The organism is Brevibacillus sp. WF146, from assembly GCF_001673705.2.
GTDB classification, from domain to species: domain Bacteria; phylum Bacillota; class Bacilli; order Brevibacillales; family Brevibacillaceae; genus Brevibacillus; species Brevibacillus thermoruber.
Genome location: NZ_CP109943.1, coordinates 1,586,251 through 1,640,249, shown reverse-complemented (window position 1 = coordinate 1,640,249; position 53,999 = coordinate 1,586,251). Strand labels below are relative to the sequence as shown.

At 59.1% G+C, this 53,999-nt stretch carries 60 protein-coding genes, 2 tRNA genes, 1 pseudogene and 2 riboswitches (2 of these 65 only partly in view); of the genes and pseudogenes, 20 read left to right on the top strand and 43 right to left on the bottom strand.

From position 1 onward, the window contains the following. Together A6764_RS08085 and A6764_RS08080 are read right to left on the bottom strand one after the other, a co-directional pair. On the bottom strand, positions 1-483 hold the 5' portion of the coding sequence (locus tag A6764_RS08085) for an enoyl-CoA hydratase/isomerase family protein (RefSeq protein ID WP_065066856.1). It extends 276 nt beyond the left edge of the window; only the first 483 of its 759 coding nucleotides appear in the window; its start codon is at positions 481-483; its stop codon lies off the left edge, out of view. A 468-nt stretch (positions 484-951) separates the two neighbouring features. Further along, positions 952-1,329, bottom strand: coding sequence for a Spx/MgsR family RNA polymerase-binding regulatory protein (locus tag A6764_RS08080; protein ID WP_035289925.1), 378 nt, complete (start codon positions 1,327-1,329; stop codon positions 952-954). A gap of 217 nt (positions 1,330-1,546) precedes the next feature. Here A6764_RS08080 and A6764_RS08075 point away from each other — a divergent pair, with 217 nt between their 5' ends. Together A6764_RS08075 and A6764_RS08070 are read left to right on the top strand one after the other, a co-directional pair. Next, complete coding sequence (locus A6764_RS08075) at positions 1,547-2,251, top strand: helix-turn-helix transcriptional regulator (RefSeq protein ID WP_029099925.1); 705 nt, start codon at positions 1,547-1,549, stop codon at positions 2,249-2,251. A 208-nt stretch (positions 2,252-2,459) separates the two neighbouring features. Then, positions 2,460-2,726 (top strand): DUF2626 domain-containing protein, encoded by a 267-nt coding sequence (locus A6764_RS08070; RefSeq protein ID WP_029099924.1) that lies wholly within the window; start codon positions 2,460-2,462, stop codon positions 2,724-2,726. A gap of 48 nt (positions 2,727-2,774) precedes the next feature. On the opposite strand, the gene A6764_RS08065 is transcribed toward A6764_RS08070, so the two are convergent. Continuing rightward, positions 2,775-3,896, bottom strand: coding sequence for a class I SAM-dependent methyltransferase (locus A6764_RS08065; RefSeq protein WP_065066857.1), 1,122 nt, complete (start codon positions 3,894-3,896; stop codon positions 2,775-2,777). Positions 3,897-4,016: 120 nt separating this feature from the next. On the opposite strand from A6764_RS08065, the gene A6764_RS08060 reads away from it, so the two are divergent. Beyond that, a complete protein-coding gene (locus A6764_RS08060) occupies positions 4,017-5,090 on the top strand; it encodes a coiled-coil domain-containing protein (protein WP_035295689.1) in 1,074 nt (357 codons plus the stop codon). 160 nt (positions 5,091-5,250) lie between these two features. On the opposite strand, the gene A6764_RS08055 is transcribed toward A6764_RS08060, so the two are convergent. Then, the gene (locus A6764_RS08055; RefSeq protein WP_065066858.1) at positions 5,251-5,898 is read right to left on the bottom strand and encodes an MBL fold metallo-hydrolase; all 648 of its coding nucleotides are present in this window, start codon (positions 5,896-5,898) and stop codon (positions 5,251-5,253) included. A gap of 65 nt (positions 5,899-5,963) precedes the next feature. On the opposite strand from A6764_RS08055, the gene A6764_RS08050 reads away from it, so the two are divergent. Next, on the top strand, positions 5,964-6,461 hold the full coding sequence (locus A6764_RS08050; RefSeq protein ID WP_065066859.1) for a hypothetical protein: 498 nt from the start codon (positions 5,964-5,966) through the stop codon (positions 6,459-6,461). A gap of 69 nt (positions 6,462-6,530) precedes the next feature. Here the strand turns inward: A6764_RS08050 and A6764_RS08045 are convergent, their stop codons facing one another. Continuing rightward, the gene (locus A6764_RS08045; RefSeq protein ID WP_029099919.1) at positions 6,531-6,977 is read right to left on the bottom strand and encodes a hypothetical protein; all 447 of its coding nucleotides are present in this window, start codon (positions 6,975-6,977) and stop codon (positions 6,531-6,533) included. Between the two features lie 179 nt (positions 6,978-7,156). Between A6764_RS08045 and A6764_RS08040 the strand changes: the two genes are divergently transcribed. Continuing rightward, on the top strand, positions 7,157-7,636 hold the full coding sequence (locus A6764_RS08040; protein WP_029099918.1) for a DinB family protein: 480 nt from the start codon (positions 7,157-7,159) through the stop codon (positions 7,634-7,636). Positions 7,637-7,989: 353 nt separating this feature from the next. Here the strand turns inward: A6764_RS08040 and A6764_RS08035 are convergent, their stop codons facing one another. Continuing rightward, positions 7,990-9,321 (bottom strand): PhoH family protein, encoded by a 1,332-nt coding sequence (locus A6764_RS08035; RefSeq protein ID WP_029099917.1) that lies wholly within the window; start codon positions 9,319-9,321, stop codon positions 7,990-7,992. A 196-nt stretch (positions 9,322-9,517) separates the two neighbouring features. Here A6764_RS08035 and A6764_RS08030 point away from each other — a divergent pair, with 196 nt between their 5' ends. Further along, positions 9,518-10,126, top strand: coding sequence for a YhcN/YlaJ family sporulation lipoprotein (locus tag A6764_RS08030; RefSeq protein WP_264622472.1), 609 nt, complete (start codon positions 9,518-9,520; stop codon positions 10,124-10,126). Positions 10,127-10,159: 33 nt separating this feature from the next. Here the strand turns inward: A6764_RS08030 and A6764_RS08025 are convergent, their stop codons facing one another. The 3 genes from A6764_RS08025 to A6764_RS08015 all read right to left on the bottom strand — a co-directional run bounded on the left by A6764_RS08025 (position 10,160) and on the right by A6764_RS08015 (position 13,284). Beyond that, positions 10,160-11,362 (bottom strand): trans-sulfuration enzyme family protein, encoded by a 1,203-nt coding sequence (locus A6764_RS08025; protein WP_065066861.1) that lies wholly within the window; start codon positions 11,360-11,362, stop codon positions 10,160-10,162. After that, complete coding sequence (locus A6764_RS08020; protein WP_065066862.1) at positions 11,359-12,525, bottom strand: aminotransferase class I/II-fold pyridoxal phosphate-dependent enzyme; 1,167 nt, start codon at positions 12,523-12,525, stop codon at positions 11,359-11,361. Before A6764_RS08020 ends, A6764_RS08025 begins: the two co-directional genes overlap by 4 nt. Before the next feature lie 96 nt (positions 12,526-12,621). Beyond that, positions 12,622-12,736, bottom strand: a riboswitch (SAM riboswitch). A gap of 89 nt (positions 12,737-12,825) precedes the next feature. After that, positions 12,826-13,284 carry a pyridoxamine 5'-phosphate oxidase family protein gene (locus A6764_RS08015; protein ID WP_029099913.1) on the bottom strand — a complete coding sequence of 153 codons (459 nt, stop codon included), beginning with the start codon at positions 13,282-13,284 and terminating at the stop codon, positions 12,826-12,828. 150 nt (positions 13,285-13,434) lie between these two features. Here A6764_RS08015 and A6764_RS08010 point away from each other — a divergent pair, with 150 nt between their 5' ends. Further along, the gene (locus tag A6764_RS08010; RefSeq protein WP_029099912.1) at positions 13,435-13,767 is read left to right on the top strand and encodes a DUF5665 domain-containing protein; all 333 of its coding nucleotides are present in this window, start codon (positions 13,435-13,437) and stop codon (positions 13,765-13,767) included. A gap of 3 nt (positions 13,768-13,770) precedes the next feature. Here the strand turns inward: A6764_RS08010 and A6764_RS08005 are convergent, their stop codons facing one another. The 4 genes from A6764_RS08005 to A6764_RS07990 form a co-directional block, all read right to left on the bottom strand. After that, positions 13,771-15,147, bottom strand: a complete 1,377-nt coding sequence (locus A6764_RS08005; RefSeq protein WP_065066863.1) for a hypothetical protein — start codon at positions 15,145-15,147, stop codon at positions 13,771-13,773. 208 nt (positions 15,148-15,355) lie between these two features. After that, positions 15,356-15,628 (bottom strand): hypothetical protein, encoded by a 273-nt coding sequence (locus A6764_RS08000; RefSeq protein ID WP_029099910.1) that lies wholly within the window; start codon positions 15,626-15,628, stop codon positions 15,356-15,358. Positions 15,629-15,638: 10 nt separating this feature from the next. Then, positions 15,639-15,965 (bottom strand): YlaH-like family protein, encoded by a 327-nt coding sequence (locus A6764_RS07995; RefSeq protein ID WP_029099909.1) that lies wholly within the window; start codon positions 15,963-15,965, stop codon positions 15,639-15,641. A 3-nt stretch (positions 15,966-15,968) separates the two neighbouring features. After that, positions 15,969-16,829 carry a deoxyribonuclease IV gene (locus A6764_RS07990; protein ID WP_044899524.1) on the bottom strand — a complete coding sequence of 287 codons (861 nt, stop codon included), beginning with the start codon at positions 16,827-16,829 and terminating at the stop codon, positions 15,969-15,971. Between the two features lie 167 nt (positions 16,830-16,996). Between A6764_RS07990 and A6764_RS07985 the strand changes: the two genes are divergently transcribed. Then, on the top strand, positions 16,997-17,227 hold the full coding sequence (locus A6764_RS07985; protein ID WP_029099908.1) for a hypothetical protein: 231 nt from the start codon (positions 16,997-16,999) through the stop codon (positions 17,225-17,227). Positions 17,228-17,305: 78 nt separating this feature from the next. After that, entirely contained in the window at positions 17,306-17,785 is a 480-nt protein-coding gene (locus tag A6764_RS07980; RefSeq protein ID WP_065066864.1) for a glutathione peroxidase, read from the top strand. 91 nt (positions 17,786-17,876) lie between these two features. Here the strand turns inward: A6764_RS07980 and typA are convergent, their stop codons facing one another. Then, positions 17,877-19,718, bottom strand: a complete 1,842-nt coding sequence (typA, locus tag A6764_RS07975) for a translational GTPase TypA (RefSeq protein WP_065066865.1) — start codon at positions 19,716-19,718, stop codon at positions 17,877-17,879. Positions 19,719-19,852: 134 nt separating this feature from the next. Here typA and A6764_RS07970 point away from each other — a divergent pair, with 134 nt between their 5' ends. Then, positions 19,853-20,437, top strand: coding sequence for a YhcN/YlaJ family sporulation lipoprotein (locus tag A6764_RS07970; RefSeq protein WP_051188239.1), 585 nt, complete (start codon positions 19,853-19,855; stop codon positions 20,435-20,437). A 115-nt stretch (positions 20,438-20,552) separates the two neighbouring features. Here A6764_RS07970 and speD read toward each other — a convergent pair whose 3' ends face one another. The 6 genes and pseudogenes from speD to A6764_RS07940 form a co-directional block, all read right to left on the bottom strand. Then, on the bottom strand, positions 20,553-20,957 hold the full coding sequence (gene speD / locus A6764_RS07965; RefSeq protein WP_029099905.1) for an adenosylmethionine decarboxylase: 405 nt from the start codon (positions 20,955-20,957) through the stop codon (positions 20,553-20,555). Positions 20,958-21,194: 237 nt separating this feature from the next. Further along, positions 21,195-21,791, bottom strand: coding sequence for a hypothetical protein (locus tag A6764_RS07960; protein ID WP_029099904.1), 597 nt, complete (start codon positions 21,789-21,791; stop codon positions 21,195-21,197). Positions 21,792-22,115: 324 nt separating this feature from the next. Continuing rightward, complete coding sequence (locus tag A6764_RS07955) at positions 22,116-22,640, bottom strand: DUF4446 family protein (protein ID WP_065066866.1); 525 nt, start codon at positions 22,638-22,640, stop codon at positions 22,116-22,118. 77 nt (positions 22,641-22,717) lie between these two features. Then, positions 22,718-23,371 (bottom strand): endonuclease III domain-containing protein, encoded by a 654-nt coding sequence (locus A6764_RS07950; protein ID WP_065066867.1) that lies wholly within the window; start codon positions 23,369-23,371, stop codon positions 22,718-22,720. A gap of 203 nt (positions 23,372-23,574) precedes the next feature. Then, positions 23,575-23,856 (bottom strand): annotated as a pseudogene (locus tag A6764_RS07945) (hypothetical protein); the annotation flags it as partial. A 45-nt stretch (positions 23,857-23,901) separates the two neighbouring features. Then, positions 23,902-24,042, bottom strand: a complete 141-nt coding sequence (locus tag A6764_RS07940) for a hypothetical protein (protein ID WP_218059923.1) — start codon at positions 24,040-24,042, stop codon at positions 23,902-23,904. Positions 24,043-24,261: 219 nt separating this feature from the next. Between A6764_RS07940 and A6764_RS07935 the strand changes: the two genes are divergently transcribed. Continuing rightward, positions 24,262-24,912, top strand: coding sequence for a YktB family protein (locus tag A6764_RS07935; protein WP_065066868.1), 651 nt, complete (start codon positions 24,262-24,264; stop codon positions 24,910-24,912). Between the two features lie 118 nt (positions 24,913-25,030). On the opposite strand, the gene A6764_RS07930 is transcribed toward A6764_RS07935, so the two are convergent. Next, positions 25,031-26,068 (bottom strand): NAD(P)H-dependent flavin oxidoreductase, encoded by a 1,038-nt coding sequence (locus A6764_RS07930; protein WP_143863652.1) that lies wholly within the window; start codon positions 26,066-26,068, stop codon positions 25,031-25,033. A gap of 111 nt (positions 26,069-26,179) precedes the next feature. Between A6764_RS07930 and A6764_RS07925 the strand changes: the two genes are divergently transcribed. Then, positions 26,180-27,652: an aminotransferase class I/II-fold pyridoxal phosphate-dependent enzyme gene (locus A6764_RS07925; protein WP_029099898.1), complete on the top strand. Its 1,473-nt coding sequence runs from the start codon at positions 26,180-26,182 to the stop codon at positions 27,650-27,652. Between the two features lie 158 nt (positions 27,653-27,810). Here the strand turns inward: A6764_RS07925 and A6764_RS07920 are convergent, their stop codons facing one another. From A6764_RS07920 to A6764_RS07900, 5 genes are all read right to left on the bottom strand, one after another. After that, positions 27,811-29,919, bottom strand: coding sequence for a hypothetical protein (locus tag A6764_RS07920; protein ID WP_065066869.1), 2,109 nt, complete (start codon positions 29,917-29,919; stop codon positions 27,811-27,813). A 116-nt stretch (positions 29,920-30,035) separates the two neighbouring features. Then, a complete protein-coding gene (locus A6764_RS07915) occupies positions 30,036-30,161 on the bottom strand; it encodes a GapA-binding peptide SR1P (protein ID WP_081656563.1) in 126 nt (41 codons plus the stop codon). 142 nt (positions 30,162-30,303) lie between these two features. Further along, the gene (locus A6764_RS07910) at positions 30,304-31,116 is read right to left on the bottom strand and encodes an alpha/beta hydrolase (protein WP_035295293.1); all 813 of its coding nucleotides are present in this window, start codon (positions 31,114-31,116) and stop codon (positions 30,304-30,306) included. 52 nt (positions 31,117-31,168) lie between these two features. Continuing rightward, entirely contained in the window at positions 31,169-31,468 is a 300-nt protein-coding gene (locus A6764_RS07905; protein ID WP_029099895.1) for a DUF3055 domain-containing protein, read from the bottom strand. A gap of 222 nt (positions 31,469-31,690) precedes the next feature. Then, positions 31,691-32,215: a MarR family winged helix-turn-helix transcriptional regulator gene (locus A6764_RS07900; RefSeq protein ID WP_029099894.1), complete on the bottom strand. Its 525-nt coding sequence runs from the start codon at positions 32,213-32,215 to the stop codon at positions 31,691-31,693. A 182-nt stretch (positions 32,216-32,397) separates the two neighbouring features. Here A6764_RS07900 and A6764_RS07895 point away from each other — a divergent pair, with 182 nt between their 5' ends. After that, the gene (locus tag A6764_RS07895; RefSeq protein ID WP_029099893.1) at positions 32,398-32,826 is read left to right on the top strand and encodes a DUF1885 family protein; all 429 of its coding nucleotides are present in this window, start codon (positions 32,398-32,400) and stop codon (positions 32,824-32,826) included. Between the two features lie 170 nt (positions 32,827-32,996). Here A6764_RS07895 and A6764_RS07890 read toward each other — a convergent pair whose 3' ends face one another. From A6764_RS07890 to dapD, 8 genes are all read right to left on the bottom strand, one after another. Then, on the bottom strand, positions 32,997-33,359 hold the full coding sequence (locus A6764_RS07890; protein WP_029099892.1) for a DUF4912 domain-containing protein: 363 nt from the start codon (positions 33,357-33,359) through the stop codon (positions 32,997-32,999). A gap of 123 nt (positions 33,360-33,482) precedes the next feature. After that, positions 33,483-34,076 carry a hypothetical protein gene (locus A6764_RS07885; protein WP_065066870.1) on the bottom strand — a complete coding sequence of 198 codons (594 nt, stop codon included), beginning with the start codon at positions 34,074-34,076 and terminating at the stop codon, positions 33,483-33,485. 175 nt (positions 34,077-34,251) lie between these two features. Beyond that, positions 34,252-36,258, bottom strand: a complete 2,007-nt coding sequence (locus tag A6764_RS07880) for a beta-propeller fold lactonase family protein (protein WP_141669641.1) — start codon at positions 36,256-36,258, stop codon at positions 34,252-34,254. A gap of 12 nt (positions 36,259-36,270) precedes the next feature. Continuing rightward, positions 36,271-38,379 (bottom strand): hypothetical protein, encoded by a 2,109-nt coding sequence (locus A6764_RS07875; RefSeq protein ID WP_065066871.1) that lies wholly within the window; start codon positions 38,377-38,379, stop codon positions 36,271-36,273. A 166-nt stretch (positions 38,380-38,545) separates the two neighbouring features. Then, entirely contained in the window at positions 38,546-38,743 is a 198-nt protein-coding gene (locus tag A6764_RS07870) for a hypothetical protein (RefSeq protein ID WP_065066872.1), read from the bottom strand. A gap of 55 nt (positions 38,744-38,798) precedes the next feature. Then, complete coding sequence (locus A6764_RS07865) at positions 38,799-39,944, bottom strand: N-acetyldiaminopimelate deacetylase (protein WP_065066873.1); 1,146 nt, start codon at positions 39,942-39,944, stop codon at positions 38,799-38,801. A gap of 4 nt (positions 39,945-39,948) precedes the next feature. After that, entirely contained in the window at positions 39,949-41,166 is a 1,218-nt protein-coding gene (locus A6764_RS07860) for an aspartate aminotransferase family protein (RefSeq protein WP_065066874.1), read from the bottom strand. A 16-nt stretch (positions 41,167-41,182) separates the two neighbouring features. Then, the gene (dapD, locus tag A6764_RS07855; RefSeq protein ID WP_065066875.1) at positions 41,183-41,893 is read right to left on the bottom strand and encodes a 2,3,4,5-tetrahydropyridine-2,6-dicarboxylate N-acetyltransferase; all 711 of its coding nucleotides are present in this window, start codon (positions 41,891-41,893) and stop codon (positions 41,183-41,185) included. Positions 41,894-41,985: 92 nt separating this feature from the next. After that, positions 41,986-42,172: riboswitch (Lysine riboswitch) on the bottom strand. A gap of 206 nt (positions 42,173-42,378) precedes the next feature. Between dapD and A6764_RS07850 the strand changes: the two genes are divergently transcribed. Beyond that, on the top strand, positions 42,379-42,924 hold the full coding sequence (locus A6764_RS07850) for a GNAT family N-acetyltransferase (protein ID WP_029099886.1): 546 nt from the start codon (positions 42,379-42,381) through the stop codon (positions 42,922-42,924). 76 nt (positions 42,925-43,000) lie between these two features. Here A6764_RS07850 and A6764_RS07845 read toward each other — a convergent pair whose 3' ends face one another. Genes A6764_RS07845 through A6764_RS07835 form a run of 3 tightly spaced genes read right to left on the bottom strand, consistent with a single transcriptional unit; the run spans position 43,001 to position 44,529 of the window. Further along, the gene (locus A6764_RS07845) at positions 43,001-43,810 is read right to left on the bottom strand and encodes an EcsC family protein (RefSeq protein ID WP_083989772.1); all 810 of its coding nucleotides are present in this window, start codon (positions 43,808-43,810) and stop codon (positions 43,001-43,003) included. A gap of 11 nt (positions 43,811-43,821) precedes the next feature. Continuing rightward, positions 43,822-44,052, bottom strand: coding sequence for a hypothetical protein (locus A6764_RS07840; protein WP_065066877.1), 231 nt, complete (start codon positions 44,050-44,052; stop codon positions 43,822-43,824). Between the two features lie 21 nt (positions 44,053-44,073). After that, positions 44,074-44,529 (bottom strand): DUF1284 domain-containing protein, encoded by a 456-nt coding sequence (locus tag A6764_RS07835; RefSeq protein WP_065066878.1) that lies wholly within the window; start codon positions 44,527-44,529, stop codon positions 44,074-44,076. A 151-nt stretch (positions 44,530-44,680) separates the two neighbouring features. Here A6764_RS07835 and A6764_RS07830 point away from each other — a divergent pair, with 151 nt between their 5' ends. Continuing rightward, positions 44,681-44,833, top strand: a complete 153-nt coding sequence (locus A6764_RS07830) for a hypothetical protein (protein WP_162836744.1) — start codon at positions 44,681-44,683, stop codon at positions 44,831-44,833. Positions 44,834-44,928: 95 nt separating this feature from the next. Then, positions 44,929-45,714, top strand: a complete 786-nt coding sequence (locus tag A6764_RS07825; protein ID WP_029099884.1) for a class I SAM-dependent methyltransferase — start codon at positions 44,929-44,931, stop codon at positions 45,712-45,714. Between the two features lie 107 nt (positions 45,715-45,821). Here the strand turns inward: A6764_RS07825 and A6764_RS07820 are convergent, their stop codons facing one another. From A6764_RS07820 to A6764_RS07810, 3 genes are read right to left on the bottom strand one after another with little or no spacing between them, the layout of a single operon-like run. Next, the gene (locus tag A6764_RS07820) at positions 45,822-47,348 is read right to left on the bottom strand and encodes an efflux RND transporter periplasmic adaptor subunit (protein ID WP_065066879.1); all 1,527 of its coding nucleotides are present in this window, start codon (positions 47,346-47,348) and stop codon (positions 45,822-45,824) included. A 20-nt stretch (positions 47,349-47,368) separates the two neighbouring features. Further along, complete coding sequence (locus A6764_RS07815) at positions 47,369-48,829, bottom strand: ABC transporter permease (protein WP_065066880.1); 1,461 nt, start codon at positions 48,827-48,829, stop codon at positions 47,369-47,371. Positions 48,830-48,853: 24 nt separating this feature from the next. Further along, positions 48,854-49,555: an ABC transporter ATP-binding protein gene (locus A6764_RS07810; RefSeq protein WP_065066881.1), complete on the bottom strand. Its 702-nt coding sequence runs from the start codon at positions 49,553-49,555 to the stop codon at positions 48,854-48,856. Positions 49,556-49,771: 216 nt separating this feature from the next. Between A6764_RS07810 and A6764_RS07805 the strand changes: the two genes are divergently transcribed. Next, complete coding sequence (locus A6764_RS07805) at positions 49,772-49,942, top strand: hypothetical protein (RefSeq protein ID WP_176703250.1); 171 nt, start codon at positions 49,772-49,774, stop codon at positions 49,940-49,942. Between the two features lie 172 nt (positions 49,943-50,114). After that, a complete protein-coding gene (gene pdxK, locus A6764_RS07800; RefSeq protein ID WP_065066882.1) occupies positions 50,115-50,930 on the top strand; it encodes a pyridoxine/pyridoxal/pyridoxamine kinase in 816 nt (271 codons plus the stop codon). Between the two features lie 54 nt (positions 50,931-50,984). Here pdxK and rarD read toward each other — a convergent pair whose 3' ends face one another. After that, positions 50,985-51,893, bottom strand: coding sequence for an EamA family transporter RarD (gene rarD / locus A6764_RS07795; RefSeq protein ID WP_029099879.1), 909 nt, complete (start codon positions 51,891-51,893; stop codon positions 50,985-50,987). A gap of 265 nt (positions 51,894-52,158) precedes the next feature. On the opposite strand from rarD, the gene A6764_RS07790 reads away from it, so the two are divergent. Both A6764_RS07790 and A6764_RS07785 read left to right on the top strand, forming a co-directional pair. Next, complete coding sequence (locus A6764_RS07790; RefSeq protein WP_065066883.1) at positions 52,159-53,067, top strand: EamA family transporter; 909 nt, start codon at positions 52,159-52,161, stop codon at positions 53,065-53,067. Between the two features lie 208 nt (positions 53,068-53,275). Further along, positions 53,276-53,734, top strand: coding sequence for a DinB family protein (locus tag A6764_RS07785; RefSeq protein WP_065066912.1), 459 nt, complete (start codon positions 53,276-53,278; stop codon positions 53,732-53,734). 81 nt (positions 53,735-53,815) lie between these two features. Here A6764_RS07785 and A6764_RS07780 read toward each other — a convergent pair. Further along, positions 53,816-53,900: transfer RNA gene (locus tag A6764_RS07780), tRNA-Leu, on the bottom strand. Positions 53,901-53,940: 40 nt separating this feature from the next. Then, positions 53,941-53,999, bottom strand: a tRNA-His gene (locus A6764_RS07775) (it continues 17 nt past the right edge of the window).

The following is a 53,999-nucleotide window of genomic DNA, read 5'->3' as shown; positions in this document are numbered from 1 at the left end:
CAGCAGGAGCGCCAGCGCCTTGGACTCCGGCAGCTTGTCCAGCAAGCGCGACCCTCCGCCCCATCCGGTCGTGATGGAGAGGCCGATCTGGACAAAGCCGAGCATGGCCGTCTCGGCGGCGAAGCGAAAGTGACAGGAGACGGCAAACTCGCAGCCGCCCCCGATGGCGTGTCCGTTAATCATCGCAATGGTCGGTTTGCTGCAGCGGTCGATCGCGCCGAGCAGCCCGGCCACGCGGTCGAGAATCGGCTGCGCCTGTTCCCTCCCCCGGGCCTGCATGAACTGCCGCAGGTCGCCGCCGGAGACGAAACTGTCGCCCATGCCGGTAAAGACCAGGACCTTGACCGCGTCGTCCTCCTCGCACTCACTCACCGCCTGGCGCAGTTCATCCGCCATCTCCAGGCTGATCGCGTTGCGGACGTGGGGCCTGTTCAGCGTGATGGAGGCCACCCCCGCCCGTTTTTCCAACAAGATCGTTTCCATCCTTCCCCATCCCTTTCACCGTTTTTCCAGAGCGGAGCAGCACCCGAGGCGAACGCACCGTCCCGGCAGGCCAAACGTTTTTGCCAACGAAGAAGCCAGCCTCTTCGAGCAGACTTTGCGAACTGCTTTCCTTCATTGTAATCCCGCCCGCCCAACGAAAAAAGAGGAGGGGTTTTCCCTCCTCTCCGTGTGCTGACAACGCAGCTGCTGGGGGGAGAAGCACGTTTCCGGCATCCGCTCCGTGCTCGCCCAGCAATGGAGCATAGACTGCCCGCTCCGCATCGATTTGCGGGGGAGCGCCAAAGCCGCAACGCTGCGCAGCCCATTCAAAAGTGGCGCTCCTTTTTCCCGCAACTCGCTGCTCCGCTCGGTAGGGCTCACAAGTCGCTCTGCCTGGAAACATGCTTCTCCTCCGATACAATCGGTTTGTCTTCAGTCTGAGAGGAGGGGTTTTCCCTCCTCGTTCGCTTAGGCCAGCAGTTTTTGCATGGCCGACTGGTTATACCCGATGATGATGTTTTCCCCGTCGGTCAGAATCGGCCGCTTCAGGAGCTGCGGCTCTTCACTCAGCATCTCCAAAAGCTCGCTGACCGTCATTTCGTTGATGTCCACTTCCAGGTTTTTGAATCGCTGGCTGCGCGTGGACAGGATTTCGTCCAGCCCGTTGGTGGTCTTTTTGATGATCTCCATCAGTTCTTCGGGCGTCGGCGGATTTTTAAACAAGTGCCGCTCCTCGTATTTTACCCCGTGTTCCGCCAGCCACGCCTTGGCCTTGCGACAGGATGTACAGCTCGGGTAGGTAAAAAACGTCAATTTTTGTGTACGAGTACGTTCAGCAACCGCCATTGTGTTCCCCTCCATCTCGCTCTATGTTCATTATACTATATAAAAGTTAGCTAATAAAAAAACCTTTTCTACTTCGGATTATAAATGCGGTGTTAACACTATGTCAATAGTATTAAATTTAAAAAATACGACGAACGCACGGCACACTCCAACCTTAACAACCGCGCGAAAATCGGCTAAACTAATGGTGATTTGTACTGTGAAAGGGGGGACCAGCGTGGATTGCGACGCTCAAAAGTTAACAAGCGCCTTGGCTGATTCCACCCGTTTTTCCATTTACCAGTTTGTTTCCAACAGCAAAGAGCCTGTCACCGTACAGGCCGTGGCCGAGCAGTTTTCCATCCATCCGAACGTGGCCCGGCTGCATCTGACCAAGCTGGAAGACGTCCATCTGCTTACCTCCTACTCCGACAAAAGCGGCAAGGGAGGGCGTCCCAGCCGTTTGTACGCGCTTTCCGATCAGGTGGTCAGCCTGCAATTTCCTCCTCGCGATTACCGGCTCCTGGCCGACATCGCCATCGAAAGCCTGCTTTCCCTGGGGGAGGCGGGGGAAGTCGCCCTCGTAAAAATGGGACACCGCATGGGAACGGAAATGGCCAAACGGGCGATGGCGGAAGTGCCGATCGACATGGAAAACGCTACGCTGGAAGAGAAGTTGTCCCACATCCACCGGCTCGTGGTGGCGCAGGGACTCAAACCGGAAATCGAACCGCTGCCGGACGGAAGTCTGCGCTTCCGGGTGTACAACTGCACGTTTTCCGAGACGGCCAAGCGTTTCCCCAGCTCCGTCTGCAAGATGCACAACGCCCTGTTGGCGGGGATATTTGAAACCTATTTTGGACACATTGAATTACAGGAAGACGAGTCCATGCTCAAAGGCTGCAGGTCCTGCACCTATACCGTGGTCCGTTTCCCCCGATGACGTCGACGAATCGCCCCAACACGGCTCGGTCGGCATCGGTTCAGCCCGCATCCGGCGGGTCAGGTATGCCGGACGCGGGCCGGATGCATGGGAACGGCTGCGTCAAAAAACCGTCATACCTTCCCGTTTACAGGCCTCTTCCTGTCCTTTATAATGGGGAAGGAATCTTGTAAATCTTGCCGAATCGCTGGAAAAAGGAGGGAAACAGATGGATCGCATGTATCGCGTACTCGGCTTCTGGACGCTGGCGATCGCGCTGATGGCGTTCTGGGGGCACCTGTACCCGATGGCTCTCTTGTTTTTCGGACTGACCGCCTTCTTCGTATCACTCAGCTACATGAATCTGACAGAACGGGTGTACTTGAACATTTTCTTCTGTTTTATGTTTGTCTCTTTCGTGGGCTTCACCTATTACACGTTCTTCGTCATGCCGGTGGGTCCGCAAGAGCACTCCATGCTGAACATGATCATGTAAAAAAAGATGCTCACCGTGAGCATCTTTTTTTTGTTTCCCCGTGGTATGCTAGGGCAAAAAGCGGATCGGCACACCGTCCGGCATCCCTTTCGCCTGGACCAGCACGCGAAAGAGACCGCCCAGGCCGCCCGGGTAAATCAACTGTTGAATCGCCCGGTTCCGCTTCATCGCTTGACTCGTAAACGGATCCGTGTCCGCATGGGCGACCGCCTTTTCCAACAGGCCGCTTTTGATCAAAAAGCGGTCCTGCCGCATGTAGGCGAGCGTCTTCAGCCCCGCCCGCTCGCCTGCGCGCATCCATGCGGAAAAATTGACGTGGGCGGTGATGTCCTGCTCCCCCACGTGCACGTAGGGATTGTCGTGCGCCTGATGGCGGCGGTAGCACATCAGCGTACCCCGCTTCCGGGCGGGATGGTACAGCTCCTCCTGCACATCCCCGTAGTCCACGGTCAGCACGTACCCCTGCCTCAGCAGGCGGGACACGTCGGCGGCCGTCTGCTCCATCGCCGAGTTGACCTCGATCCGCATTCCCCGCAGCAGCGACTTGTCCACATCGCGCAGACACGCAGCCAGGGCGGGAGTCACTTCGCCGAGGACCTCGGCAAATCCGCCGTCTGCCTCCGTCACCCACACCTCCCGCCAGCCGTCAGCCGTCTTCTCCGCCACATGCACGGGAAAGGCGTCGAGCCACTCATTGGAGAGGATCACCCCTTCGACGCCTTCCGCTGCCGCCGCCTCCCGCAGACTGGAATACCAGCGCTTCTCCACCTCTGCCCCGCGCAGCGCCTCCTCCTGAAGCTGCCGGTGATACGGGCTCGTCTCGATCAGCACGAGGCGCATGTCCCGATACAGCTCGGGCACCGTCTCGCGCAGACGACGAAGCATGTGGCCAGAGAGCGCGCCCGTTCCTCCGCCGATCTCCACCAGCGCCGGGGAGGTCCAGCCACCCGTCCGCCACATCTCGGCCACCACGTCGGCCAACGTCTCGGCAAAGACGGGATGAACCGTCGCGCTGGTAAAAAAATCGCCGTCCCTGCCCACCTTGGGGCGCGTCGACGTGTAATACCCGCCTTCCGGATGGTAGAGTGCCAGCTCCATGAACCGCGCAAACGGAATCGCCCGCCGCGGATGATTGCGTATTTCGTCCCGAATGATGGATGTAATCGTCATCTCTGTTCTCCCGCTATCCAAATTCAACCGTATAAGGCTATAATACGAAAAGAAGTCATAGAATGTGGAGAGAAAATGTTTTGTCCGTTTCTCCACCTCACGAAAACAAAAGGTGAAGCCATGCGTACAATCATGCTTTGCTTGCTGCTGCTGGCGCTGCCGTTGACCGCGACAGCCCGGGCGGAAGAGCCATTGCCCCTGGAACAGCTGATCTTGCAGCAGCATTTTACCCAAAAAGAACTGGAGCGCACACTGACGCTGATCAAACAGGAGGAAAGCCGGTTGAACGGGGAGATCGCCCAACTGGATCTGGATCTGCAGCGAAAAAAACTGGTGATGGAAGCGATGCGCCGACACGCCGGGGACGTCGCCAGAGCGTACTACACGGGAGAGCGGGCCAACCTGCTGACGCTGCTGTTTGATACGGAAAATTTCAATGATTTCCTGTTGTTGTTCGATTTCCTGCAAATCCTCTACGAACGGGACCTGGCGAAGCTGGAATCGTTTCAGAAGGAACGGGCCGCGATGGCGTCGATGCAGGCGGAGCGGCAAAACCGGCTGACGCTGCTCCAGAATCTGCGGCGGCAGTACGAGAAGCAGTTGGCGGACATGCTCGCGATCCAGGCGGAAAAGGAGAAAAACGTGCAGATGCTGAGCGACCCGACCAGCGTCCAGGCGCTGATGGACCACCTCGTCGCCGATTGGCGGGAGCGGGGACTGCCCGCCTTTCAAACGTTTTTCAACGAGCTGTCCGGCGTGATGTTCCAGATTTCCGAGCTGGCGACGCCGGAGCGCATCCAGTCCGACGGGCTGTTCACGCACACGCTGACGATCCGGCAGGATGAGTTTAACCGCTTCCTGGTGTCCAAAGACGAACTGTTCAAAAACGCGCACTTTTCCTTTGACAACAACCAGTTGATCGTGGAAGGCACGTACGACCAGGTACACATGCGGCTGGTCGGCACGTACGAGCTGATTTCGCCGAAAGCCTTGAAATTTCACATCAACGAGCTGTACTATGACGGGTTCGCCCTGCCCGCCTCGACGATTGAAGAAATGGAGAAAACGTACGACCTCGGATTTTACCCGGAGCTGATCTCCTCCAACATCCAGGTGCAGGGGATCACGATGGCCAACCAGGAGTTGAAGCTGCAGTTGAAGATCAACCTGCCGTTTGGTTTCGGGAAACAGTGATCGCCGCCGGGCCGCCCGTTCCAAACACGCTCCCGCCCTTCCATCCCCGGTCAGCGAATGAAAAAAGCCAGCTTCTTGAGCTGGCTTTTTCCTTATTCTGCCGCGACATGAGGTGTGCGCCCGTCTTCCGCGGAAGCGGCAGAGAGACAGCGAAGCACGCTTACCGCAGCATGCCGGTCACATACGGGTTGTACAGCTTTTCCGCTTCGATCGTGGTCTTCGGGCCATGTCCCGGGTAGACGATCGTGTCGTCATCCAGTTCAAACAATTTGTCCTGGATGCTGATCATCAGCGTCTCGAAACTTCCCCCCGGCAGGTCCGTTCGTCCGATACTTTGGGCAAACAGGACGTCGCCGCCGAAGCAATGCGGTCCCACCACAAACGAGCAGCTCCCCGGCGAGTGTCCGGGCGTGTGCAGGACCCGGATGGACAATCCGGCCAGCTCCAGCGTCTGCCCGTCGGCCAGTTCGTGCTCGGCCGGCTCGCAGACGATGGGTTCCGACAAGTTCCAGCGGGTCGAGCCATTTAGATCAGAATCGGTCAGCCAGCTCTGCTCCAGCGGATGGATGTAGACCGGTGCGCCGGTCAGGGCCCGTACCTGATTCAGCCCGCCGATGTGGTCCAGATGGGCATGGGTCAGCAGGACGGCGACGACGTTTTTTCCCTCCAGGGCGCGAAGGAGCGCTGCCGGTTCCATCCCCGGGTCGATGACGATGGACTCCCCGCTTGCCGGGTTGGTCAGAATGTAGGCGTTGGTTTGAAACGGCCCCAGTACGTACTTCTCGATGGTCAATTGCGGCTCGTTCATGGGTGAACCTCCTTTTTTTTATGATACGATAGGGGTAAAACCCAGCGTGAAACGGAGTGAGACTCATGAAGCGCATGTACGGTGTGGACATGCAGGTACCGGCCGGCAAACGGCCCGGCTTCTATGCTCAAGTCATACATAAAATCGGGGATCATGTCAATGTGTTTGACCGCGACGGCCGACTGTTCATCGTGGAAAGCCCGAAAGAACGCGACACCTTGCGGGACCTCTTGCAAAAAGCGGGGATGCTGGGCGAAGAATTTACGCTCTGGCTGCTCCCCGAGGGGGCGGAAATCGCCCACCTGGACGACGTCGGATTCGTCAGTCACAACGAACACGCGTATCTCTACGCCGACCGCGTCGCCGCGTTTTCGCTCGACTCTTCTGCCGGCGAGGAACGTGACCGCTGGGCCGCCCTGGAGCAGTGCCGGGAACACGTGATCGGAACGCTCCCGCCATCGTCGTCCCGCCCCGCTCTGTATCTCGTGGACGCCAACCAGACCGACCTGATCGACGGAATTGCCCGGGCCTACCGGACGGCCGTCACGTGGTGGAACGAGTGAGACAAGCCCCTTGCAGGCAAAAAACCATGCGGCTTCCCGCTCGGAGCGAAAGCCGCATCAAACGCCTCGTCAGTGCTTCGGTCCCCTGACCTTTTGCCTGGGCTTGTGCGGAAAGTTGTCGCCGTTTACGTTTTGTTTCCACCCTTCCAGAATCTTCAGGAACGAGGCAAACAGCGGCGATCCGAAGACGGCGACAATCCCCCAGATCCAGGTGCCCACCTGCCACGGATCGTCGACAAAGGCGGATGGCGCACCGACGAGAATCAGCGCGGGATCAAGGCCGAGCAGACCGAAAATGACGCCGGCGGACACGACGGAGATCGTCAGATTGCAAAACTTTTTGTAGTGTGTCAGCCGGGCGGCGTGGTTGTGGTCTTCCAACCGGTCCTGTTCGGCCTCGTAGTCAGTGGCGAGGAACGGAACCACCGACTTGACGGCTTCCGTCACGCCGGCGGCCGCGCTGGACACCGCCGTGATGTAAATCATAAAGGAAATGGATGAATCCAGACTGACCATGTCGACTCCCCCCTCATTCATGTGTATGGGGGATAAGCCCGACGCATGACCGGCTTTCGCGCAGACCGTCTCGATGCCCGCGTGCCATGTGGAAGGAGCGTCATCGGCAGGTGTTTATCTGCAGGAAAGCGAATACAATGACACCGATGGCCAATTTTGGGGAAAGGTGGTATTCGCGCATGCACGACCACGCGTTTGTATGGAAGCAGTACGATCTGGTTCGCGGCATTACCCTGGCGGTCTTGAAGAAGGTCCCCGCGGAGCAGGCGGACATCGTTCCGGAGGGATTCGCCAACAACATCCGCTGGAATCTGGGACATATTCTGACCGTTCAGGAAAGCTGTATGTACGGTCTCGATTTTACACACCTACCCGCCTCGTACAAAACGCTGTTCGGACCGGGCACGAAACCGGCGGACTGGCAGGGAGAGGTACCATCCCTGTCCGCATTGGCCGAACAGTTGGAAGAGCAGAAGGAGCGGATCAAGCGAACCTTCGGCGATCGGCTCCACCGGGAATTGGCGGAGCCGTTCGTCTTGCGAAGCGGCGCGCAGATGTCCACGCTGGGCGAGATGTTCGTCTTTTCGCTCTTTCACGAGGGGATGCACATCGGCACGATCAACGCGCTGAAAAAGGCGCTGGCCGTAACGCAACCATAAGGGAAGCGGTCCCCCTTTTTGCCCGGCGCTGCGTCCGGGCTTTTTTCCTTTTCCCGAATCGTCTGCCCCGTCCAGCCGTCCGCTGAAAAACGAAAAACCGCTCCCAACAAGGGAGCGGCCGTGTCGAGCCCGTCTGCTCTGGGGTACTACCGGTTATTCTCTTTGGCACTTCAGCCTCCACGTTAGAGTCCGCTACCTAAAGAGCTCGGGTTCCGCCATTCCGACCAATGTCGACTGCATGATCATGAGCATCCACGGTTTTTCGCCTCCTGACAAGGCTTTTCGCCGTTGATCCATCAATCATCGGGCCCGACATCCTACAGTGTGCTCCTTTTTTTGTTTTCTATGCATCCCTACAGCAAATCGGCCGCCAATTGGGCCAGCACACTGCGTTCCCCTTTTTCCAGCTTGATATGGCCGGCCAGCTTTTGGGCCTTGAACATCTCCACCACGTAGGTCAGGCCGTTGTTGCTTTCGTCCAGATAGGGGTGGTCGATCTGCTCCGGGTCTCCCATCAGCACGATTTTCGATCCTTCGCCGACCCGGGTCAGGATCGTCTTCACCTCGTGCTTGGTCAGGTTCTGCGCCTCGTCGATGATGATGAACTGACCGGGAATGGAGCGTCCGCGGATGTAGGTCAGCGCCTCGACCTGGATGCTTCCCATGCCGGCCAGGATCTTGTCCAGATCGCCCGGATGCTTGGTGTTGAACAAATATTCCAAATTATCATAAATCGGCTGCATCCACGGCCGCAGTTTCTCTTCCTTTTCGCCGGGGAGGAAGCCGATGTCTTTCCCCAGGGGAACAATGGGTCTGGCCACCAACAGCTTCTTGTACGTCTGCAGGTCCTCGATCTGCAGCAGCCCCGCCGCCAGCGCCAGAAGCGTTTTGCCGGTTCCGGCCTTGCCCGTCATGGTGACGAGCGGAATCTCCTCCCGCAGCAGCAGTTCCATCGCCATGCGCTGCTGCACGTTGCGGGCGCGAATTCCCCAGACGGGATCGTCGTTCGTCACCAGCATCTCCAGCGTCCTGCCTTCCGCGTCCACCTTGCCGATTGCGGAGATCGAGGGATTGATTTCGTCTTTTAAAATCAGAAACTGGTGCGGATAAAATCGGGTACGGGGAAAACAGGCCGACAGGTTCAGCTTGCGGGAGGCGTAGTAGGTTTGAATGATGTGGGAAGCCACCGTCAGCTTCTGGCACCCGGCGTAAATGCTGGAGTGCTCGACGACACGGTCGGACAAGAAGTCTTCCGCTTTCAGGCCAAGCGCATCCGCCTTGACCCGCATCAGGGCATCTTTGCTGACGAGAATGACGGGACGGGGGGTTGGGGCCAGGTTTTCCTCTTCCTGCAGATTTAGCGCTACGGCCAGAATCCGGTTGTCGTTGGTAAATTCCGTAAACTGCTTCTGCAGCTTGTGAAGCGAGGAGTGATTCAACTCTACGCGAAACAGACCGCCTGTCTCCAGCGTAATGCCCTGATGCAGATGGCCCAGTTCGCGGAAACTGTCCAACAGCCTCGACACGTAACGGGCGTTACGGCCAATTTCATCCATGTAGCGCTTTTTGGAATCAATTTCTTCCAACACCACGGCGGGCAGGACGATCTCGTTGTCCGCAAAGGAAAACATCGCCCGCGGATCTTGCAGGAGTACGTTGGTGTCCAGTACGTAGATTTTCTTCAAATTCTCGCCTCCTATTACCCATCTTCTCTATCGTATGCAGTTGGGGACCGGATGCTCTGCTGCCCGAACGCGATGTACTACAGTGTATGACGGGGGGTGGACGGATAGACGAGAGGCGGGGGAATGAAAACGGGGTAGGCAGAACACAATACGACTAACCATGCAGCCGTACTGCAGCAAACCAGGGAAAGGAAGTATGACCGTGAAACGGACAGCTATCTGTATTCTCAGCGTCAGCCTGCTCCTCTCCGCCTGCATGTCGAGCAACAAGCCGCCGGCCAACCAGGCGGCTCCGCAGCCCGGCCGCGCTGTGCCGGAAACGCAGCGCGTCCAGCAAACCGCCCCGTCCCCGGCCTACAACCAGTCGCCGCAGGCAACCGCCAATCGGCTGGTGCAGTTGGCCACGCGGGTGAAAAACGTCAACAACGCAACAGCGGTGGTTCTGGGCAAGTGGGCCGTCGTCGGCATTGATGTCAACGCCCATCTCGACCGGCCGGAAGTGGGCGTGATCAAATACTCGGTGGCGGAGGCGCTGAAAGAGGATCCTCAAGGGGCGAACGCCATCGTCACTGCCGACCCCGACATCGTGCAGCGGCTGCGGGAAATGGCCGCCGACATCCAGCGCGGCCATCCCGTGGCCGGATTTGCCGAAGAACTGGGTGACATCGTCGGACGGCTCATGCCGCAGTTCCCGCGCGACGTGAGAAAGCGGGAAGAGACGCCGTCCAGGGAAAACGAGCAGCGGATCAACAAGAGCAGCAACGCCAAACCGCAGGGAAACGAAAAAATCCCGGTGAACCGCTGACCTCGCCCCAAACAAAACAGGCATTTTCCGGGCTTACGCCCAGGAAAATGCCTGTTTATCGTCTGCCGCGTCACGGTCTGCCGCCTGCTCTACGGGTCCGAGCGCGTCCAACGCCTGCCCCAGGTCCTCAAGCAGGTCGCCGGCGTCCTCCAGCCCTGCGGAGAGGCGGATCAGTCCGTCCGTAATTCCCCGCCGTGCCCGCTCCGCAGGCGGCATGGCGGCATGGGACATCATCGCCGGATAGGAAAGAATCGTCTCTACCGCGCCCAGACTGACGGCGACGATCGGCAGCCTGACGCGGTCAAACAGCGCTTTGGCCCGCTCGCGGCTGCCCACGTCAAAGGAGAGGACGGCCCCGTGTCCGCTCGCCTGCCGGTTTTGCAGGTCATGTCCGTCGTGTTCCGGCAATCCGGTGTAGTAGACGCGGCTGACCGCCGGGTGTGTGGAAAGCCAACGGGCCAGCTTTTCCGCCGTCTGCGTGCTGACGTCCAGGCGCGCTTTTAAGGACTTCAACCCGCGCAGCACCAGCCAGGAATCCTGCACGCCGAGGATCGCTCCCATGCCGTTTTGGATCATGTAGAGCTGCTCGCCCAACGCCGCCTCCCTGGTCACGGCCAACCCCGCCACGACGTCGCTGTGGCCGCCGATGAACTTGGTCGCGCTGTGGATCACCACGTCCGCGCCCAACTCCAGCGGCCGCTGATAGTACGGCGTCATGAACGTATTGTCCACGATCACGAGCAGTCCCCGCTGTTGCGCCAGCGCGCAGACAGCGGCGATATCCGTCACTTTCAGCGTCGGGTTGGACGGGGTTTCCAGGTAGATGCCCTTGGTCTCGGGACGGATGGCCGCTTCCACCTGCTCCAGCGAGGTGGTATCGACAAAGCTGACGGTGATCCCCATGCGGGAAAGAACCTTGGTCAAGAAGCGGTAGGTGCCGCCGTACACGTCCTCCGCCACCACGACGTGATCCCCGGCGGAGAACAGCATGAACACGCTGGAGATGGCCGCCATGCCGGAAGCAAAGGCGAATCCGCGCTCACCTCCCTCCAGGACGGCGATCGCCTCTTCCAGGGCATGCCGGGTGGGATTGCCCGAACGGGCGTAATCGTAGACACCGGGCCGGTCCAGATCGGCCTGATGAAAGGTGGACGCCTGATAAATGGGCACCGAGGCCGCCCCTGTCACCGGGTCAATACAACTGGTGCCGTGCAGCAGTTTGGTGGCAAAGTTCATCGTACACTCCCTCCCGCCACTGCGAGACTGGCATCCAGCGCCTGACACACATCGGCGATCAGGTCGTCGGGATGTTCGATCCCGACCGACAGCCGCAGCAGCCGGTCGCACACGCCCACGTACTCGCGGATCTCCTGCGGGATGTCGGCATGGGTCTGCGTCGCCGGATAGGTGCACAGCGACTCCACGCCGCCCAGGCTTTCCGCAAACGATACGATCCGCAGCCGCTCCAGAAACGGCGCCACCTGATCAGCCGAGCGGAGGCGGAACGAGACCATCCCGCTGAACCCGCTGGCCTGCCTGCGCTGCACCTCGTAACCGGGGTGCTCCGCCAAGCCGGGATAAAAGACGTCCGTCACGGCAGGGTGTTCCCGCAGTTTCTGCGCAATCGCATAGGCGTTTGCCTGATGGCGTTCCATCCGCAGGGCCAGGGTCTTCATCCCCCGCAGCAGCAGCCAACAGTCCTGGGGACCCAGCACCGCTCCGATGGAATTGTGCAAAAACCGGATCTTTTCGGACAACTCCTCGCCCTTTGTGACGATCAGTCCGGCGAGGACGTCGTTGTGTCCGCCGAGGTATTTGGTCGCGCTGTGCAGCACCAGGTCGGCCCCCAACCCCAGCGGCCGCTGACAGTAGGGCGTCATGAACGTGTTGTCCACAATGGTCAACAGCCCGTTCCGCTTGGCCACCTCCGCCACCGCCGCGATGTCGGTGATCTGCATCAGGGGATTGGTCGGCGTTTCCACAAAGACAGCCCGCGTCTCTGGGCGAATCGCTTCTTCCAAGTTCTTCACGTCGCGCAGGTCGACGTAGCTGAAGCGAAGCCCGTAGCGTGAGAGCACCTGCTCGAACAACCGGTACGTCCCGCCGTACAGATCGAGCGATACGACCAGGTGATCTCCCTGGGAGAACAGCCCCATGACCGTGTGAACCGCCGCCATGCCCGAAGCGCAGGCAAACCCGGCGTCTCCCCCTTCCGCTTCGGCAATCGCCTGCTCCAGCACCGTCCGGGTCGGGTTGGCCGTGCGCGTGTAATCGTATCCCGTGCTCTGACCGAGGGCGGGATGGCGATACGCGGTGGCGTAGTAGACGGGAAAGCTGATCGCTCCGGTCCGTTCGTCTTTGGCGACGCCCGCCTGTACCAATTTTGTCTCCAGATGCATGTGGATCTCTCCCTCCAACGAATTGGCCGAGGGCAATGAAAAAAGCCCTCTTTTCTCTGAAAAGAAGGCTTTGTTTACGCTCACGTAAGCAAATCCTTCTCATCTTTCAGAGCGTTTACACTCTGCAGGAATTAGCACCAGTATCCCCTGTACACAGGTGATTGGTTGCCGGGCATCATCGGGCCAGTCCCTCCGCCTCTCTGGATAAGAAGTTTGCTATGCAATTTGCTTTTGGTTGACCTTATACTACCGGAATCGGAAGTACCTGTCAACCCGTTTTTCCATCTCGTTGGTACCCGATCACTGTGCGTTCCTTAATGCGGTCATCACCTGGTTGTCCAGCTTGGCCGCCGCATTTTTGTCGTACGTCTTTTCATATTGGGGCTCGACCGAGATGCGGGAGCCGTAGAACATCACGTCGCGAACCGCCTCGATGGCCACTTCCACCATGGCCAGCTTCAGCGGAACATTCTCCATCCGCTCCGTTTTGATCGTCGCCCTGCCGTTGATGGCATAGGAGGAACCAGCCCCGATCAAATGCAGCACCACCTGCGGTTCCTTGGCAATGTTGGCCAAAATGCGGGAGCGGTTGTCTACCGCGAAACGGATCAACTGCGGCGTCGGCGCAAACGTCCAGGAAAGGGAACTGAGCGACGGAGCGCCGGTCTCGTGGTCGATGGTCCCGAGTGTGAGAAAACGCTCCTGCTGCAAAAGCGCGAACAGTTCCTCCGAAAGCGTTTGGGAAACGGTTTCAGCCATTCCGATGCCTCCTTGAAAAGGGAATGTACGTCTATTGTACCCACCCGCCTGGCGATAGGCAAACCTTTCCGTCCGGCGCCTTGATTCTCCACCGTTTTTTTCCTACACTGATACGTAATGGGAACGATCGCGAGACAGGAGGAGAGCCGCATGCCCCCATCCCCCACCGACCGCTTGCTGGCCAAGATCGACGAACTGCTGGCAGAGCTTCAGGAAGTGCGCAAACTGAACGAACGGATGGACAAAATCGCCCTCTTTCTGGAGGATATCCGTCTGGCCGACGTGATTCAAAACTATACGGCCCCGAGCAAGCTGCTGTGGATCAACTTCCTCGCAGGTCTTGCCCGGGGCCTGGGATTGACGATCGGCACGGCCATTGTCCTGGCGCTGCTCGGCTCCTTCCTCAGCCAGTTCCTGTCCGTCCCGATCATCGGCGATTACATCCGCCAGTTGATCGATTACGTGCAAGCCTATCGGCCGTAAGCCTTACTCGTCATCGTCCTCGTCGCGGTCGTCGCCGTCTTTATGGTTGTTCTTGCCGCCATGGTTGTCCTCGTCGTCATTGCCGTGCTTTTTCCAATAGCCGTAGGCGTTGCCTTTCGAATGCTTATCCTTGTCCTTGCCTTCCCCCTTGCCTTCCTCGTCGTCATCGCCGTTGACCGGCGTTTTGTGCGGAATGTCGGCTTGGGCCACGAGCTTGCCGTCCAGGTACAGCTCGAGGTGTACCGCTTTCGCGTTGTAGGAGCGGTTTTTGTAGCTCAGTTTCACCTCAAACTCGTCGCCATCCACCTTTACCTCGTGCTTTTTGCCGTCCGGCGCCACGACGTACAGCTTCACCTTGCCCTTGCCGCCCTCATCGTCGAGGCCGTCAATGCTTCCTTTCACGCGAATCTGTTTCTCTTTTGCATTAATCGAAGCGGTTCCCTCGATGCGGTAGCTGTGCGGCTTGTCGCTGTCAGCGGCGTTGATTACCTTCAGCTCCACCGATTCGGAATCGATTTTCTTTCCGGCCTTGTAGGCTTCGACCAGCGCCTTGCCTTTGCCGGCCTGTACACCCTTCAGGGTGACGGAGTAAGAGCCGACGCCTTTCCACAGCTTTTTCACGTCCGCCTCTTTGGTTTTGCCGTCGTACTTCACGACCACCTTGTCCGCTTCCTGGCTGATGATGCCGTTTACTTTCAGTTCCTGTTTGTTCCCATCCAACAGCGCCAAGGCGTGAATCAGCACGTCGGTCTCCACGGCGGTTCCCGTGTTTACCTGCAGCTTGCGGGTTTCCACCAACTTGTCGCCCACGTACGCCTTGACCGTCGCGTACTGCGGCGTGGCGCTTACGATAGCGGAAAAGCTGACGGTGAACGTATCCTCCGCGGTGGGAACGACTTCGATCGTGCCGCCGTTCGGCTTGTCGACGACCACTTTGGTCACATTGTCGGACACTTTCCCTTTGATGTACGTGGTTTGGTTGTGGGTCTCGGGCTTCACGCTGACGAAGCCTTGATTGTTGACGTCAAAGCGGACTTCCAGGTAAATGTCGGCGTAGTGTTCGCGGTAGACGCGCTCCCACTCTTCCGGATGCTCCTCGATGTACGTCTGCATTTTGGCGTCCAGACCGATCTCTTTTACGACCAGATACAGGTGGTCGGCCTGCGTTTTCAATAGCATGTTCAAGGTCGCCGGATCGTTTGCCGCCAGCTCTTTCAGATTGTATCGGGTGACTTGTTTGCTTTCATCGTTCATGACAACCTTGGTTCCGCTTGTTTCGGTTCCGAGGGTGCTCGCGTCGGCCAGGAGCGGTGTCACTCCCCCGATGAGCGCCGCGGCAGTCACGACTGCCAATACGGGCTTGGTTCCCATTTTCTTCATGATGCCTTCTCCTTTCTACGTATTGCTTGCCCTGGACACCCTAACAGACGGGGGGTTCCTTGCAAAGGTTGCAAAAACGGCCAAAAACGGGGACGCTTTCGCCATATTGGGACGAAAGACACAAAAACCCCGCCTCTGTCGAAGAGACGGGGATAATGGTCACGCGGCCCCGCCCGTTCATCCGGCTCGGCGGAGCCCCGTGCATATTCTACTCGTTATACCTGGGTTCGTTTTCGATCGCAGCCAGCAGCGATTCCGCTTCTTCTGCGGGATAGCGGCGTTCCCACACTTCGTGGGCGAAGACGCAGCGGACCACGTACCAGTCCCCTTCGCGGCGATACTCCCATTCCTGCGCCTGGTGGTCGTCCCTCAGGATGTCCGCAAAAAACGCGGCCGTATCCAGAGCGGATCGGTCGTCCGGCCGCGCGTCGGCGACGATTTGAATCTGCAGCCAGTTGTAGAGCGCGTCCTCCCGCTTCACGGCTGCTCCCTCACTTACTCTCGCGTTCCCCCGGCTTGATCCGCACCTTGACGATCACCAGAATGGCGATGGCGACCAGGAGTGCGCTTTTCACCGGGAGCTGCACGTCCAGAATGGCGAAAATCAGCGCGCCCATAAAGAGCAGCACATACAGCAGGAGCGTTTTCAGAATGGGCATGCGCCAGCGGGTGGCAAACCCGAGATAGTAAACAATGATCAACTGGACAAAAATGATCCAGGTGCGGTTGTGGTCCGCCCACAAGCGAAAGCTGTCGTACGCCGACAACTGGTCCGGTGCGGCTGGCGCATAGGTGGAAGCAAGCTCAAGCCACTCCATGCGTCACCCCTCCTGCCCCGCAGCGGCCAGGCCCTCGCGGCGCAGTTCGTGCAGGTACACCATCTCGTCTGCGTACTCCCGCTCGTCTTCCACGGGGGTTTCCAGAACAACTGGCAGGTGCTGGAGCTTGTCGCTCACCAGGAATTTGGCCAGCGCTTCGCTGCCAATCTCCCCTTTGCCGATTTTTTCGTGGCGGTCCTTCCGGCTGGCGAAAGGCGCCTTGCTGTCGTTGAAGTGGATCGCCACCAGGTGCTCCAGATAGCCTGTCCGCTCCATCTCTTCCAGCAGTTCGTCAAACGTCTCCCCTCTCCACTGCCCGGCGGCAAAGGCGTGGCAGGTGTCGAAGCAGAACCCGATTTTCTCGGGGAAACGGGTGGCGGCGCGAATCTCCATCAGATCCCGGATCGTCAGTCCCAGTTCGGAGCCTTGGCCTGCCGTGTTTTCCAGCAGGAGCTTGACCGGGCCGTCGTACTGCTCGAGAATCAGGTCCAACGTCTCCACCATCCGTTTCGTCCCGTATTCCTCCCCCTCGCCGACGTGCTTGCCGCAGTGCACCACGGCGCCGACCGACCCGTAGGCTTCGGCAATATGCAAATCTTCCAAAATCGAACGAATCGTCACTTCCTGCAGGTCCGGCTTGGGCGTGGACAGGTTGGTGATGTACGGGGTGTGGCAGACCAGGGTGAGATCGTGCTTTTGCAGCAGGTCCACCCCTTTGGTCGCGTCCTGGTAGTCAATTTTTTTCGGGCGCAGACCGCGCGGGTTTTTCGTAAACACCTGCAGCGATTCCGCCCCCAGCTCAATGGCGCGCAGGACCGCTTGTTCCAGTCCCCTGCCGACGCTGATATGGCATCCGATTTTCAATCTGGTTTCACTCCCACGATAAAATCTGTCCATTTAACTTTATCAGTTGGCCCGTGCCCTGTCAAAACGGATAAACCCCCGCCCGCAGCGGCAAATCGTATCATAAAGCACGATCAGTCCGCTTACCTATTAAGTAGTGACCATTCAGCAGAGCGGGAGGGAAACGGGTGAAGCATACGCAAGCGATGGCCAGCGTGCAATTCCTGCAGGAACGGTTCGCCTACAGCACCATGTACGACTCGGTGCGAAAGAGCGGTCTGGGCGAAGTGCGAACGATTGTCGTGCAAAATCAGGACGGCGTGGTCCGCGTCCTGCAAAGCACCGTGCGAAACGGAACGGAATCGCTGCAGCAGATTATCCTCGCCGAGGAAGAACTGACGATTCTGAAACAACTGTAGCGAAATGGCTGGAAACCTTTTTCTGCCAATGGTATAGTGGACACAGGAACAAGACGAGCCAATCGAGGTGGGATTTCCATGAGCATCTACGATTTTTCGGTGACGACCATCACGGGCGAGGAGAAAACGCTCGCCGAATACAAAGGCAAGGTCATGCTGATTGTCAACACCGCCAGCCAATGCGGGCTGACTCCGCAGTACAAAGGGCTGCAGGCATTGTACGAGCGCTACCGCGACCGCGGTCTGGTCGTGCTGGCCTTTCCCTGCAACCAGTTTGCCGGCCAGGAACCGGGCACAGCCGAAGAGATTGCCGCCTTCTGCGACCGGACGTACGGCGTCACCTTCCCCGTTTTCGCCAAAATTGACGTCAACGGCCCCCACGCCCATCCGCTCTACCAGTACCTGAAGGCAAACGCCCCCAACGGAGACGGCCAGGACATCGAGTGGAACTTCGCCAAGTTCCTCGTCGACCGTGCCGGAAACGTCGTCAAACGCTTCGAGCCGAGCGTGCAGCCGGAGGAACTGGCGGATGAGGTCGAACGGTATCTGAACGATTGATCCAAACGATCGGCATGGGCAAACCGCATGATGAAAAAAACGAAAAGCCGTACTTGCCTTTTTCGGGCAGTACGGCTTTTTTCCATTGTCATTACGCCTGCGTCTGCGCTTCCCAGCGTTTTTGCTTTTCGTAGCGCTCCCGCTCCGACTTGGTCAGGTACTTCTTGCGCAGGCGGACAGACTGCGGCGTCACTTCGCACAGTTCGTCGTCGTTCAGATACTCCAGCGCTTCTTCCAGGGTGAGCAGACGGGGGGTTTTCATCTTCACCGTCTCTTCCTTCGTCGCCGAGCGGACGTTGGTGGCGTGCTTTTCCTTGCAGACGTTGACGGTCAGGTCGTTGTCCCGGTTGTGCTCGCCGACGATCATGCCCTCGTACACCTCTGTCCCCGGCTGGATAAACATCACGCCGCGGTCTTCGACGGACATCAGACCGTAAGTGGTGGCCGTTCCCGTCTCGTTGGAGATCAGCACGCCGGCGCGGCGGCCGCCCACGCTGCCCGGTACATACGGACGATAGCTGTCAAACGAATGGTTCATGATGCCGTATCCGCGGGTAATGGTCAAAAACTCGGTGCGGTAGCCGATCAGCCCGCGGGACGGGATGATGAACTCCATCCGCACCTGGCCGAAGCCGTTGTTGATCATGTTGACCATCTCCGCCTTGCGCTGGCCCAGCGTCTCCATGACGGCACCGGTGTACTCCTCCGGCACATCGATAATCAGACGCTCCGCCGGTTCCATTTTTTGGCCGTCGATTTCCCGCACGATCACTTCCGGTTTGGAGACGGCAAGCTCAAACCCTTCCCGGCGCATGTTTTCCACCAGGATGGAGAGATGGAGTTCGCCCCGGCCGGAAACGATAAACGCATCGGGCGAATCGGTCTCCTCCACGCGCAGCGACACGTCCGTCTCCAGCTCCGCCATCAGCCGGTCGCGCAGCTTGCGGGAGGTGACGTGTTTGCCTTCCCGTCCGGCAAACGGACTGTTGTTGACGAGGAAGGTCATCTGCAGGGTCGGCTCGTCAATTTTCAGCAGCGGCAGCGGATCGGGATGGTCGAAATGGCAGACGGTCTCGCCGACGTTGATGTCCTCCAGTCCGGCGATCGCCACGATGTCCCCCGCTCTGGCCGTCTTTTGCTCCACGCGCTGCAGACCGGAAAAGCCGAACAGCTTCTGCACGCGCATCCGCTTGACGGAGCCGTCTCGCTTGACGACGGCTACCATGTCGTTGACGTTGATCGTCCCGCGGTAAATCCGGCCGATGCCGATGCGGCCCAGGAAGTCGTTGTAATCCAGCATCGTGACCTGCATCTGCAACGGAGACGCTTCATCCGCTTCCGGCGCCGGAATGTGCGCGATGATCGTCTCAAACAGCGGACGCAGGTCGCCTTCCAATTGATCCGGCGCCATGCCCGCAATTCCCTGCAGGCCGGATGCGTATACAATCGGAAACTCCAATTGCTCTTCCGTCGCGTCCAGGTCGATGAACAGATCGTACACTTCGTTGATCACTTCCTGCGGACGGGCGTTTTCCCGGTCCACCTTGTTCACGACCACGATCGGCGTCACCTTTGCTTCCAGCGCTTTCTTCAGCACGAAGCGGGTCTGCGGCATACAGCCTTCAAAGGCGTCGACGATGAGCAGAACGCCGTCCACCATGCTCATGATCCGCTCCACCTCGCCGCCAAAGTCGGCGTGGCCCGGCGTGTCCAGGATGTTGATGGTATACTCCTTGTATTTGACGGACGTCGTTTTCGCCAGAATGGTGATGCCGCGCTCCCGCTCCAGATCGTTGGAGTCCATCATCCGCTCCTCCACCTGCTGGTTGCTGCGGAACGTCCCCGATTGGATCAGCAATTTGTCAACCAGCGTCGTTTTCCCGTGGTCGACGTGGGCAATAATCGCAATGTTGCGTATGTCAAGACGCTTCATGTGTACCTCCTCTGGTATGCATACCTTTCATAATATCAGGTCGTGAAACACGGCACAACGGGCAGTTTTACGTCCAATCCCTACCTGAGTATCGGCATGTTTCCCGGACATACTAAGCGCAGGAGGTGGCTACCATGAACAAATGGATGTGCGCTGTCGCCGGACTGGTTGTTGCAGCCTCCGTGTCCGGGTGTGCCAACTACGGCGCGGCTCCCCCGACCAAACCGCGGACGCAGGGAACGCCTAATACGGCGCCTGCACCCGTTCCGAACACGCAGCGATACGATGTTAACCATTACCGCAACGGCTTCACCGCGCAAGGGTTTAACCACCAATTGGCGGAGCGGATCGCGAAGGCCGCGGACAGCGTTCCCGGCGTAGAAGCGGCCACCGCCGCCATATACGGGACAGATGCTGTCGTCGGCATTCGCACGCGGGCCAACGTGGCCCATGTGCAGCAGCGAAAGGTGATTGAACGGCAGGTTCACGCCGCCGTGCGGAAGGAAGCGCCGAACCTGAACATTCGCGTCACCTCTGACAGCGGCATGTTCACCCGCATCCGCACCATTAACAACACCGTGCGTGATGGCCTGCGCGGCGCGGCCAACACGCTTACGACCGGACCAAACACCGTGGCCGGCAACCTGACCAACGCCGCCAACGACTTTGGCATGCTGATCCGCGATTTGGGCCGGACGGTGACGGCACCTTTCCGCTGAGTCTTTGTTCCGTCTCCCGGGGATGGCTGTGGAGAAGCCCCTCCGCCCATTCGGGGCAGTGCTGACGTAAAAGAGGTGCGGATGATTCCGCACCTCTTGGCTTTCCTTGCGATTGTTACTTGCTTGCTACTTCGAACGGCTTGATTTCCGGTTCGGCCACTTGCAGCTCGCCGGTGCCGCGCACCAGTTTCTTCGCGTACACTTTTTCCGGCTTCAGCACGGAAATCAGATAGTCGATCGCCACTTGCGGATCGACGGTTTCGCCGCAGGTGTAGCAGTCCAGCGCGGCAAATCCGCGCTCGGGATAGGTGTGAATGGACAGGTGGCTTTCCGAGAGGAGAACCAGAACGGTAGCCCCTTGAGGAGAAAACTGCTTGGCTTGCACACCCAACACGGTGGCGCCACACGCTTCAGCAGCTTCGATCATTTCTTTCTTCAAAAATTCGGCGTCGTTCAACAAATCAAACTGAACTCCCCATGTGTCAACGGCAACGTGTCTTCCGAAAGTCGAGTATTCCATCTTTCGGTTTCCCCCTTCCTAGCAAGTGTAATGTTAAACATCGCTAGGACCTGCGTCATTCACTAACGGGGGCGGTTTCCCTCATGTCATCCACCCTTTAAAGTGAATCCTGGTTCCTAATCCTGTTTCCAACGAAAACAAACATACCATGCTTCTGCCTAAATGACAATACTTTTTTTTGGAGAAAAACCAGGAAAACAAAAAATGGGTGCGTATGCGCCCATTTTTTGCTTGTTCTTACGCTTCCAATTGAAACAATCGTCGTGACAACGCGGCTAGTCGAAGGTCAATCGCACTGACCTTTTCTGGGGCCGTTCTCTTTGCCCAATTACGCAAATCCAGCCATCGATCCGTCTCTTGGCGAATCGATTCGATCTCCTGTTCGCTGCCCATCTGCCGGAACAGAGACTCCAATTCCCGCGCAACGTTTGCATTGGTGTTTTCGAAGATGGACACCTCTTCGTCGCCGGAAACTTCCTGAATACTCACGACGGAGCCTTCGTCGTAATGGTAGACGACCGTGAATCCGTCGTAGATTCGGTGCACGATTCCGTGGCCTCGAAACGTTTTCATGGCTTTTCGCATGGCGTTGGCCAACTGCAAGTCTCGGATGAGGTAGGAACTTTCACACGAATAACGGTTGCCAGTCCGGTGGAAGGTCAGTTGGATCTCCCCGTTCTGATCCGTCAGCAAAACGTCACGATCGCCGTTGTCGCATACTTTGACATCGACTGAAATGTGTTCATTGGCGAAGAGCGCGACAAATCGGTTCAGCTCTTCTTCGTTCATCGTGAAATAGGCCTTGGCGTAATTGGTTGCTAAACGCTGTGCCATACTATCTCCTCAATTCTTTTGAATTCCTGGCTCGTTCAGACGATAACGACTGCCAATTGAGGAGATACGCTACGTGTCAACAAAGGAACGTTGTAGAACCTGGCCTTGCCCCGTGAATCGAAAATCGATTTGGGTAATGAAGGCGGATCACCTACTTTTTGTAATTAAACCGTCCTTGACACTTTTATTATACACGATGCGCAGGCAAAAGTCTTGATCCAAAAGCGGATGAATTTTCGCAAAAAGACCAAATATCCGCAGGAAATGGCGAGGAGGGAAAAAGAACTCCCTGATTCTGCGCAATGCTTGCCAATCCTGTAGGATTTACCGGCTTTTTTCGTCCAGTCGGCCAGCGCTGTTGTTCATCGCCTTGCGAATGGCCGTTCGTTCTTCCTCGGAAAGATGATAAGGGGATTCGCCGCGCTCCACCGGTTTGGCATACATGCGCGATTCATCCCGTCCGTAAATGCTGGTGACGACCACGCCGTTCTGCGCGTCGTCCACGATGGCAAGCGAAAAGCTCAGGTCGCTGCCGAGATCGCCGAACGCGTTGTAGCGGACGAGCGCCACGTTGGCGCACTGGCCGGCGACGCGCTGCGACAGGCGGTTCAGCGTAAACTGCTGGTCATCCTGCCGCTTTTTCACCTCGTCCACTTCGTCCATCAGCCGGTACATGCCCTCTTCCAGGTTGGCGCCGCCCGTCCCCGCCAGCAGCCGGTTGAGCGATTTGCGCAGCCGTTTGATCCGCACGGACTGCATGATGCAGAGCACGAGCAGGAGGACGTTGAACGCGAGCACGGCCAACAGCAAGAGCGGTGTGCCGGCCGTCAATGATAGGAGTGGTTCCATGTGACGTTTTCTTCCTTTCTGGTGGTGCGTAAATTGCCAAAATCCTCTACTATTGTACCTCCGTCCGGTCAGGCAATTCAAATGGAATCATGAAAATATCGGCAATCGTCAGCAAACGGACAGGCCGAACAGCGGGGAAAACGCTTCAGGCAAAACGCCTTGCTGTGCTCCACGATCAGGCCGTGCAGCCGGCGCAGGTCTTCCGCCTCCGTCAGCTCCGCCAGAATGGCCTGCCGCACCTGTTCATAGGAGAGCGCTTCCCCGGTCAGCCGCTGCCACAATCGACGGGAATAGGCGTCCCCGGATATTGCCGGCCGATTCAGCGCGTAGGCCAGGATCGTATCCGCCGTCTCCTGCCCGATCCCTTTCAAGAGCAGAAGCTGCCGGCGCAGCTCGTCCGTGCCGTCTGCCGAACGGCGAAGCCTGTCCACTCCGCCCTGCTCCAGCACCCACCCGACCAGTCCCAGAAGTGCGGCGCTTTTCGCCCGCTGAAACCCGGCCGGACGAATCACCTCCGCCAGGCGTTCGGCCGTCTCGCCAGCCAATGCCGCCGGCTCCAGCAACCCTGCCTCTCTCAGCCTGTCAAGCGCTTTTTCCGCATTGGTCCAGGTCGTATTCTGCACCAGCACGCTCCCCGCCATGCGGGCAAACGGATCGGTCACCCCCCACCACTCATCCACTGCAAACGACGGGAATGTCCGCTCCAACGTGTTGTATATGCGCTTCCACATGCGCTCGTCCCTCCCGCAGACGCTTTTCCCTTTCATTGTAGCAGGACAGGGCGAGCGGATGTGACGAAACGCTTCTATAAATGAAGCCCGTCTTTCATTCCGGGACCAAAAAAAGCGACACCCTCCATGACGAGATGTCGCTTTTTTCATTCCCTATGAACATGAACGAGACTCATCTTCCTGTGCGTTCCTCCAGTCGTTTGTTACGCTTCCAGCAGCAGCATCTCCCGGCGGAGCTGCTTCAAGCGTTCGGTTGATCTGCGAATCTGCACCTTGTCTTTCTCCTGCAGCGCATCGTACAGCGTGGCCAGTTCGTAGTCCAGTTCCAGGCGCAGAACGGGTATGCGTTCTTCGGCGTCGCGTCGTTTCAGGGCGGCAATCACCTGATCCATGGTTACATTGCAAGCCTTTTCGTAGATCATTGTTTTCTCAGCTCCTTTTGTTTCCACTGTTCTGACGGCCTCTTCCCGCCGAATGCGCTTCACCGGCGAGGTGCCGGTACGTTCATTCGGACATGCCGTCGGGGGTGTTCACGCGGAAAAGAAACTGCCCGAAGGACTCCCTTCACGAGACGCTGCTCCCGCTTCCGAGAGCGTGCCGCATCGCGTGCCGGTGGTCCGGCCAAACCAACCTGCCAGCTCCCCAAACTCCAGTTCCCTGTCGTGGTTCATCCACCCCCATTCACAGAATACTCAGACAACGCTGCTGCATACGGGAGCGAGTGGTATATCATATTATTCTGCGGCTGGGTTTGCTATTCATTTCCCGGCGTGTATTTTTTTCCGGTGTGTTATGTTATCATATGGGGGATTACAAGCTCCCTTGACGGGGACGCCTGCCCGTTTCTCGCGGGCAGCGCGCGAGACCGTCCGAATCGAGGTGTCTGTTGCGTGACGACGTTTGCAGGATTTCACCAGGAAGACTTTGACGTATTTGCCATTGACGGCCTGGATAACCGGATGGAGGCGATTAAAACCGTCATCCGCCCGAAACTGGAAGCGCTCGGCCGGCATTTCGCCCCGACGCTCTCCCTGGCGTGCGGCAGCGAAATGTTTTACCATGTGGCCAAACACGCCCGCCGGACCGTCAATCCGCCAAACGATACGTGGGTGGCCTGGGCTCACGACAAGCGCGGGTATAAAAAGCACCCGCATTTTCAGGTGGGGCTGTGGGGCACGCACCTGTTTGTCTGGTACGCCGTCATCTACGAATCGCCCGTGAAAGAAGAGATCAGCCAGTCGATGAAGCGGCATCTGCACGAGATCCTTCAGATCGTCCCCGACGATTTCCGCTGGTCCCCCGACCACACCCAGCCGGACAGCACCCCGCAGGCCGAACTGGGACGCGAGGGCGTCCTCAAGCTGGTGGACAGGCTTGCGACCGTGAAAAAAGCGGAAATTCTCTGCGGCATCACCATCGACCGGCACGATCCGGTGCTGGCCGACGGCGGCAAGCTGCTGCAGCGTTTGGACGAAACGTTCGCCGTGCTGACCAGGCTGTACAACCTGTGCAGGCCCGGTTCGCTGGCCGCCTCCCGATAAGGGTAGTGAAGATATATGCAAAAGAACAGGTCCGCTTTCTATCGCAAAAAGCGAGTGCCTGTTCTTTTTTTTCGTTTCTCGCATACCGGACGAGAGCCGGGAACACTAGCGGTACCGGCTATTCCCGCTCGGCGCTGGCGCGCAGCGCGGCCAGTCTTACCTCCACTTCCCGGAACATCCGCTGGAAGAGTTCCTGCACAGTCGGCACATCGTGGATCAAGCCGATCACCTGCCCGGCCCAGCCAAAGCCTTCCTCCGCGTCCCCCTCGTAGATGAAGGTACGGTTGCGCTCGCCGCTGATGTAGGGCTTCAAGCGTTCGTAGTCAGCGCCTTCCTGCTCCAACTGCAGGATCCGGTCGGCGCCAGGGGTCCGCACGACGCGGGCGGGCGTGCCAAGCGTGCGCTTGATGACGGCCGTATCGTGCTCCGTGCCTTTCAGCAGCGCTTCCTTGTAGGCCGGATGGGCGTGCACGCATTCCTGCGTGGCGATGAACCGGGTGCCCATCTCCACGCCGTCCGCCCCCAAGGCCAGCGCCGCGAGAAGACCGCGGCCGTCGCCGATGCCGCCGCTGGCCAGGACGGGAATGTTCACCGAGTCCACGACGCGGGGAATGAGCACAAACGTCCCGATGTCGTCCCGCCCCAAGTGGCCGCCACCCTCCTGGCCCACAGCCATGACCGCATCGGCGCCGATCGCTTCCGCCTTTTGCGCCTGCCGCACGGACGCGACGAGCACCAGCTTTTTCACGTCATGGCCGTCGGTTCGCCGAATCAGCGGTTCCGGGTTGCCGCCTGTAACCGATATGACCTGGACGCCCTCCTCCAGCGCGACGTCCAGCATGTGTTCGTACGGACGGCCGTGCTGGCCGATGGCAAAATTGACGCCGAACGGCTTGTCTGTCAACGCTCTTACCTTGCGAATCTGTTCGCGCAGGGCCTCCGGTGACGGCAGGGACATCGCCGTGATCTGCCCCAGGCCGCCGGCATTGGAGACGGCCGCGGCCAGCTCGGCGTAGGCCAGGTACGCCAATCCCCCCTGGACGACGGGATAGCGGATGCGGAGCAGTTCAGTCACTCTCGTTTTCATCGTCATCACCTCGCTCCCCACACAACTTCTCGGTGCAGGGACGAATCTCCTGCCTGTAACCGCATTCATGAATAAAAATCCGCTTGCTTTCCCGTTTCTTTTTGCTATACTCAACTTTGTTTGTTTTGTTGAATTCATCTTTTGCGCACTTTCATCTTTCTGGAAAAGCGAGGCGATCGTATGAGTCAAATGAAAACTCCTCTGTTCAGCGGGTTGGTGGAGCACGCCCGAAAGAATCCCATCCAGTTTCACATTCCGGGTCACAAGAAGGGCATGGGCATGCACCCGGCATTCCGCGAGTTTATCGGGGAGAATGCGCTCTCGATTGACCTCATCAACATCGCTCCACTGGACGATCTCCATCATCCCAAGGCGATGATCAAAGAGGCTCAGGAATTGGCCGCCGAAGCGTTCGGCGCTGATCATACATTTTTTTCCGTTCAAGGGACAAGCGGTGCGATCATGGCGATGATCATGGCCACCTGCAAACCCGGTGACAAGATCATCGTGCCGCGCAACGTGCATAAATCGGTCATGGCGGCGATTGTTTTTGCGGGAGCCGTCCCGGTGTTCATTCACCCCGCCATGGACGAACGCCTGGGGATTTCCCACGGCATTACGGTCAAGGCCGTGCAAAAAGCGCTGCAGACCCATCCGGACGCGGCCGCTCTGCTGGTGATCAATCCCACCTATTTCGGCATCGCCGGCGATCTGCGGGAAATCGTGCGCACTGCCCACAAATACGGAATTCCCGTGCTGGTGGACGAGGCGCACGGCGTGCACATCCATTTTCATGAAGACCTGCCCATTTCCGCGATGCAGGCGGGGGCGGACATGGCGGCCACCAGCGTGCACAAGCTGGGCGGGTCGCTCACCCAGACCTCGATTCTGAACGTGCGGGAAGGACTGGTGGACGTCGACCGGGTGAAGACGGTGATGAGCATGCTGACCACCACCTCCACGTCGTACATTTTGCTGGCGTCGCTGGACATGGCCCGGCAGCATCTGGCCCTGAACGGACGGGCGATGATGGACGAGGCGATTCGGCTCGCCGACAAGGCGCGGAAGATGATCAACGAGATTCCCCGCATCTACTGCGTCGGCCGGGAAATTCTCGGCAAACCGGCGACGTTTGCGATGGACCCGACGAAGCTCCTGATCCACGTGCGGGATCTCGGCATCACCGGCTGGGAAGTGGAAAACTGGCTGCGGGACAAGTACAACATCGAAGTGGAATTGAGCGACCTGTACAACGTGCTCTGCCTCGTCACCCCCGGTGACACGGAAGAGTCGATTCAGACGCTCGTCAACGCGCTGCGCGAGCTGGCGGTGGAATTTGCCCACGTGCAGGCGGAGGAAAAGCCGGCGATTGTCCTGCCGAAGATCCCCGTGCTGTCCATGACGCCGCGCGACGCGTTTTACGCGGAGACGGAGGCGATCCCGCTGGCGGAAGCGGAGGGACGCGTCATCACCGAATTCATCATGGTCTACCCGCCGGGCATTCCGATTTTTCTCCCCGGTGAAGTGATTACGGCCGACAACATCGCCTACATTCAGGAAAACATTCGCGCCGGCCTCCCGGTACAGGGACCGGAAGACGAGACGCTCCGGACCGTCAAGGTGGTCAAACAGCAGGCCGCCATCTCCGGCTGACGACGGCGACAGCCGCTGCCTCATCGCGAGGGCAGCGGCTTTTTTGCTGCCCGCTGTCCGTTTCCCGCCGGCACGCACCGATTCCGTACCGGCGCCGCGCAAAAAGGCAGGCCGGGAGGGAACCACGCCCTCGCAGCCTGCCTGTTTCGTTTGGGGGATTAGTTGTACACGCGGATGACGATGTCATCCAGATCGGATTGATACAACAGGTCTAAAAACCGATCCGAGTCATTCAAAGCATCCACGAAATTGAGCGACACTTCGTTCTTCGTGCCGGCAAAGAAGACAAAATACACGTCTTCAAAGTCGTTGTCGCCAATAATATCGAGGAGCGAGTCGTCCTCCAGCACCTTGGCGAAATTGTACTCCCGGTAATCGCCCGGCTGTTCACCGCCGTTGTCGTCGTCATCGTCGTCCCGCGGGTCGGTGACCGCGATCGTGTACACGGCCGGATTGCCGTCGCGGGTATCGATCCACACCACGCGGTTGCCGCTCAGGCGAACTTCATCCATTTCCGCATCATCGGACCAGTAGTACTTGCTGAACGATTCGTCTTCGATGTCGTACAATTCGTAGGTGAACTGCTCTTTGTTACGCGAACCGCGATTTTCCTTGAACAGGACCAGGTCGCGGGACGCTTGCGGTTCGATCTGATCCCCGTCCGTCCAGCGCAGGAGCACATCGGTCCGGTCCCGGTCAATGTCGTAATAGTACAAATCGTACGTTTTGGTTTTGGATGAATACTCGCTCCACACCACAACGTTGTCGCCAAGGCTGGCCCCTGTTATGTCAGCATCGGCGCGCACTTCCGTCTCGTCCTCTTCGTCCAGGTCGTACAGGTAAATGGTGTCTTTTCCGGAGCGTTCCGTCACCCACATGACGAAGTTGTCGTAGATGTCAACCGCCTTGGGATCGCGTACCCTCGCGATATCCTCGGTTTTTTCCGTGGACAAATCGGTCACGTACAGATCCCGATCATCGTCGATCCACGCCAGCTTGCTGCCGTCCAGTTCGTACAGCGTGTCGGAAGGAACGGCCTTGGTGCTCGTCACCCTCTTCTGGGTACCGCGGCGGATGTCGTACGCGATCAACGCTTCGTCCTCTCCGTCATACCAGACGACATAACGGTTGCTGACCAGAGGACGGCGCGGCTCCGAACCGGATTTGCTGATGACGGAACTGGTCTGCGTATGCAGATCGTGCAGGATCACATTGGTCGTTTTCTTGTTTTCGTTGATGTAGACCACATAGCGGTCATCGCCGTCCGGCTGGCTCGGATCTCCGGACAAGCCGCCGATTGGCACCAATTCTTCATCGTCCAAGTCGTACAGATAGAGATGCACGTTCTTGTCGCCGTCTTGTTTCGCAAAGATCACGTAATCGCCGTAAATGCGCGGAGGCAGCTTGTCGTAGACCTCTTCGTCCAACTCCTCCGCATCGTCGTAGTCAATGTCGCCGATCAGCAGCGCACCGTCTTCCACAAACACGTATGTATCTTCGTACAGATGCGGGTATGCCTGCTTGTTGGAGTCTTCCGTCAGGCGCTTGTTTCTGTCGCGACCGATCACGTAGACGTAAAGGTCGTCGTACCTCTCGTCCTGGTAAACGATCTGGTCATCATAGATCGAAGGATTCGTCTGATGGCCGAGCGCGGTTACCGCCGCGCGTTCCCGCCCGCTCTTGATGTCGTAATAGTAAATGTCGACGTTGCCGTTCCGGCGGTCTTCCCACGCGACATAAGAGGTGCTTACCGTCGGTTTGCCGGCCTCGCCGCTGGTGGAGATACGGACTTCTTCCCCGGTATTGATATTGTAGAGGTAGATGTCGGATTTGCCGCCATGCTTACCGCTCCAGGCCACGTAGTTTCCGGATAGTTCCAGTTCCACGGCTTCTGTCGTGCCGTCCGTAAGGCGCCTTTCCTTTTTCGTTCCGATGTCGTACAGGTAGACGTCCGAACCGCCGTGACGGGAATCGATCCAGGCCACGTATTTACCGTCCACTCGCAGGTTGGTTTTGGCGGATTGCTTGTCCCCGATTTGGCTTTCTTTATGCTCATCGAGATCATACAGGGTGATGACTTTTTCCCCCTCTGCGATCCAGACGGCGTAATCCTTGGAAATGTCAAAACCGGCTTTGGAAATGACCGGATTGCTGGAGTCGATGCGGACTTCTTCACCGACGTAGTACGCAAATGCCGGAGTCCCGCTCCACAGGGTCGTGGCCAGCAGCGCTGCAGCCAACAAACCTCGGATGGGGGTTCTCTTCATGTAACGATTCCTCCTTTTGTGACGATTCTCATTCTTCATCAATTATCCGTCATATGGCAAAGGATGTCAAAAAAAATCAGGCGCTTTTGACAAGCGCCTGACGGACTATTTGCAGGTTACTCCTGTTCCTGTTTTTCACTGGGGCGGCAGTCGCAGCTGCAGACCCCGTAAAGCGTTTTCACTTGGTTGCTTTCAAAATGCTCGATGATCGTCCCACAGCTCTGACAAACAATCGTACCCATGTTCGCAATCCCTCCGCGTTCGTACTGCCAAAGCGCAGATCAGCCAAAAGTGACATCAAAATGTGATGGTATACTTATATTAATATGACATACTAATGGGAGTCAATACGAAAAACGCACACAAAATCACCCAATTAGTATGTCACATTAACGAGCGCCCACCGTGTCCCTTCAGCCACTCCACCATCTGCCGCAGCACGTCCTCCCGCTCGGGTTCGTTCAGCACTTCGTGACGCAGTCCGGGAAAACGGACAAAGGTGACCTCCGCCGGCAAGCCGGCCGCAAACCGTTCCACTCCGTCCGGATCGACCAGTTGGTCATCCCCCGCCTGCAGCACCAGGACGGAAAGGTCAAGCCGCTCCCGCTCTTCCCAGGCGGCCCGCATGGCCCGGTGCAGCTCCTGGAACCAGCGGACACTCACTTTCGGGTAGTTGTACGGATCGCTCACGTATTCCGCCTGTACCTGCGGATCGCGGGAGACCATGTCCGCCGTGATCCCGTTTGCCATCACCAGCCTCGGCATGGCGCGATCCAGCCATTGCGCCAGCCTGGCTTTCCACGCCGGCACGTCCACCTTCAACTGCAGGCAGGGAGAACTGAGCATCAACCCGGCCAGCCGGCGCCGCTTCTCATACCGCTGGACGAACCGCACCGCCACCAGGCCGCCCAGGCTGTGCCCCAGGAGGAAGACCGGCCGCTCGTCTCCTGCTGCCTGCAGCGCCCGCTCCGTCCAGGTTTCCACGGCGTCCAGATACTGCCCGAACGAATCGATGTGCCCCTTTTTTCCCGGCGAGCGTCCCCACCCGGGCAGATCTCCGCTGAACACATCCACGCCGTGCGCATTCAAAAAGGCGGCCACATGCCTGTAGCGGCCGTGATGCTCGCCGGTCCCGTGCACCAGCACGACCGTCGCGGCCGGATCGGCGACCGTCCATGCATGGAAATAGCAGTCCATGCTCCTCCCTCCCCATTACAAAAACGGGCAGAAGGAATCCTTCTGCCCGGTGTCAGTACTGGTTATCATCCAACGGCATCGATGGCAAACACTCCTGGAAAAACTGGGAAAGCGTTTCCGCTTCATTCGCGCAGTCAATCCGGAAAATCTTTTTCAGGTACTCCGGATTGACCGCATCCTCCGAACTGAGAAGAGTGGATTGCCCCGTCTGCATACAGATGACCAGCGGCTTACCGTCAAACTTGTTGGTGAAGACGATCCCGAAGTCGTGTCGGGCACGTTCCGTGGCAAAACCGAAGAACCGTACCTGGGCAGTCTCCGCAACGTCGTACAAGTGGTCGAACCGTTCCATCAGCAATCCCTCCTCATGGCAATTGGTGTCCGAAAGCAAAATTGAGTAAATTTTCGGATTGTTTACCAGTATAACAAAAACAGCGGCAGATTTCCACCCCTGCCCTTTTGGCCGCCTTGTGGCCGCACAAAAGCGCGCATGGGCGATCTGCCGCCTTGTGGCCGCACAAAAGCGCGCATGGGCGATCTGCCGCCTTTGCTGCTCACCAATCCTGCAGCGATCCTAGCTGATCAGGTGGCGAAGGTTGGGCACGCGGTCCTCCCCTTCCTGAATCCAGCGAACTTTTTCCGCTCCGTGCAGCGATTGGGCGACAAACGACAAGCATTCAAAGAAAAGTTCCACGACGGCCGTACTGTACCGCTCCTCCAGCTTTTCCAGCGCATAGGTGAGCCGAAAAATCGCCGGTACGCTCCGCCTGCTCGCTTCGATCACTTCCCGTCCCTTCTGCGTCGGGTAGACGTGCACCACGCGCCCGTCCAGCTCCGACTTTTCGATCGAGACCATCCCTTTTTCCACCAGCTTTTTGATATGAATGACGATGGAAGACGGATGCCAAAAGGTCCATTCGGCAATCTGCGTCACGCGGACGCCTTCGTAGCAGTAAATGATCCAGAGAATGTTCAATTGCACGGACGAATCCAGCTCCGCCTCTTTGGCCGCCCGTTCCCAGTCTTCCTTGTTGACGACGTCAATGGCGCGCATGGTGTTTAACGCTTCGTAAACGTTTCGAATCGAAACCTCCTGCATCGGGTCCATTCCTCCACGATCCTTTATCATTGTTTCTCTTTCTTTATGAATGTGATATATATTTTACACTTTTCAGAAAAGACGTGCAATTATTTTCCTTTTGACTTGTCGCATTGCCAAAGAGTGGCAGGGAATGCTACACTAGTCGCAGGAGATTCCCGGGACTAGGAGTGACGGCAATCGTGAACCTGAAATCGGCCTACATCTATTTCGTGGAAGGCTCCACAGCCACGAAAGCGGACATCGACGACGTCAAAGCAAAGCTCGAGCGATACATTGACATGACGAGAAAAACGGGGGAACAACTGGGGTGGTCCTACGCGGACGCCGCCTTTCCGTACGTGATCGAGGAGCGGCCGGAAGGGGCGGGTTCCTGGATTCTGCTGAAGGGCAAGGATCCCACCCTCTACAAGGCCATCATCGTGGGTGTGGGCTCCCGGGAGGAGAACGGCCAGGAGCGGTTTTACATTCAGGTCTCCCTGCCGGAGTCGGCCACTCACGGCGACGTGAACAAGGCAAACGAATACTGCCGGTATTTGGCCCGCGAGTACAAGGCGGAGCTGCACCTGTTCAACAAGCGCATCCAGTACTTCCAGCCGCGCAAACCGTGAGCGTCTGGAAAACGGCAGCCGGTACGCGCCGGCTGTTTTCTTTTTTCCAGGCTGTGCTTCTTTTCTCTGAGGAAAAGAAGCTTTTTGTCCCTGTTCGTCCCTCCGCCTGCCCGCCCGGAAGACAAAAAAAGGCTCTCCACTCGGGAGAGCCGTTTTTGCGCGTACGTTGATCAAATCGGTTGAGATCGGGACAGCGAATAAAATCTGCCATCAACCATTCGTATCCCCAGATCCACACAGTAGTGCAATCCCTGTGTGACGCCGTAGAGGATCCACTCCGATGAGCGGTGGTTAATGTCAAAGTCAGTGTAGAGGTCGGTGCCGTCGTTGCGGATCTCGTTGCGGTCTGTCACATCAAAGAGGCGGAGGACAAATGGCAGTTCGGCAAACGGGATGGCAAATTTCCGCTCCACCTCCCGTTCAAACTCCTTTGTCATGTGCCATTGGGCCAGGATCGATTGCTCGTCTTTCCAGGCAATCCGTATACTCGGGCCTTCTATGTCTGTGGATGACCGCGCGGGATTTGTCTCCATTCGCTCCCATCGTTCCTTTCTCTCATGTACTTGCATCAGGGTGACGCAGAACGTCATTTGCTACTCATTATACCATGACAACAAGCCATGTGGAAACGCGACCAAGCCAATTTTCTCATCCGGCTATCGTCCGACGGTAAAGCTGTTTTCGCCGACGGTGACGAACTCGTTGGACTTCTCCGGCTTCATCTGCAGCTGCACCTTGTACGTCCCGTACATTTCCAGCTTGGTGGAGACGAACGGTTCGGAGAAGTAGAAGCTGTTGGCGTTCAGCGTCGAGTACTTCCACTCCTTGCCGCGGTCCACCTCTTTGCCGTCCGGGCCGACCAGCACCAGGCGCAGTCTCAGGTCTCTTGTCACCGGCGCGTCATCCACCTCGACAAACACGTTAAACGTCCGCGGCACGTCCTTGTCGCTGTACCCTTTGATCGGGTTGCTGAAAATGATGTTCTTGTTGCGGGACTGCTGGATGCCCTCCAGCACCAGAATATTGACGTTCGGCTTGACGATCTCCAGTTTTCCGGAGCGTTGATCGTACTCGGCAAAGCCTCCCATCCGCTTGACCAGTTTCTGCATCGAAGCGGTCGTGGAAGCGGGCAAGCTGTCGACGATTCGCTCGCCGCCCAGATAGACTCGCATCGCGCCTTCGCCCAAGGCCGTGCTCCCTAGGCCGGCGACCGTCAGCAACAACAGGGCAGACAACCATGCTTTCTTCATGTCGCAATCCTCCAGTATGTTTTGCGCGTCAGCGCTTGATTTCCCTTTTTTTCTTGCCATTAACTTATACGCCCAAGCCGGCAAATAGTTGTGGTCGCCCCGCAAACTTTTTTCACAATATCCACAATATCCACAGGCGCATCTCAAACTGGAGGAAGGACTTATCAACAGCCGTTTACTCCAGCGACAAGACGTACTCCACCAGCGCTTTCCGTTCCTGTTCGGTCAGCAAATGGGCGCTGCCGTGCTTGTGCTGCGGATTGCGCGTGGTCAGCACCTCTTCGATGGTGGTGGCGCTGCCGTCGTGCAGGTACGGCGCGGTCGCCCAGACGCCTCGCAGCGTCGGGGTATCAAACTCGCCCGGCTTGCGCGGATTTTGGAAATGGGCCCGGCCGTCGCCCTCTACCGCCCCTTTATCAGCCGGCGTGGCCGTGCCGACGTCGTGCAGAAAACGGCGGTTTTGCACGCTCAGCCTGCCGGCGGCGTCCACCGCCTGCGCGCTGTCGGTATAGTTTGGCAGGGCGTGACAGGTAATGCAGCCCGCCTTTCCCTTGAACAGCGCCTCTCCCTGTTGAGCCAGCGGCGTCAGCGATCCGTCCGGCTTCCGGTACGGACTTTTCGGCACCGGCAGCGAATCGGCGTAGTCCAGGTAGGCAAACATCTGGTCAAACATCTTTTGCACCTCGGGCGGCAGCGGTTTCGTCGGATCGAACTGGGTCATCCCGCCCATTTCGTTCTGCACCGTCAGCAGGTAGTCGGCAAAATCGTCACGGCTGCCATCCCAGGTCATCAGGCCCGTCTTGGTGGCGAGCACGTTGCTCGGCAGATTGCGCGGCCCTTTGGGGGTCAGGAAGGTAAGCCCGTTGATCTCGCCGTCAAAGTGACAGGAGGCGCAGCTCATCCAGTTCTTGCCGGTGATCGGCGCGGCGAATCGGTCGCTGTTGGCGGAAAAGAACATCACTTTGCCGGCGCGAACGTCGGGGGGCAGCGGATCCTTGGCGATCAGGGGGAGCGGTTTTCCCGAGACGGCCGCTTTTTTGTACGAATCGGAGCCACCGGTTTCGACGAAGACGAGGTCGTGGCTCATCGCGTTGTGGATGTACAGCTCGCTGCCGTCCGGGGAGATCACCATGCCGCGCGGGTTGGCCCCCGGCACGCGGCGCAATAGCTGCGTCGCCCGTCCGCCGCGCCGGAGGTCGAAGGTCATCAGGTCCTCGCTTCCGCCCATGACCACAAACGCTTTGCTGCCGTCCGGCAGAAAGGCCACGTCGGCGGGGTTGGAGACGATCTCCGTCTCGTTTTTCACGTTGACGATGTTCATCTGCTTGAACAGGTGCTTCCGCTCCTCCACCCGCTCCTTCCGCGCCGTCGTGTCGATCACCGACACCGTCGGAAAGATCGTGGACTCAAACTGGATCGGCGTGTCTGTGTTGGTCAGGATATGGGGCAGCCACAGCTCTTTTCCGTCCGGGGAAAACGTCATGTTTTCCACCATGCCGGGCACCCCCTGGCTCACCTTTTGGTCGTGATTGGGCGGTTCCGGCGTCTCGGCCAGCGCCACCGTGCCTTTCACCTTCCAGGCGGCGGTGTCGATCACGCTCACATGGCCGTTGAGGTAGTGGCTGACGTACAGCTCCGAACCGTCCGCGTTCAGCGCCAGGCCGCGCGGTTCCCGCTCTACCGGAAGCTCGCGGACCACCCGGTTGGTGGCCGTGTCGATCACGCTGATGACCCCTCCGCGGTAGGAGCTGACGTAGACCCGCTTGCCGTCGGGACTGGTGACGACGGCAAACGGCTGATGGGCCACCGGGACGGAGGCGATCACCTGTCGTTTTTCCAGATCGACCACGTCCACCCGATCGTCGTGCATCGCCGCCACGTAGGCGCGCCGGTCGTCAGGCGAGAGGGCGACGCTGCGCGGCTCCCGCCCGACCGGGATCTCCGCGGTCACGGCCCGTTTTTTCACGTCCACCAGCGTGATCGTCGGCACGTCGATGTTGGCCGTCACCACCGCTGTGCCGTCGCGGGTGATGGCGATCGGCCGGCTTTCCGCAGGGGCTTTTCTCGGTTCGCTGTCAGGTCCCCCGACCGCTTCGTCAGTCGGGCTGCAAGCGGAAAGGGCAAAGGCCGCAATCAGCCCCCACCCTATCCATGTGAACCGCTTATTCCGTTTGTTTTCCACGGCCGACCCCTCCTACGGCTTCTTCACCGTTACCGGCAGAAGCACGGGGGCGATGCCGTACGGGCCGTGTTTGCCCACGGCCGCCTGAATCTGCGGCACGGTGTCCTTGTCCGTATTGTCCGGCGAGTCGGACGTTTCCTTGTAGTAGTCGCCCGTATCCCAGAATTCGCTCGTCTGCATCCCGTCCTCCAGCGTCGGGCCGTTGACCACTGTCTTGAAAAAGCGGGTGTACATGTCGGTCAGCTTGCCCAGTTCGAGTGAGGGGTATTTTTCCTTGTCCGCGTCCGTGTTGACCAGGTTGAGCATGCCGAGGCGCAGCCCGGCGGAGACGGCGCCTGCCAGGTACGGATCGTAGGCGTAGTCGTTCTCCTTGCCGACTGCGTCGCGAAAAGCGGACGCCTCGTCGTCCCAGAACGTTTTCACCGTCTGGTCGAACAGCTTGCGGGCGGCATCCCGGTACTTCTCCTCCTTGGTCGCCAGAAACGCCGCCGTCAAACCGCGGATGGCCCCCAGTTGGGCCTTCAGCGTCTTGGCGTCGCCATCCCGGCCCGAGCCGATGCGGTAGCCGTTTGCCACCAGGCCGTCCTGTTCGTCCAAGAGCTTGGTGAGGATAAAGTCGGCCTGCGCCTTGATCATGCCCAGCGCCTTTTTCCCCTCCGGCGTACCCAAGCCTTGCGCCGCTTCACCGCTCGCGTATCCCAGCGGCATGCCGTCGACCGCCCGCTGGAACAGGCGCAGCGCCTCCAGGGCGTATCCGATTTGGAAGGTGTCGGCGTGATCGCCCTGCCCGTTCGCCTCCCCGGAGTGTTCGTCCACCAGCGTCTGCTCCTTGGCGTTCCAGTGCATCGCCTCCAGGTTGGCAAACAGGGTGTACAAAATGTCCCGGTTGAGCGAATACGGATCGTCCGCCTTCACGTCGTTTGCGATTTGATTGTCCAGGTTGGCCGCCGGCGCTTTCGGGAACGGGTCGCCGTCAAACACGGCGCGAAACGCCGGGTTTTGATTTTGGTTGGCGGGCCGCTGATCGGACGTGCCGAAAAATTCGGAAGCGGCCCACATCATCAGCCATTGGTCCTGCAGCAGGCTTCGTTTGTCGGTGACCTTCAGTTCTTTGACGCCGGGGAATTCCTTGCTGCCGTCTTCCGCCACCTGGACGGCGTGGGGAAGGTAGACAAGCCCCTTGGCCGGATCGTATTTCGTTCCCGGCGTGGCCCCCAGCTTGCCGCTGGCAGCATCCAGGAACAGCCGGTCGCGCATGAAGGCGAGCTTGTTCCAGACGCCCTCCGCGAGCAGCACCCCCTGCAAACCGTCCGCCGTGCTGACGCCGAGGCGGATATTGGGGTCCTTGTCCTGGTCGGGCGAGGCGGCCTCCAGCTCTTCGTCCTTGTCCACCGTGTGGAATCCGCCCAAAAAGTCACCCAGCCAAAGCGCCTGCTTCAGATAGGTCCCGCCAAGCGCGGACGGGGTCAGCACCCGCTCCATCCGGCCGCGGTCCCAGCGCAGCGTGGCGAAGTCCACCTGGTATTTGGGAATGTAGCGTCCGTCTTCCCCGTCGGCGAACTTGCTGGTGTCCACCTTGGTCACGTAGTGCGGATCGCCGGACGTGTATTCGACAAACGTGGGGAACATGTTTTGAAACAGCTCCTCCGGCGCGTAGCCGACCGCTTTGGCCAGCGCGAAATAGCGCTCCGCAAGCGCCTTGCGCGGGTCGTTGGCTCCGGCCCGCTTGACGTTGACGGGACCGTTGACGAGATGCAGGCCCAAGCCGGACTTTTCCACCACTTCGTACATCGCCTCTTCGGAATACTCGTAGGACTCGATTCCGGCTGTGTAGTCAAACGGGGTGGGGCTGTCCGGCTTGCCCGCATCCAGCAGGTCCAGGTCAAGCCCCAGCGACTCCGCGAGCGGTTCGCCTGACAGTTCAAACTCGGAATAGGCAAACATGTTGGCCGCCGTGTCAAAGCGGTAATCGGTCTTTTCCACGCGCAGACCCTGTGCATTGGTGCCGGCCGCCTGGCCCGCGGGCTGCGGTGCGGACTGACTGCTGCCTGACGGCGCCTCCGGGGTGCACCCTGCCAGCAAGGCGGTTGCCAGCAATACGGAAAGCGGTTTTCTTGCCAAGGAAACTCCTCCTCCTGCCGTTGACGCATATAAGCGGATGATAATGAGAGTTATTATCAATGAATATGATTCTCATTATACGCCCGGCAGTCATGCTTGTAAATGAGCAAAATGAAAAGCGACTCGATTGGAGTCGCTTTTCGATGAACGGATTTTCGCCCGCGTGTTATCGCAGCCAGGCCGAAACAATCACGGCAAGGACCAGCAGGGCAACGATCGTCAGCCAGATGCGGCCAAACAGCCGCAGCCACTTTGGCAGGCTCTCCCACCGAACCGGTTTGGGCGGCAGAGCTCCTTCCGCCCGCTGCGCCGCTTCCAGATCGGGATGGGTAGAGAGAGGGTCGTTTTCGTTCCTGTCCGCCATGCTTTCACCTCCGCTGCGGCCGCCGTACCGCCCGGCCGCTCGTTGCTGGTCCTGCTCAGATCGGCCATTCCTCCTGCCCGGACAGCCAGGTCAGATAGTCCGTCACCAGACTGATGGCGATGTCGATCGCCCGCTCGTCCGGTTCAATTTTCGCATGGTGCAGGCCGTAGGGCGTATTCACCCCGAGCCAGAACAAAAAGCCGGGGATTTCCGACAGGAAAAAGCCGAAGTCCTCCCCCGTCATCGCTTCGCTGCAGCGGATCGGCGTGATGTCCGGGCGCTGGGTGCCCACCCACTCCATGAACTGCTCAGTCAGCAGCTCATGGTTGTACACCTGGCAGTACCCGCAGCCGTAATCGATGGTGGCCGTGCACTCGAATCCCGCTTCGACGCCTTTGACCAGCGCCTCGATGCGGCTTTTGACCCGGGCCATCGACTCCAGCGACAGCGTCCGGATCGTCCCCTCCAGCCGCGCCGTTTCCGCGATGATGTTCTGCTTGGTGCCCCCTTCGATCTTGCCCACCGTCACGACGGCCGCATCGAGCGGATCGATGTTGCGGGCCACGATCGACTGAAGCTGCGTCACCAGATGGCTGGCCGCCACCACCATGTCGTTTGCCTTGTGGGGAAAGGCCGCGTGCCCCCCTTTGCCGGTCAGCTCGATCATCAGCTCCGAGGTGTTGGCAAACAGGATGCCCGGCTTGGTGGCGATGTGACCCACCGGGTACTCCGGCGCGATGTGCAGGGCAAAGATGCAGTCGGGCCGCCACTCGGCAAACGCCTCGCTCTCCATCATCGGCTTGGCGCCGCCCGGTCCTTCTTCGGCCGGCTGGAACACGAAGAGCAGATCGTCATCGACGGGATGGTGAACAAAATGGGTCAGAATGCCCAGCCCGATCGCCATGTGCATGTCGTGGCCGCAGGCGTGCATGTACCCCTCGTGCGTGGAGCGGAACGGATAGGTCGTCTCCTCCCGAATCGGCAGACCGTCCATGTCCGCCCGCCAGGCAATCGTCCGCTTGGGATGAAGCCCGTTAACCCTGACGAGGATGCCGGTGCGCCAGGTCTTGATCTGCAGGCGCTCCTGCGGCAGCCGCTCCAGATAGTCCAGCAGATAGCGCTGCGTTTTGTACTCCGCAAAACCGGGTTCGGGAATTTGATGCAGGTCGCGGCGAATCCGTACAAACGGGGAATCGGTCATCCCTCTACACTTCCTTTCCGGTGCCGAGCGCCGTCAGTTGGCGGGCAAACACATCCACAAACCGGTCCACATCCGCCCGCGTCAAGGTGAGCGGAGGCAGCAGGCGGACGATCGTCTTTTGCGTCACGTCGACGAGGATGCCCTCGGCCAGCAGGTTTTGCTGCAGCCGGGCCGCTTCTTCGGGCGTCGCGTGCAGAGGAATGCCCACCATCATGCCTTTGCCGCGCAGCGCCTGAAGCTGCTCCGGCAGGCGCTGTCTCAGCTCTTCCAGACGTCCCCACAGGTAGCCGATCACGTCGCTCACATGGGCGCGGAAGGCCGGGTCGAGCAATTCGTCCAGCACCGCGTTGCCCAGCGCGGCGGAGAGCGGCGAGGGCGCAAAGGTCGTGCCGTGATCCCCCGGCTTAAACAGATTCATCAGCCGTTGGCCGGCGATCACCCCGCCGAGCGGCAGGCCCCCGCCCACTCCTTTGGCAAACAGGATCAAATCGGGCGTCACTCCGGCGTGCTGATACGCGAACAGACGGCCCGTACGGCCCATGCCGGTCTGGATTTCATCCATAGCAAACAGCACGCCCTCTTCCCGACAGATCGCCTCCGCTTCCCGCAGAAACGCTTCGGAGAGCGGCACCACGCCGCCGGAGCCGAGCACCGGCTCCATCAGGAGGGCCGCCGGCTTCTCGCTCCGGCAGACCGCGCGAAGCTGTTCCGCGTCTTCTGCATCCAGCTCGTAGACGGGAAAGTCGGGCTGGGGAAAATCCTGATAGACGTGGGGCTGCCGCGTCAGCCGCACCGCCCCCAGCGTGCGCCCATGAAAGCTGTTGCGCAGGACGGCGATCCCCGTCCGGCCGGCCCCCTCCGCTTTCGTCCATTTGTGGATCAGCTTGATCGCCGCTTCCGTCGCCTCCGCCCCGGAGTTGGAGAAAAAGACCTTGCCGGGGATGGTGTTGTCGATCAGCCGCTGCGCCAGCCGGATCGCCGGCGGGTTGAGAAAGACGTTGGAGATGTGCAGAAACCGCTCGCCCTGCTCCCGGAGCGCCTGGACAATCCGCGGATGGGAGTGGCCCAGCACGTTGACGGCCAGTCCGGTAAACAGGTCCAGATACGCCCGGCCGTCGGTGTCGTACAGGTAATTGCCCTCTCCTTTGGCGATTGCGATCGGCAGCCGTTTGTACGTCGAGACAATGTACTGTTCGTCGAGCGAACGCCAGTCCGTAGCCATCTTTTCACTCACGCTCCTACAGCTGCCGCAGCTCCTGCTTGATCTCCGTCTTGGAGCGTGTTTTTTCGTCGATCTGTTTGATGATGCGCGCCGGAGTGCCGGCCACGACCACGTTCGGCGGAACGTCCTCGATGACGACCGCGCCGGCGGCCACGACGGAACCTTTGCCGACGCGAACGCCTTCCAGAATCACCGCATTGGCGCCGACCACCACGTCGTCTTCAATCACGACAGGCTGCGCGGACGGCGGTTCGATTACGCCTGCGATCACCGCACCGGCGCCGATGTGGCAGTTTTTCCCGATGGTGCCGCGTCCGCCGACGACCACGTTCATGTCGATCATCGTGCCTTCGCCGATGACGGCGCCGATGTTGATCACCGCCCCCATCATGATCACGGCGTTGTTGCCGATGCTCACCTGGTCGCGGATGATCGCGCCCGGCTCGATGCGCGCCTGGATGCCTTTCGTGTCCAGAAGCGGGATGGCGGAGTTGCGGCGGTCGCTTTCCACCACGTAATCGGCGATTTTGTCCTTATGCTGTTGCAGCACCGGCTCGATTTCCTTCCATTCGCCGAAGACCACGCCCGTGCCGTTGCTGATAAACGTTTTGGCGTTTGCGCCGAAATCGATGCCGTCCAGGTCTCCTTTCAGGTATACCTTCACCGGCGTTTTCTTTTCGCTTTTTTGGATAAACGAGATAATTTCATGCGCATCCATCATGTTCACTGTGAATCTCCTCCATGACACTGTATGTGGAAATGTAGAAAAAGCAATGAGTGCAGACGCTATCCTCATTGCTTTTTGATCCCTGAAAGCAAACCGTAAATAGCGCTCCACGAAAGGCCGTGCCTTTCATGACAGGGCGACCGTTGTTCACGGGAACCCCAGCCCTCGCCGTCCGAGGGGTACGGCCAGAACTTCGGCGCCTTGGCCTTTCCGTCTTTCCACGCCCCCCGCGTTTGTATGGCAAGACGTACTCTTCCGCAGCGCACCTCTATTTGTTGATACGCTATTGAATTTCCTTTTACTCTATCAAAATCCTCCCCGGGTGGCAACCTCTGAATGGAAAGTCGCTGGCGTAGCGGAGGAGCGGTGCGCGTCCGCATCCATACGGTCCTGGCGCAATCTGCCGGGACCGTCTTTTCAGGCGGCCGCAAACGTGGTACACTGACGGTCCCCAGATTCCGTCCGGAGAAAAGGAGGACCGCTCCATGTCTTCGCTGGCACAAAGCGTGTACATCCGCCCCCTGACGGCGGAAGACGCGCCGGCCATGTTGGCGCTGCGCGTCCGCAATCAGGCGTTTTTTCAACCGTTTGAACCGATCCGCCCCGCGTCGTTTCTCACCCTGGAGGGACAGCGGGAGCAGTTGGCGGCTGCCGAGCGCGACTTCGCGGCGGGAACCGCCTACGCCTTTGGCGTTTTTCTGCGGGAGAACGACGAGCTGATCGGCCGCGTCAACCTTTCCAACGTCGTCCGGGGCGCCTGGCAAAACGCCACCATGGGCTATTATCTCGACCAGTCCCTTAGCGGCCGCGGCTGCATGACGCAGGCCGTCCGGCAGGCGCTGCGATTCGCGTTCGCGGAAGCCGGGCTGCACCGCGTACAGGCGGCGGTCATGCCTCGCAACGGGGCCTCCATCCGCGTGCTGGAAAAGACCGGTTTCCGCCGGGAAGGGCTGTCGCTTCGGTATCTGCAGATCAACGGCGTTTGGGAAGACCACCTGATCTTCGCGATCACGCGCGAGGAGTGGACTTAAATAGCCGAAATCACGCGGCCTGTCCTGTGCTGCTCAGGCAGCGGGGAAAGCCGGAGTGCGCGGGACATCCTGCCCGTCAGGCTCCGGCTTCCTCCTGCCGCAGCCGCTCCAGAATCCGCCGCTTGCGGTACAGCATCCGGCCCGTTTCCGCCACATCCTGCACGGTGGAGCGGTTCAGGTAAGCGCCAAACAGCATGCCCGCCACCGGCACCATCTGAAACAGCTTTTTCCAGCCGAAGTTTTCCGTGTACGTCACCACCACTTCCCGCCAGCCCTGCAGTTGGGCGATGACATCCCGCTGTCTTTCGGGCTCGTCAAAGCGGGAAAGCTCCTCCAGGATCGCCCGCTTGCCGACGATGTCGGAAGAGGCAAACTGCAGGCATTTGACGATGAACAGCCGCTCCCGCTTCTCCTCGGGGCGGTATCCGTAACAGAGCGCCATCTCCTGCAGCACCTTGAGCGAGGTGCCCAACAGCAGCGGGACGTCGATCGCCAGGGTGAACAGCCCGCCAAACCCCGTTGTCGCTCCCTGCACCGTGGCAAACGCGGCGCGGGATGCCACCATTTCCGCTGCCACCTTGTCCATGGTGACCAGCGGCAATCTCTTGACGTCCTCCTGCTTGGGCCGTCCCGTTCCCGGCTGGGCCTCCTGGAACCGCGCATACACCGACTCGTCGCTTACCAGATAGGTACCCCCCTGCTCCAGAAAGGCGGCCATTTCATCGACAGCCGTCCCCAGCTTCTCCCTGACGACGGCGGGCGTAACGCGGTCCAAAAGCACAAACGGCAGCCGACCCAGCTTTTCCCAGAACCACAGGTCCTTCTGATCCCGTTCCCACGCTTCCACTTCGTTCAACGCCCGCAAGAGCATCTCTCTGGTCTCCATGCTGACTCCACTCATCTCCTTTTGCCGCGCGTCTGCCTCTCGCCGCCTGGCTGTGCGGCCGTTTTACTTAGCCGGCAGCGGGTGCGCAGCATCGCTTTTGCAAAGGCCTCCAACTCCGCGAGAGACGCAAATCCCTCAAAGACCTCACATCGTTCTACGATCCCCAGCTTGAGATGTTTCACCGCGCCGTCCTCCAACCGGAACCCCAGCTTTTCCAATACGCTGCGCTCTTCGTCCGTCACGATTTTCTCTCTCCTTTCCGGCTATGGGGCGGTTTTCCGCTCCTGCCTGCTGGCGGCCTCTGTCTGGCGCAAGCGGGCGATGCCCTCGCGGCACACGCCGTATTCGTACCAGGAGCATCCGGCGCACAGGAAGGCCAGATCGTCCGGTTCCACCAGGCGGCGGGTGCGCTCCACCAGTTCCGATTTGAAGTAGACCTCTCCCGCCGTCAAGCCCAGATGGGACAAAACGTTGCAGTCCAGCGTCTGCACGTGCTCTTCCGAATCGGGAGAAGCTTCGCACCGTTCCGCTCCCTTGTTGGGACACGCCTGGCACGTGTCGTCGAATCCCCGCACCACCCGAATGGGAAAATCCTGCCGGGGATCGCGGATCCGCTCGACGATTTCCCCCATTTTGGCGACAAACGCGGGGCTGTACCCCATCCCCTGAAACCCGTGAACGCACAGCAGATGATGGCCGCGCAGCACAATCGGTTCCATACGTTCCTCCTCCCTGCCGACACCCGGCATCTTTCCTTGGTTTTATCGTACTGCTTTCGCCATCCCTCCACAAGGCGGCCGCCGGGACAGGCATAATGCTCCCGCTGCTGGCAAACGCTAGGGACAGCCCAAGCGAAAGGAGGCAGGATCGATGGACAAGCGGACGGACGAGCGCAATCCGAAGCACGAACCGACCATCGCGCCCGGGATGGAGATGGACGAGCTGGAAGAAGAGGCGACGGAGGAAGAAATCGAAAACGGCGACTCCACCTCTGTAACCACGCTGTATCTTGACCGGATATAGCAGCATCAATAGGAAATAACTATAGACTTTATACTTTTTATAGATTTGACGAATAACCCCTCCACTGGTACAACGATACCAAGGAGGGATTTTCCATGCATGTAGAGAACCGCTGGAACGCACGGCTGTACGACGGCAAGATGGACTTTGTCTCCCGGTTTGGCAAAGGCGTGCTGGAATGGCTTCAGCCGCAGCCGGGGGAAACGATTCTCGACCTGGGCTGCGGAACGGGCGATCTCTGTGCCGAGATGGCCAAGGCCGGGGCTGTGCCGACGGGAATGGACCTGTCCGCCGACATGATTGACACGGCGCGGAGCAAATACCCCGCGCTGCGGTTTTTCGTCGCCAACGCCGAGACGTTCGTGACGGAGGAACCGTTTGACGCCGTCTTTTCCAACGCCGCCCTGCACTGGATGAAGCGGCCGGAAGCCGTCATCCGCCAGGTGTGGCTGGCGCTGAAGCCGGGCGGACGGTTCGTGGCCGAGTTCGGCGGAGCGGGCAACGTGGAACGGGTCGTCCAGGCCATCCGCGCCGTCCTGGCCGACAAGGGGCGCGATGCGGACAGCCGCAACCCCTGGTACTTCCCCGGCATCGGCGCCTACACCTCGCTTCTGGAACGGCAGGGCTTTGTCGTCAAACTGGCGCATCACTTCGAACGGCCCACACCGCTTCCGGACGGGGAACAGGGGCTGCGCCACTGGCTGGATGCGTTCTGCGGCCCGTTTTTTGCCGACATGCCGCCGCAGGAAAAGGACGAGACCTGCACGATGATCGCCGATCGGCTGCGGCCCGCCTTGTTCCGCGACGGCTCCTGGGTCTTGGACTACAGCCGGATCCGGGTCGCCGCCCTCAAGCCGCACGAGCAAAGGCCGCTCCCGTAAAGCGGATCGGCTGCGTACGGCTGCCAATCAAACAACCCGCCTGCTCTGCCGCAATGGCACAAGCAGGCGGGTTCCTTTTGAGCCGGGGACGTGCGGACACGGCCGTGCTACATGCCTTCGCCGCCGTTCATCATCAGCACTTCCTCGCCTTCCGCGATGCCGCTCTTGATTTCGATGAATTCCGACCCTTCGATGCCGATCTCCACTTCTTTGGGCGTCGGCTCCCCGGTTTTCGGATCCTTCACCATGACGGTTCCCTTGCCGTCCTCCAGCACGTCGACCGCCTGCAGCGGCAGCCGGAGCACGTTTTCCTTCTTCTCCACGTAAATGTCGCAGTCGCCGGTCATTCCGTGCTTCATCTCAGCCGCGTCGGTCAGCTCGATTTTCACCGCGAAGCGGACCGTCTTGTCCTCTTTCGTCCCCTCTTTGGGCACGTCCACCACCTTGCCGGTAAACGGCTTGTTGCCAAACGCCGTCACGTACACCTCGGCCGTCTGCCCCACCCGGATGGACGGAATGTCGATTTCATCCACAGCCGCCACAAAATACACGGCGCTGCTGTCCATGATGACCGCGGCCGGCTTGCCGGAGTCCGGCGTCTCGCCCGGTTTGACCTCCAGCTTGGTAATCACCCCGCTGATCGGCGCCGTCACCCGCTTTTTCGCGATCTCCCGCTTCTTCTGCTCCAGGGTCAAGAGCGACTCCTTCAAGGCCAGTTCCTTCTCCTTCAGGTCCAGTTCGGAGGCGGACATGTCCATTTTCGCAAGCAGTTGGCCTGCCTTGACCTCGTCGCCGTTTTCCACTTCCACCTTGCCGACCTTGCCGTGGGTGCCGGCCACGACCTCCACGACGTCCGGGTCTTCAAACGGCGTCGCCATCTGGCTGGCGAACAGAACGCCGTTCGGGTCGACGTACTGCACTTCTCCCAGGTCTCCCACGTACAGCGCTCCGGGCTTTTTCACCAGCACCTCCACGTCGTGGACCCCGCCGACGCCTTTTTCCTTCTTCCCGATCAGGTCGACCTTGGTAACCGTACCGTCGAGAAAGATCATCGACGCCGAGATAAACACTTTCACCTTTTGTCCCACCTTGAAGTGCTCCGCTTCAAAGGCGGAAAACTTTCCGGTAATCTTCAGGTGATCGGTGTCGACCAGTTTGGCGACCACGGTTTCCGGTGTCACCGTATCCCCTTCCTTGACCAGCACTTCCTTCACCTTTCCGCCCATGGAAAAGGCAATCCTGTCCTTCCGGTTTTTCAAATCGTTCAGTTCCCTCTGGGCGCGGACAATGCTCAGCTCCTGCTTCTGCAGCTCCAGGGCGGCGTCCGTGCTGTCGATGGAGAACAGCGGATCCCCTTTGTTCACGCGCTGCCCCTCTTTCACAAAGACCTGCTCCACCTTGCCGGTCAGTTCCGGTTTTACCTCTTCGCGTGCCTTCGCTTCCACGGTCCCGGAGGCAAAGATGGTCTTTTTCACGTCCCCCCTGTCCACGACTGCGGTGGGAAAGGAGGGCGGCCCCTCCTGCGGCTGTTCGGCGGCGGCGTCTTTGGATCCGAGATAGTGATAGCCGGCGTATCCTCCTCCGCCCAACAGGACAACGACTGCCGAAAGAATGATCCACGTTTTCTTGTTCATACTCCCTATCCCCACATTCTTTATTCAGATCGAATGGCTTGCAGCGCGCTCAACCGGGAGGCGCGGATGGCCGGGAAAATGCCCGCCAGCAAACCGATGACAAACGAAAACCCGATGGCGAACAGCGACAGCCACGACGGGATGACGGCAAGGCGCAGCTTCTCCTCTCCCTCCGGTCCGCCGAAGCCGATGTTGAGGCTGCTCATGATTCCGCCCGCTTCCCCGAAGTAGTTGACCAGTTCCACCGCTCCCCAGGCGATGCCGAGGCCGGCCAGTCCGCCAATCAATCCGATGAAGCCCGATTCCATCAGGAACAGCCAGCGGATGTTGTACACGGTGGCGCCGATGACCTTCATGATGCCGATTTCCTTGGTCCGCTCCAGAATGGACATGATCATCGTGTTGACGATGCCGATCGTGGCGACCAGCAGCGAGACAGCGGCAATCCCGCCCAGCACGATCTGGATGACGAAGAAGAACTTGTTGATCTGCTCCAGTTCGCGGGCGGGCGACCAGACTTCAAACCCGCGTTCCTGCAGCGCCTTTACGACGCTCTCCACCTTCTCGCGCGACTCCACCTTCACCGTCATCTCGTCAAACTCAAAGCTGCCCTGCTGCGCAGTCTCGCGGGTGCGCCGGGTGCTGCCGCCTCCATCGCCGAACTCGTCCCCCCGACTGCGGTTGAGCCAGTCGTTCATTTCTTTCACCAGGCCGAGCGGCGCATAGACGGCGTTTCCGTAGCGGCGGTTTTCCGACTGCCGCAGTTGGCCGACGACTCTCACGCGGACTTCCTTCTTTTCGAAGTGCGGCTCGTCGTCGATCCGGTACTCGCGCGTCAGCACGATCGTGGCCGTCTTGTCGACGAGATTGAACGATTGGAGGGCCTCCTCGCCCCTCCCGAAGCGAGGCGGCATCATCTCCGCTCCCCCGCCCCGGTTGGCGTCCGCGCTTCTCCGCCGCGCTTCCCGCCGTTCCTTTTCCACGTCCCGCAAATTGCCGGCAACGTGATAGGCCACGACGATTTCCTGCGGCGATCCACTCAGGTAGCTGCCTTTTTCCACGTCATTCTTGCGGTAGGCGGCCGATTCGAGCGCGTCCACCCCGATCACCTCGATAAACCCTTCCCGCCTGCCCACTTTCAGCTTGGCTTCCCCTTGTATCCGCTTGATCGGCATGACCGCCGCCACCCCGGATATGCCCTTGATCTCCCGCACCGCGTCCATGTTCAGCTTTTTCCGCTGATCGTCCGGGATGGGCTCGTCCTTTTCGTAATCGAAAAAGGCCGGCTGCACGTCCAGCTCCGTCAGGTTGCCGAAGTTCTCCAGGCTCTTGACGGCGTTTTCCTTCAGTCCCAGACTGAGGGCGATCATCGCCACAATGGCGGCCGTCCCGATCATGACGCCCACGGAGGTGAGCGCCGTGCGCAGCTTCATGCGCCACAAGTTTCGCCAGACGATGCGAAACGAATCCAGTAGTTTCACAGTAGGTTCACCTCATACCCTCTCTCATGCCGGTTTCGTCCGTTTTTGCACGACCCGTCCGTCCTGCAGATAGATGACGCGGTCGGACTGTTCCGCCACTTCCTGTTCGTGGGTGACGATGATAAACGTCGTGCCGTTTTCGCGGTTCATCCGCCTCATCAACTCCAGGATTTCCTGCTCGGTTTTGCTGTCCAGATTCCCGGTCGGTTCGTCGGCAAGCACAATGCTGGGCTGGTTGACCAGGGCGCGGGCGATGCTCACCCGCTGCTGCTGGCCGCCGCTCAGTTCGTTCGGCTTGTGATCCATCCGTCCGTCCAACCCGACCCGCTCCAGCATCTCCTTTGCTTTGGCCCGTCTGCTTTTTCGGCTTTCGCCGGCAAAAATCAGCGGCAGTTCCACGTTTTCCAGCGCGGTCAGGTTGGGCAGCAGGTTGTACGATTGAAAAATAAAGCCCATGCATCGTCGACGAAACAGACACAGTTCGTTTTCGCTGAAGCGGGAGATTTCTTCCCCGTTGACGAAAATGCTCCCCTCGTCCGGTTTGGTCAAACCGGCCAGCAGGTTCAACAGCGTCGACTTGCCCGATCCTGACGATCCGCACAGGGCGACAAACTCCCCTTTGTCAACGTGCAGATTGATGTCGAACAGCACGGGAACCTTGATCTTGCCCGTCCCGTAGCTGTGATTGACGCCCGTCACCGTCAATTCGCCTGTTCCGTTGGCCATCTCGTTTTCCACCTCGTTTGTCGTTCCGTGTAAAATTGGCATCCTTTATCTATAGACGCAAAAACAGGAAAAACGTAACGAAGCGCTGGAAAAACTTTTCTTGTTCACGCAACAGCAACACTTTCTTCAAGAAAATGTAACACCCCGGTAACCTAATGCTTCCAGCGCGTTGATACAATAAAGGTGTGAACAAAAACGAGAGAGGGCAGATTGACGATGAGAATCTATCGGTTTTTGTTTGAAACGGCGTCACGTCAATGGATTGAAATCATCAAGGCACCCAGCATGTTTGAGGCAGCCAAAGAGGCCAAGCGCCTCGCCTCGAAGCGCGCCAAGGCCCTGTCCACCCCGATCACCTTCTCGTTCCATCACATTGCATCTGTCTAATAGAGAAAACCTACATAGAAAACCGCCCAGGATCACGGAACGCTTCTCCCCGCCGGAGAGGCGTTTTTTCATCGGGCGAACGTATTGACACCGCTCTTGTTTTCCTCTTCAATTTAGGTAGAACGTAAACGAACCGCACCACCAGTTGCGGCTGCAAAGGGAGACATCTGCCATGACGATTCGCAAAGCGTTAACCATCGCGGGATCTGACACCAGCGGCGGCGCCGGCATCCAGGCCGACCTGAAGACGTTTCAGGAGCTGGGCGTCTACGGAATGACCGCCCTGACCGTGATTGTTGCCCAAGATCCGCACAATTCCTGGTTTCACGAGGTGTTTCCAATCGACCTCGGCACCCTGGAGAAACAGTTGGAAACGGTCCTCTCCGGCATCGGCGTCGACGCCGTGAAAACCGGCATGCTGGGCACGACGGAGCTGATCGAGCTGGCGGCCAGGAAAATCGATCAATACCAATTGAAGAACGTCGTCGTCGACCCGGTGCTTGTCTGCAAGGGGGCGGACGAAGTGCTTCACCCGGAAGTGGCCGACAGCCTGCGTGACGTCCTCGTTCCACGGGCCACCGTCGTTACCCCCAACCTGTTTGAGGCCGGTCAGTTGAGCCAAATGGGCGCGCTGAAAACCGTCGACGACATGAAAGAAGCCGCCAAGCGCATTCACGACAAAGGGGCGGCCTACGTGCTGGTGAAAGGCGGCGGCAAGCTCGCGCACGAAAAAGCGATTGACGTCCTGTACGACGGCCACACGTTTGACATTCTGGAAGGCGAGCGGATCAACACCACCTACACGCACGGCGCCGGCTGCACCTACTCCGCCGCCATCTGTGCGGAGCTGGCCAAAGGCAAATCGGTGCGCGAGGCGGTAGCGGTAGCCAAGGCGTTCATCACCGAAGCGATCCGCCACTCCTTCCCGCTCAACCAATACGTCGGACCGACGCATCACGGCGCATACCGCAGCCTGCAAAAAGCCTGACAGCAAAAAACTCCAATCCGTCCGCCAATCGGGACAGATTGGAGTTTTTTTGTTTTACGCTTCCTTTTTGATCGCCAGCTCCACCGGCCGCTGTGCGGGAACCGGCTTTTTCCGCATCGTGCTGACCGTGAACACGATCAGCGCGCTCCAGATCAGGCCGAAGCTGACCAGGTGGACGTTGGTAAACTTCTCGCCGAACAGGAAGACCGCCATGGACAGCGAGATTGACGGGGCCAGGTACTGGATAAATCCCACCGTGGACAGCGGCAGCAGCTTGGCGGCTTGGGCGAACCAGTAGAGCGGCAGGGCCGTCGCCACGCCGGACAGGGTCAACAGCGCAATCTGCCAGCCCGCCACGTGGGAAAGCGTATCCGTCCCGCTGACGTGCAGCGTCACCAGATACCCCAGCGCAAGCGGTGCCACCACCAGCGTTTCCCAGGCCAGACTGACGATCGCTTCCAGTTTGATCATCTTTTTGACCAGTCCGTAGCAGGCGAACGTCAACGCGAGGGAAATGGCGACCCACGGCACCCTGCCGTAATGCACCGTCATCACGGAGACGCCGGCCGCGGCCAGCGCGATGGCTGTCCACTGCCCCTTTCCCAGCCGCTCTTTGAGGAACAAGACGCCAAAGAGCACGTTCAGCAGCGGGTTGATGTAGTACCCGAGGCTGGTTTCCATCACGTTGCCGTTGTTGACCGCCCAGATGAAAATCAGCCAGTTGGCGCTGACAAACAGCGAACACAGGAAGAGCGCGCCCCTTTCCTTCGCCGTGGAAACGGCCTCCTTCATCTGCCGCCAGCGCTTCGTCACAAACAGCAGCAGGGCGACAAAAAAGACGGACCAGACGATCCGGTGGGCGAGAATTTCCCACGCGGCCATTTCCTGAAACACCTTCCAATAGAGCGGCAGCAATCCCCAGGCCAAATAGGCGGCCACCGCGTAGAAGACACCCTTCCTCATCTCTCCTGCCTCCATCATTCTCTCTTGTCATCTCTAGTGTAGCCGAAGCAGGCCGGAACAGCTATCTATTCACAAGCAGCATACCGGTCCTGGGCGTCACGGCCGGCACATGTTCGCGCGCTGCCAAGGCAGTTGTTTAGCATGGTAACGAATTATCACGGCAGCCAGATAAAGTGATGCATAAACTTTTATTGTATCATTTCCGAATCTATTGTACAATAGGCTCACACTCTTATGTTTTGTCACAGGAAAGGAACGTTCGCTCATGACATACTGGCGATCCGTGCTGCTCGTCCTGGCCGGAGCGTGCAGCTACGGCGTGCTCTCCGTCATCATGAAATTCGCCTTTCACGCCGGTTTTACCCCATACGAATTAAGCGGCGGGCAGCTCGTGTTCGGCGCGCTGATCATGTCCGTCGTCGCGCTGTTCTTGTCCAGGGAGCGGTTTCGACTGCGCCACCTGCTGATCCTGCTGCCGTCCAGCCTGATGATGGCCGGCACCAGCCTGTTTTATCACCGGGCGGTCAGCGACATCCCGGCCTCGCTCGCCATCGTGCTGCTCTTCCAGTTTACCTGGATCGGCGTGCTGATCGAGTCGATCGCCGACCGCAAATGGCCCGGACCGGAAAAATGGGTCTCGCTGGTCCTCCTCGGCATCGGCACCGTGCTCGCCAGCGGCCTGGCGGAAACCGGCCTGAAGGACGTCAGCTTCACCGGCCTGATCTATGGCCTGCTGTCCGGCTTTACGTTTGCCATGGTGATCTTTCTCAGCGGACGGCTGGCGCCGGACATGAATCCGTACCTGCGCAGCGCCGTCTCCATCGGCCTGGCCGCGCTGATCCTGTCGCTGGCCTACCCGCCGACCTTCCTCATCAACGGCAGACTGTGGGACGGGCTGCTGCCGTACGCCCTGCTGGTGGCCTGCTTCGGCTCGGCCATCCCGATTCTCTGTCTGTCGATCGGCGTTCCGCGCATCGGCAACGGACTGGCGACGATTCTCAGCGCCGCCGAACTGCCGACGGTCGTGCTGCTCTCCAGTCTGGTGCTGCGCGAACAGGTCAGCCTCAGCCAGTGGGGCGGCGTCCTGATGATCCTGGCCGCCATCGCCGTGCCGCAGATCAAGTGGAATCGGCTGTTCACCCCCGCCCGAGAGCCGCACCGGCACGGGATGTAACGGAAGCCGCCGGGTACGGTTAGGCGCTGCACGGTTCAGCGCCTCTGCACCCTACGCCATGCGGGCGTGCCGACCGGATACAGGGTTGGCACGCCCGCTTTCTTTGCGTTCTCCGCTCCCAATCCGTTTTTGCCGCCCCGACAGGAAACGGCGAAACCGCCGCGAATTGAATCATCATAAAATTTCGAAAGTGAAGGGACGCCTGACCATGGAAAAGCGGCATGACGTTTTGTTCACGCAACTGCTCGATTACCGGCAAGCGACACTCGATTCCGTCTTACACCTCACGGAGGAACAGGCGGATGTCATTCCCGCCGGTTTTTCCAACAACATTCGCTGGCATCTGGGCCATATCTACCTTGATCAGTATCTGTGGATCATCCATTTGACCAAGGAAGAGATCCCTCTGCCCGAGGGCTTTCGCGAGTGGTTCAACTACGGCACGAAACCGGCGGACTGGCGTGCGACTCCGCCTTCGCTGGATACGCTGCGGCAGCTTCTGCAGGAACAGCCGCGCTCCATCCGGGAGACGTACGGCCACCGGCTGGAAGAAGAGTTTCCCGCCACGGAGTCGGGCATGCACACGATCGCCCAGGTTTTGGTGCGAACCATTTTTCACGAGGGGCTGCATTTCGCGGCGATCAACGACATCAAGCGCTTTATCTAGTACAGCAGCCGACTCAAATCAAAAAGCCCGGCGCCTGCAGCGATTTGCTGCACTCACCGGGCTGTGCTTGCTGATAATAGATGGTGCGGTCGGCGAGACTCGAACTCGCACGGGTCGCCCCGCCACCCCCTCAAGATGGTGTGTCTGCCAATTCCACCACGACCGCATGTGTCTGGGTTGGGGACTTCCCTTGGTGAACATGAAAATGGGGCGATCGATGGGAATCGAACCCACGAATGCCGGAGCCACAATCCGGTGCGTTAAC

What these genes read in the sequence shown, in the direction of transcription:
- A6764_RS08080 (WP_035289925.1), bottom strand. Translation starts at nt 1,329, where the DNA reads ATGGCGGTTGCTGAACGTACTCGTACACAAAAATTGACGTTTTTTACC.
- A6764_RS08070 (WP_029099924.1), top strand. Translation starts at nt 2,460, where the DNA reads ATGGATCGCATGTATCGCGTACTCGGCTTCTGGACGCTGGCGATCGCG.
- A6764_RS08065 (WP_065066857.1), bottom strand. Translation starts at nt 3,896, where the DNA reads ATGACGATTACATCCATCATTCGGGACGAAATACGCAATCATCCGCGG.
- A6764_RS08060 (WP_035295689.1), top strand. Translation starts at nt 4,017, where the DNA reads ATGCGTACAATCATGCTTTGCTTGCTGCTGCTGGCGCTGCCGTTGACC.
- A6764_RS08055 (WP_065066858.1), bottom strand. Translation starts at nt 5,898, where the DNA reads ATGAACGAGCCGCAATTGACCATCGAGAAGTACGTACTGGGGCCGTTT.
- A6764_RS08050 (WP_065066859.1), top strand. Translation starts at nt 5,964, where the DNA reads ATGAAGCGCATGTACGGTGTGGACATGCAGGTACCGGCCGGCAAACGG.
- A6764_RS08045 (WP_029099919.1), bottom strand. Translation starts at nt 6,977, where the DNA reads ATGGTCAGTCTGGATTCATCCATTTCCTTTATGATTTACATCACGGCG.
- A6764_RS08040 (WP_029099918.1), top strand. Translation starts at nt 7,157, where the DNA reads ATGCACGACCACGCGTTTGTATGGAAGCAGTACGATCTGGTTCGCGGC.
- A6764_RS08030 (WP_264622472.1), top strand. Translation starts at nt 9,518, where the DNA reads ATGACCGTGAAACGGACAGCTATCTGTATTCTCAGCGTCAGCCTGCTC.
- A6764_RS08025 (WP_065066861.1), bottom strand. Translation starts at nt 11,362, where the DNA reads ATGAACTTTGCCACCAAACTGCTGCACGGCACCAGTTGTATTGACCCG.
- A6764_RS08020 (WP_065066862.1), bottom strand. Translation starts at nt 12,525, where the DNA reads ATGCATCTGGAGACAAAATTGGTACAGGCGGGCGTCGCCAAAGACGAA.
- A6764_RS08015 (WP_029099913.1), bottom strand. Translation starts at nt 13,284, where the DNA reads ATGGCTGAAACCGTTTCCCAAACGCTTTCGGAGGAACTGTTCGCGCTT.
- A6764_RS08010 (WP_029099912.1), top strand. Translation starts at nt 13,435, where the DNA reads ATGCCCCCATCCCCCACCGACCGCTTGCTGGCCAAGATCGACGAACTG.
- A6764_RS08005 (WP_065066863.1), bottom strand. Translation starts at nt 15,147, where the DNA reads ATGAAGAAAATGGGAACCAAGCCCGTATTGGCAGTCGTGACTGCCGCG.
- A6764_RS07995 (WP_029099909.1), bottom strand. Translation starts at nt 15,965, where the DNA reads ATGGAGTGGCTTGAGCTTGCTTCCACCTATGCGCCAGCCGCACCGGAC.
- A6764_RS07980 (WP_065066864.1), top strand. Translation starts at nt 17,306, where the DNA reads ATGAGCATCTACGATTTTTCGGTGACGACCATCACGGGCGAGGAGAAA.
- typA (WP_065066865.1), bottom strand. Translation starts at nt 19,718, where the DNA reads ATGAAGCGTCTTGACATACGCAACATTGCGATTATTGCCCACGTCGAC.
- A6764_RS07970 (WP_051188239.1), top strand. Translation starts at nt 19,853, where the DNA reads ATGAACAAATGGATGTGCGCTGTCGCCGGACTGGTTGTTGCAGCCTCC.
- speD (WP_029099905.1), bottom strand. Translation starts at nt 20,957, where the DNA reads ATGGAATACTCGACTTTCGGAAGACACGTTGCCGTTGACACATGGGGA.
- A6764_RS07960 (WP_029099904.1), bottom strand. Translation starts at nt 21,791, where the DNA reads ATGGCACAGCGTTTAGCAACCAATTACGCCAAGGCCTATTTCACGATG.
- A6764_RS07955 (WP_065066866.1), bottom strand. Translation starts at nt 22,640, where the DNA reads ATGGAACCACTCCTATCATTGACGGCCGGCACACCGCTCTTGCTGTTG.
- A6764_RS07950 (WP_065066867.1), bottom strand. Translation starts at nt 23,371, where the DNA reads ATGTGGAAGCGCATATACAACACGTTGGAGCGGACATTCCCGTCGTTT.
- A6764_RS07940 (WP_218059923.1), bottom strand. Translation starts at nt 24,042, where the DNA reads ATGAACCACGACAGGGAACTGGAGTTTGGGGAGCTGGCAGGTTGGTTT.
- A6764_RS07930 (WP_143863652.1), bottom strand. Translation starts at nt 26,068, where the DNA reads ATGAATGCGGTTACAGGCAGGAGATTCGTCCCTGCACCGAGAAGTTGT.
- A6764_RS07925 (WP_029099898.1), top strand. Translation starts at nt 26,180, where the DNA reads ATGAGTCAAATGAAAACTCCTCTGTTCAGCGGGTTGGTGGAGCACGCC.
- A6764_RS07920 (WP_065066869.1), bottom strand. Translation starts at nt 29,919, where the DNA reads ATGAAGAGAACCCCCATCCGAGGTTTGTTGGCTGCAGCGCTGCTGGCC.
- A6764_RS07915 (WP_081656563.1), bottom strand. Translation starts at nt 30,161, where the DNA reads ATGGGTACGATTGTTTGTCAGAGCTGTGGGACGATCATCGAGCATTTT.
- A6764_RS07910 (WP_035295293.1), bottom strand. Translation starts at nt 31,116, where the DNA reads ATGGACTGCTATTTCCATGCATGGACGGTCGCCGATCCGGCCGCGACG.
- A6764_RS07905 (WP_029099895.1), bottom strand. Translation starts at nt 31,468, where the DNA reads ATGGAACGGTTCGACCACTTGTACGACGTTGCGGAGACTGCCCAGGTA.
- A6764_RS07900 (WP_029099894.1), bottom strand. Translation starts at nt 32,215, where the DNA reads ATGCAGGAGGTTTCGATTCGAAACGTTTACGAAGCGTTAAACACCATG.
- A6764_RS07890 (WP_029099892.1), bottom strand. Translation starts at nt 33,359, where the DNA reads ATGGAGACAAATCCCGCGCGGTCATCCACAGACATAGAAGGCCCGAGT.
- A6764_RS07885 (WP_065066870.1), bottom strand. Translation starts at nt 34,076, where the DNA reads ATGAAGAAAGCATGGTTGTCTGCCCTGTTGTTGCTGACGGTCGCCGGC.
- A6764_RS07870 (WP_065066872.1), bottom strand. Translation starts at nt 38,743, where the DNA reads ATGGCGGACAGGAACGAAAACGACCCTCTCTCTACCCATCCCGATCTG.
- A6764_RS07865 (WP_065066873.1), bottom strand. Translation starts at nt 39,944, where the DNA reads ATGACCGATTCCCCGTTTGTACGGATTCGCCGCGACCTGCATCAAATT.
- A6764_RS07860 (WP_065066874.1), bottom strand. Translation starts at nt 41,166, where the DNA reads ATGGCTACGGACTGGCGTTCGCTCGACGAACAGTACATTGTCTCGACG.
- A6764_RS07850 (WP_029099886.1), top strand. Translation starts at nt 42,379, where the DNA reads ATGTCTTCGCTGGCACAAAGCGTGTACATCCGCCCCCTGACGGCGGAA.
- A6764_RS07845 (WP_083989772.1), bottom strand. Translation starts at nt 43,810, where the DNA reads ATGGAGACCAGAGAGATGCTCTTGCGGGCGTTGAACGAAGTGGAAGCG.
- A6764_RS07835 (WP_065066878.1), bottom strand. Translation starts at nt 44,529, where the DNA reads ATGGAACCGATTGTGCTGCGCGGCCATCATCTGCTGTGCGTTCACGGG.
- A6764_RS07830 (WP_162836744.1), top strand. Translation starts at nt 44,681, where the DNA reads ATGGACAAGCGGACGGACGAGCGCAATCCGAAGCACGAACCGACCATC.
- A6764_RS07825 (WP_029099884.1), top strand. Translation starts at nt 44,929, where the DNA reads ATGCATGTAGAGAACCGCTGGAACGCACGGCTGTACGACGGCAAGATG.
- A6764_RS07820 (WP_065066879.1), bottom strand. Translation starts at nt 47,348, where the DNA reads ATGAACAAGAAAACGTGGATCATTCTTTCGGCAGTCGTTGTCCTGTTG.
- A6764_RS07810 (WP_065066881.1), bottom strand. Translation starts at nt 49,555, where the DNA reads ATGGCCAACGGAACAGGCGAATTGACGGTGACGGGCGTCAATCACAGC.
- A6764_RS07805 (WP_176703250.1), top strand. Translation starts at nt 49,772, where the DNA reads ATGAGAATCTATCGGTTTTTGTTTGAAACGGCGTCACGTCAATGGATT.
- pdxK (WP_065066882.1), top strand. Translation starts at nt 50,115, where the DNA reads ATGACGATTCGCAAAGCGTTAACCATCGCGGGATCTGACACCAGCGGC.
- rarD (WP_029099879.1), bottom strand. Translation starts at nt 51,893, where the DNA reads ATGAGGAAGGGTGTCTTCTACGCGGTGGCCGCCTATTTGGCCTGGGGA.
- A6764_RS07790 (WP_065066883.1), top strand. Translation starts at nt 52,159, where the DNA reads ATGACATACTGGCGATCCGTGCTGCTCGTCCTGGCCGGAGCGTGCAGC.
- A6764_RS07785 (WP_065066912.1), top strand. Translation starts at nt 53,276, where the DNA reads ATGGAAAAGCGGCATGACGTTTTGTTCACGCAACTGCTCGATTACCGG.